Raw genomic sequence first — 57,671 nt, 5'->3', positions numbered from 1 at the left:
ACGCGCATATAGCCATAGGTAGTAGCAATGGTAATAACACCACCGATCCAGGCAAAAAGCACAATGCCCAGTATCTGCAACCAGAAGGTGGAAGATGAGAAGTAATTCTGTAATTCTTCGGGATTGCTGCTGCCAAAACGGTTTTGTGACGCTACGCTAAATCCCATAAAGCGATTGAAGATATCGCCTATAAATATACTGCTGAGAATTACCGGCGGGCCGGCAATAAACAACATGCTCTTGGCAAATGATTTAAAATTTTGCCGTAAAAAATCAAATGTCACGCTCATCTTCTGACTGAAGTTGCGCGCCCGTTGAAATTCAATCACGTTTGTAGTCTCCATATTTCTTTACTAACCGGTGGGGATATATAATAAAGTAGTAGATCATCAGAAAGGCCGATATACCAATGATGATCATTTTAATGCTCCAGTGCATGAACCCATAGCGCGTTACAAACGATTCTATGAATCCTGCTACGATAAAAAACGGAACGAGGCCCAATACCATTTTCAATCCTTTCAATGCGCCGCGTTTGAATGACTCCAGCCGTGAATAGGTGCCGGGAAATAGTATACTGTTGCCCATAACAAAACCGGCTGCACCTGCTATAACAATAGACGAAAGCTCAATGGTGCCATGCAGCATAATTACCGGTGCACCTTGTGCCAGTTGCCCTTCAGTATAGAAAAATGTGAGAAATGCCCCCACCATCAAGCCATTATAAAAAAGAAAACCTCCGGTTAACAAAGAAGAGATGGCACCGAACACAAACGTATTGAACGATACCATAATATTGTTGAACGTAATGCGAAAGAACATGCTCACCTCGTTGTCATCTCCGTAGATGGCAGTGGGGTTTCCCTTTCGGATATTTTCCAGCGTCATGTTCACATAGCCATCGCCCAGAATAAGGCGTATAAATGTATCGTCATAAAGCGTTGAGGCAACGCCTATAAATCCGGCTACTATAAAAATAATAAAAGCGTAGAAAAGTTGCCTGCGCGATTCATACATCACCAACGGCACTTCGGTTGTCCAGAAGGTAACGAACCGGTTCTTGTCTTCACGTTTGTTTTTGTAAATCTCCAAATGGATTTTGGAGGCCAGGTTGTTGAGGTATTGGGTAACGCGGCTATCCGGATATTGTGTACGCGCAAAGGAGAGATCATCCGTGATCTGTATAAAGATCTCGGCAAGCTTGTCGGGCTTGATGCTCTGCGGTACAGCGAGCGTACGTTCAAACTCCTGCCAGCGTGCCTGATTTCGTTTTACAAATGCAGCTTCTCTCACAATGATTAGGTTGTTGGTATCTGCGGGGCGCCTGTTTTCTTTGCTCTATAAACCGACAGCAAAATGCACATTATTTTTCAATGGCCGGCAACAGCAATCACCTGATTCCACACGCGAAATACATTTCCGCTGCAGATTTTTTCAATGTCAGCAGGAGTGTAGCCGCGCTTCAGTAAAACATAAATCAGGTTGGGGTATTGCGATACATCTTTCAGACCTACCGGAAGGCTGTCGCCCACGCCATCGTAGTCTGATCCGATTCCCACGTGATCTATACCCACCAGCTTTACTACATGGTCTATGTGATCAGCAACACGCTCTACATCGGAAAATAATTCCTTGTGGTCGCGGGCAAACTGATCGATGATAGGCTGCGCATCCTGATCAGCAGAAGTAAGCTTCTTCTCCTGTAATATTTTCTCAAGTGAATCGCGCAAGGCATCGTTGCGTCTGGCTACAGAATCCAGGAACGATGCACCAAAGTTGATCTGGATAACACCACCATTTTTTGCCAATGCCTTAATCATATCGTCATTCATGTTACGCTGAAAGCCGGGAGTAAAGTAGCGGCACGAAGAGTGTGAAGCGATGCACGGTGCTTTGGTAATCTTCATCACATCATAAAATGTACTGTCAGATACATGCGATATATCTACCATAATGCCTACCCGATTCATTTCGGCTACCACTTTTTCTCCGAAAGGACTGAGCCCGTTGGAAGTGTTCAATGTATCATAAGATGAATCACAGATCTGGTTGTCTTTGCCATGCGTTAACGTTATATATCGTATACCACGGTCGTAGAAATACTTAACATTCGCCAGGTCGTTGCCAATCGGTGCCCCGTTCTCCATGCCCATTGGCAGCGATATTTTACCGGCTTTGGTGTTAGCTATAATTTCATCGGGCGAACCAGCCAGTGCAAACTTGTCTGCAACAGAGTCGGCAATAAAGTGTATCATGTTGATAAGCGAATCGGCGAGTGCCTTTCCCATATCAGGTTTTTGCTGGTAGCTGGAAGGTATATAGATCGACATGAACGGAGCGTCCAGTCCACCTTTTTTGGCACGCACGTAGTCAAAGTCGCCTTCCTTTGTTTCTACCGGTATGCCCAGGTATTCGCGGTCGAGGCGAAAGTTCTTTACCTTGAGGCGATAAGGCAGATCAACGTGACCATCCGTAATGATATAAGCCCGTGCAAGCGAGTCTGCCACTTTGTGCAGTTGTTCGTCAGGAAGCGAAGCATAATCCTTTTTATGAGAAGTGCTGCAGGCGGAAGCAATCGCGAGAACAATTAATACAGTAAAAGTACAGGCACGCATAACCACAGGTTGATTTGTAATATCTTTAGGACGGAAAAGTTATTGAATTTTCATCCTGATGCAAACAGTAAGTGTACGTACCACGCAAAATGTTTTTATACAGTATCCGGTAGCGAGCTTGGGCGATCGCATGCTGGCTACGCTCATTGATTCCGTAATCGTTATCGCCTACATGATAGGTGCTATCTATTGCCTGGTGGAACTGAATGTAAATTCTCCTGCCGTTATCATCGCGGTGATCGCTATTCCCTATACTTTATACCATTTGCTGTTCGAAATCTTCATGGGTGGCCAAAGCCCTGGCAAGCGACAGATGAAGATCAAGGTTGTTCGCATAGACGGTACACCGGCTACAGTGGGTAATTATTTAATGCGCTGGTTGCTGCGCATCATCGAAGTTCAGGCTATGTCAGGTATGGTAGCGATTATTACCATTGCTTTAAACAACAAAGGGCAGCGCCTTGGAGATATAGCGGCAGGCACTACCGTGGTGAAACTGGTGCCGCAGCAGGCCGTTACAGCAAACGAAGTATTTACACTGGCCGAAGATGATTATGTACCTCAATTTCCGGCGGTAGCCATGTTAAGCGATCGTGATGTGGAGTTAATACAGCAGGCACTGGAAGTATACCGCAAGCACGACAATATTCAACCTGTTATGCTGATTACCGAGAAGATCAAAAGAATGCTTTCGATTGAGACAGACATGACGTTTGAGAATTTCCTGACTACCATTCTGAAGGATTATAGTAAAGTAACCTCCGGAAAGTGAGCGAGCCGCATAATCTCCCCTCCTATACCAAAGCTCAGTTAGCCCTGCGCAACGGCCAGGATAAACCACAGATATGGGTGGCATACTTGGGGTTAATCTACGATGTAACCAAGTCGCGACTATGGCGTGAGGGTAAACATTACGAGCACTGGGCAGGGCAGGATCTGACCGATGAATTGAAAGATGCACCTCACACAGAAAAGGTTTTTGATAGATTTACCGTAATAGGCAGGCTAGTGAATTAAAAGAATTGAAAATTTACCACAACACACGGACACACTTGTGTAACTTGTTTTAAGTTGTTGTTTACTGTTTTAGTTTTGCCGCCGTTGAAATTGCAAACCGTTTCTAAACAAGCTAAATTCGCGGATAACCAGCGGCTCATATACAATGATTCTTATTGCAGACAGCGGAGGTTCCAAAACTGATTGGAGGTTTATTCAGAAGGATGGAACAATTGGCCAGGCCAGCGCTCCGGGATTTAATCCATACTACCAACCCATCGATGACCTGAAGAAGAATGTTCAGGAAATATTGTTACCGAAAATTCACGACCAGGTTAATAAGATATTTTTCTACGGTGCCGGGGTTTCGTCTGTTAAGAATCAGCTCACTATAAAAAGCGCATTCCTTGAATTTTTCCCGGAAGCACAGATCGAGATAGGCTGGGATTTACTTGCAGCAGCACGTGCTCTCTGCGGACATGAGCCCGGTATAGCATGTATCATGGGTACAGGCTCCAATTCTTGCCTGTACGATGGCAACAAGATTATAGACAACGTAGCGAACCTCGGATGGATTCTGGCAGATGAAGGATCTGGCGCCAACATCGGTAAAAAATTCCTGGTAGATTATCTGCGCAAGAAGATGCCAGACTCTGTAGCGCTTCAGTTCCAGGAAAGATTTCCGCTTACGCGTGAAGAGTTCCTGGAGAAAATATACCAGCAGGAACGCCCCAGTGCATTTCTGGCGAGCTTTACCCGCTTTATATTTCAGCACCTCAAAGATCCATATTGCTATAGCCTCATCTATAACAGCTTTGCAGAGTTCTATGAGAATAATGTGATGAAGTATGAGAACTACCAGAATCTGAAAGTGCATTTTACAGGTTCTATCGCTTTTTACTTCAGCGATATACTTCGCCAGGTAGCCAATGATAAAGGCATTACCGTAAAGAATATACTTGAAGGACCTATAGCAGGTCTCACGTTATACCACCAGAACGATTCAAACTAGGTGACAACAACGGAATCATCTTCCCACTACGATCATCTCGAATCGATGAGCGTGAATGAGTTGCTGATCAACATCAACAACGAAGACAAAACTGTTCCGTTCGCAATCGAAAAAGTTATACCAAGCATCGAAGCGCTGGTTAATGTTATTGTAGAGAAGATGCAGGGTGGCGGCCGCTTGTTCTATATAGGTGCCGGCACCAGCGGCCGTTTGGGGGTTGTAGATGCATCGGAGATACCGCCCACCTATGGCGTGCCTCATGGGAAAGTGATAGGACTGATAGCCGGTGGCGATATGGCTATACGCAAAGCCGTTGAAAATGCCGAAGATGATGCAGCACAAGCCTGGAAAGACCTGGAAGAACACCTCATCAACCAGCAGGATGTACTTATTGGTATAGCGGCTTCAGGGCGAACCCCGTATGTAATCGGTGGGCTTAAAGATGCCCGCGCCAACGGTGTTGTTACTGGTTGTATTGTATGCAACCACGGTTCTGCAGTGGCAGCAGCAGCAGATTATCCTGTAGAAGTGGTAGTGGGTCCGGAGTTTGTTACCGGTAGCACACGCATGAAAGCAGGTACAGCACAAAAGCTTGTGTTGAATATGATTACTACCGCTACCATGATCAAGCTGGGGCATGTAAAGGGCAACAAGATGGTAGATATGCAGCTTACCAATAAGAAACTGGTGGATCGTGGCACTCGAATGATCATGGAAGAATTGCAGGTATCAGCTGATCAGGCTGCGCAGTTACTCAAAACCCATGGCTCGGTACGCAATGCAGTGGAAGCGTTCCGGAATAGTATATAGAAAACCTGTATGCTAATCCTGGCGGGATCAGTTTTTTACAGCAGCTATTCAAAAAGATTCCCTTGCACGATATAGAACCATACTATAACTGGCAAAAGTATTACGACTCATCGGCCGATGATCGTTCGCCTTTCTACGGTAAAGAATATAATCACGATGTATACTCCGAAACCATCTACGGATACTATATAGATCCCGCCTGGGATTCCATCGGATCTGAAACACTGTTTATAAAAATTCTCTATGCTGATTACGATCTGGGATATGTAGTGATAGAATTTATAGGCGAGTGGAATGATACACTGAACAACGATATCATGACACTGAAGCGGAGTGTGTTGGAACTCTTGTTGAAAGAAGGCATCAATAAATTTATACTCATCGGCGAGAACATCATGAACTTCCACGGCTCTGACGATAGTTATTATGAAGAGTGGTATGAGGAAATTGAAGATGGCTGGATTGCCGCAGTAAATTTCCCCGACTTTGTGCAGCGCGAGTTCAGCAGATATCACCTCGATCAGTATATGAACATGGGTGGCACGCTGCAGATTGATAACTGGCGTACGTTAAAGCCCTCAACATTTTATGAATTAGTGAGCGGGTTGATTCAGAGAAGACTGAACTGAACATCGCTTACCTGCGCATCGGCCGGTACAAGGTAATCGCGTTTTGATTGAAGCTCCCGGCACAGCACGCGCGTTCTGCGAAGCTTCCCTTTCTTAAAGTAACGTCCCTGAAGTTTGAAAATACTTCCCTCCGGTATATCTGATAGTATAGCAAACTGATGCGCGTTCCGATCAAATTTCCTGAAAGCGTGGGTTAAGGCGGCATCAGCAAATGAACTTGCCTTGGGGTTGATCATGTGCCTGCGTAGCTCATGTAAGATTTCGTCAGGAAAAACAGTTTCCCAAAGTAGAGGAACCATTAATTCCGTAAATGTGGTCTTCCATTCTTCGCCATGCGGGTCTACGCGGCCCCCAAATTTCAAATATACTTTTAGATGGGCTACCTCGTGAACATACGTGGTTAGGAAGAGGTATTGATTGAGATCGTGGTTGAGGGTGATTCTCGGGTGGCTTTTGGTTCGGCGGCTGGTAAAGTCACCAACTTTGGTTTGCCGGCTCTTGGTAAGCTTCAAGTCAAACGGGCTTGCTTTCCAAAGGTCGAAACAATACGATACGGCTTCTGCCGGTATATGTAATCGTAATATTTCCAGTACTTTATCGGCTTTCATAAAAAATAAAAAAAGGCTTTAGTTTTCTAAAGCCTCTCGGAAAATCAATCCTAAGATTGATTAGTGAGCTGTTGAGTCAGCCTTTACTGAATCAGCAGCAGGAGCAGCAGCTGAGTCAACAACAGCAGGAGCTGGAGTTTCAACAGCAGCAGAATCTACAGCTTCAGCAGCAGGTTCAGCTTTCTTGCCACATGCAGCGAAAGCGAAAGCAAAGCCACAAACAGCTAACAATGCGATTAATTTTTTCATAGTTTACAGGTTTTAAAAAATTTACCGCAAATATAGTACGATTACATCACACCGAATCAAGCGGGTAATAAAAAATTGTTCTAAAGGCTATTTTTTGCGGAATATCAACCTCACAGGCACTCCTTGAAAATCAAAATGCTCACGAATCTTATTCTCCAAAAAGCGCTGATACGACTCCTGAATATACTGTGGCAGGTTACAGAAGAATGCAAACGATGGAAACCGGGCATTTACTTGCGTGATATATTTGATCTGGATCAGTTTACCCTTCATGGATGGCGGCGGGTAGCGTTCAATCTCTCTCAATAACGTATCGTTAAGCTTGGAAGTAGGTATCTTCTTGGTCTTGTTCTCAAACACTTCTACGGCTTTCTCCATAACCTGGAAGATACGCTGCTTGTTGAGTACGGATGAAAAGATGATTGGTATATAATCGATTGGTGCCAGCTTCTCAAGTATATCTTTCTTAAACTTGTCAGATGTCTTCGAATCCTTTTCAATAAGATCCCACTTGTTTACCATAATCACCATACCCTTACCCTGACGGTGCGCCAGGCTAATAAGGTTTACATCCTGCGATTCCATTCCACGCTCAGCATCAATCACGATGATACAAACATCACTTTCCTCCAGTGCACGTAGCGAGCGGAGCACTGAATAAAATTCAATGTCGTCTTTTACTTTACCTTTCTTGCGTACACCGGCCGTATCGATGAGTATAAAGTTTTGGCCATACATTTTATAGTAGGAATGAATGGCATCGCGCGTAGTGCCGGCTTCATCGGTTACAATACTCCGGTCTGTTCCCAGCAAAGCATTTAGTAATGACGATTTACCAACGTTGGGTCTGCCCAATATGGCAATGCGTGGTATACCTGCATCCGGGTCTTCAACACCTTCACTCGGAAAAACTTTGATAAGCTCGTCCAGTAGCTCCCCTGTGCCTCCACCATTCTCAGCCGAGATCGGGAAGATCTCGCCATCCAGGCCAAGTGCATAGAATTCTGTAGCAAGTATACCTTTATCAGGCGTATCGGCCTTGTTGGCTGCTATAAAGATGGGCTTCTTGGCAGTGCGCAGTATGTTGGCAAATTCTTTATCGAACCCCGTAAGTCCATCGCGGCAATCCACCATAAAAATGATGGCCGCTGCTTCATCGATGGCCAGTTTCACCTGTTTACGTATCTCTGCTTCAAACTTATCTTCCGAGCCGGTAACATATCCACCCGTATCAATTACCGTGAAATATTTACCGCACCACTCCGCATAGCCGTAGTGGCGGTCGCGGGTTACACCCGGTTCATTATCCATGATTGCCTGACGCTTTTCAATGAGGCGGTTAAAGAATGTGGATTTGCCCACGTTTGGCCTGCCTACTATTGCTACAATGTTTGCCATTACAAAATCTTCAATTGACGATGTTAACTGTTCGCGATCTGCCTGATCGCTTTTTATTATTATATACTATTCAAGGTATCCGAAATGCCTGAGCTTGAGCTTTTCCTTTCTCCAGTTGTCGGCAACCTTTACATGTGTTTCCAGAAATATCTTTTTGCCGAAAAAAGCTTCCATGTCTTTGCGGGCGTCCATGCCTACCTTCTTGAGTGAGCTCCCTCCTTTACCGATCAGGATACCTTTCTGTGAATCACGCTCTACATAGATCACCGCACTGATGCGAATGATGTTTTCATCTTCCTTAAAAGCCTGCACCGAAACCTCTGCGCTGTAAGGAATCTCCTGGTCGTAGTTGAGAAATATTTTTTCACGAATGATCTCTGAAGCAAAGAAGCGCTCTGTACGATCGGTAAATTCATCCTGCGGAAAGTAGGGCGGATGATTCGGCATTAACGATAGGAGTTTAGGGAATAAATCCTGAACATGTTCTCCGGTTTTTGCCGATACCGTTACGATTTCGCGGATATTGGGAAGAGAACTTTTCCAATACGCAACTTTATCCGCTACCTGCGTGCCTTTGCCCAGATCAATTTTATTGATGACCAGCAGAATGGGAGTTTTTATTTTTTGAAAGCGTTCAAACAATTCCTGCTCGTATGTGTCTTCGAGTGCAACCACCAGTAAAATAGCATCAGCATCTTCCATCGATACCTTTACGTAGCTCATCATGGCTTCATGTAAAGAGTATTTTGGTTCGAGAATACCGGGAGTGTCAGAATAAACTATCTGAAAATCGTCACCATTCAAAATTCCCATGATGCGATGGCGCGTAGTTTGTGCTTTCGCAGAGATGATGGAGAGGTTTTCTCCCATCAGTTTATTCATGAGTGATGATTTGCCTACATTGGGTTTACCAACAATGCTCACAAAGCCAGCCTTAAAAGATGATGATACCATAAATGATTTTGCAAAGGTAACTTGTTTTTTAAATGTGAGCGGTCTACTTTTGCAAACGATTTGAGGAAAGGCAACAAAAATCAAATCGAAACTATATCGCGGGGTGGAGCAGTTGGTAGCTCGTTGGGCTCATAACCCAAAGGTCACAAGTTCGAGTCTTGTCCCCGCTACGATAAAAAGACCTCTAATTTCAGAAATTAGAGGTCTTTTTTTTCTTTAACTGAAGGCCACTTCGAGCCTTTAAAAGTTTTCACACCAACCCGATGTTCACTATAAGCATTGCCGGACTTTAGTTGAGGCGATTGGTGTGGGTTCACATCTCTCACATGATCATTTATCATCCTTAATATAATTTATGTCTCATGAACTATATACATCTGCACCAAGTATACGACAAGTTGATTTATAGTTATGTCAATTGAGAGGGTTCGAACACTCTTGATAATCAATTAAGAAATTTCAAATTGTTAAACACATGAATATAACCCCATTTATATCTCATATAGATAGCCGCGAATTCACTTATCCAGATGGACTAGTCGATAACAAAACTTAAGCAACAACATTCTATCAGCCCAATCAGAATAATACCCTGTCATTAGCTTTTTGATCTTCCTTTTTTCAGACGTCAGAGTCTTCATTAAAGCCATCGATTCACAATTTTGCTACACTCAATCGGAGATACAAAACCTTTATAGACTTCTAATGCAGTGGAACGGGACATATTAAGGACATACGGACTTTCATGTTTTCATACATTTGTTGCAAACGATTCCACAATGATCCGCAATCGTTGTGGAAGATTGAAATACCTGTCTTTTTATACGAGTAACTGGAGAGGAATTAAAACAACAGATACACATGAAGGATTTAAAGCTTATAGCATTCTTAGGTATTATGATTGCCTGCGCACCATCACTTTCCGCGCAAAACAGAAATTGCTTCTTAGATGATTTCGAGCCCAAAACTGCCGTTATCCCGACTTCAATAGTTGCAAATAAAACTACCAACGCACCAAGTGTAACGGTTACCCTATTGGCCGATACACTGGGTAAAATATCTAAATATATATTTGGCAATGCCATAGCATCCTGGATGGGGAATAATACTGGCAACGCCACATTTGTGAAAAACACGCAGGCATTGAATCCGTCTTTGATCCGTTATCCGGGAGGAAGTTGGGGCAATATCTTTTTCTGGGATGGAAAACCGTCCGATTTGCCCGACTCTATCTATGATGGCACGACAGGCAAAAAGGCAAAATTTTTTGCAATCTCAGGAAAGAACGACTGGCCCACTACCACGGATAATTATTACCTGTTGCGCGAGCAAACTCATTCGCAAGGACTCATCACAGTCAATTACGCTTATGCCCGTTATGGATTGAGCAATAACCCGGTTGCGCAGGCTGCTCATCTCGCGGCTCAATGGGTGCGTTACGATAATGGACGGACTAAATTCTGGGAGATCGGAAATGAAAATGCCGGCCCGTGGGAAGCTAGTTTTAAGATCGATACAAAAGTTAATAAGGATGGGCAGCCTGAAATTATTTCCGGCCAGCTATACGGTCAACATTTCAGGGTCTTTGCCGATTCGATGAGAGCGGCTGCGGCTGAAGTCGGAGCAACAATATATATCGGTGCACAAGTATTGCATTTCGATGGCTCAACAAGCTGGAATTCGGTGGATAAGACCTGGAACGCAGGAGTGTTTAGTGAAGTGGGTGATGCTGCCGATTTCTACGTCATGCACAACTATTTTGGAAAGGATTCAAACGCGGATAATTTGTTGTCGATAGCTGCCACTGAACCAAAGAAAAATATCAGCTTCATTCAGCAGGATATTATTGACAAAAACGCATTCCCTAAACCGGTGGCATTAACCGAGTATAATATGGATGGCAATGCAGCCGGCTCGGGCCCGCTACATTCCTATATTAATGGAATGCAGGCTACCATTCTGTATAATGAATTAATAAAGAACAATTTTGGATTAGGGGCAAGGTGGTTGCTTGCTTCAGGTGATGATGGCATGTTTTATCAGGGCAACAATAGCAGTTTGCTGTGGCAGCCACGACCGGATTTTTACTATTCTTATTACCAGCGGAAATTTACCGGTGATTATGCGATTCCAGCCACCTCAAATAACGCAGATATTTTAGCGTATGCCTCTAAATTTTCGTCGGGCGAAACAGGGGTTGTGATTGTAAACAAAGGAAAAATTGCCCAGGTTGTTAAAATAGATCCAACGAACATCGGTGTTGGGAATCAATACTATTGTTATTCTTTAACAGGTGGAAACGACAATGGCGATTTTTCGCAGTTTGTATCCGTAAATGGTGTGGGCCCGGAAGGAACGCAATGGGGCCCACGCAAAAACCTTGAGACGATTCCGGCAAATGCCTTTTCAATCGGTGCTGCCATTAAATTGGACGTTCCCGCTCGGTCGGTTCAGTTCGTCATGATCGAAGCCGGTAATAACCAGCCAACAGTCACATCCGTTGCCAGTGAATTAAAAACTGAACAGGGTCTGACTAATTATCCCAACCCATTCTCCGGTTTAACAACCATTCAATTCCAAACTTCTGCAAAGGCATTGGTCGTATTGGACGTTTTTGATTACATGGGAGGGAAGATTTCCACCTTGGTCGACAAAGAACTGCCTACCGGAATGCATCGAATTGATTTTAACGGAAGCTCATTGCCCGCCGGATTGTACTTCTGTCGGTTAAAAGTTGGGAATTATTCAACAACGGAGAAAATGATCCTTGTAAGATAAACCTATGCATCCAAAACGATAACCTCGTTATACTTGTAGCAAATGATCCGCCCTTTATTTGCTTCCGGTCTATAGCAAGCGGAGACAAACTCATGTTTTTATAGGATGAATATAAATCTGCGGAATCTGGTAGATTGGTGCTCAAGAAGATACGAGGGTATCTTTTGATTCACGATACATACTGTTGGATGAATTTACTGCATAATGGAAATAAGGTTCATACTGTTGATATCGCTGGTCAAATTCTACTTGCATAATAGTGCCCAGGTCATGAATAATTACCGGCTGATTGGTAACACAATCAATTAGTACTGCACCATTCTCGGTGAGCTCAAAGATTTTCAGAAAATTGGTTCGCCACATTTCGCCAATCATTCTTACTCTAAAACATACATTGGCTTTTCTATCGCGTAACTCATAGAGTAGCTTACGTAATTCCAGAATGGATATTGAAGTGATATGGTTTTTCATAGTCTTTAAAGTCAGCGAATTAAACCATTAGGAGGTCTAAAATTTTATGCCATGTCATATTGTGGGCATGTATCCGTTTTTCGAGGATGCTTGGCTCGTATTGCAGACTTGAATTGTGGATTTTTTTTCGGATAGCTTGGGGGTAGATCTGCCGATAAGTGCTAACAAAGTACAAACTCTACTTATTGAAATTATTGAAATGGCTTTATCTGTACTCAACCTGTTCTACTTCTGGCATTGCTCACAATTGTGTTTAATTGTGCCTGGGCATCTAATACATCCAGTGATCAAATGGCTGATGTTGTTAGTACTACCGATAGCTTGTACCTACCTCCGCTAGACAGGTATCTTGGCAAGGAGGTGCAGGTTTTGCTCGCCGATATAAACCCTGATAACTACGAGAAGTTTTTTATAGGCGATTCGTCTGAGTCATTGAACGGAATTATAATCCGGTTTAAAATCAGTGGGGCAGCGATGTACATTTACTTTATTCCGTCAGAGGTTCATAATATTGGAAATATATCGGCTTGCAATTGGGAGCGGGTAAAGAAAGAGCGGATTGCCCGAATAGAGATATATAACGATCAGGAGCTTGTAACACGATTCTACCAGCATTAATAACATCAATCGTTATCGACAGCCGTTATTTCAATTTTTTTATGGGATTCAGCATCCGTGTTATCTGCCGATGCAGGTGTACCGTAATATAGATGATCTTCCACTTCCAACAACAGCATCATCTCAGCAAAAAATAAATCTGCTTCTGTTTCATCAAATACAATGTCACTACGATCATACCGGTGGAGTAGCATTCCCAGAGTATGAACGATGCACAAGATACATCGACTAAAATCTACGAGCTCAAGATAATAGATGAGCAGCATATCGCGTACGGCCTGGCCGTATACAAAGCGCAAGTTTAAGGTTTTCATTTTTCTGAATTGTGTAAGTAAAGATCCCGCTCGTTGCGACAACGGTATGTCAGTGGTTTCTTCTCGTAATCGTTTAATGTATATTTCAATGGACTGTTTGCCCGGGTGGCTCATACCGCTGCAACGGAAATGCAGGTAAAAGTAAAATAAGTTTACTAAATTGGTAAATTTAGTTTACTAATTTAATGTTGAGAAATGCTATGAAAATTGATGATCGTTTGAGGGAGTTTGAGAAGCTTAGTGAAAACAACTGGCAGCGATTGATCTTCAGGTTACGAAAGCACCTGGATATCTGGGCACAGAAAAAGATCAAACCTTCGTGGGGTCAGATGAAGCTCTCTTATATGCCTGTGATCTTTAATATCTCTATGGAGGGAAGCACAGCGATAGAAATCTCACGGAAGTCAAAGATTGCCAAGCAGGCGATGAGCCGAACCGTAAATGAGCTGGAAGAGAAAGGCATGATCACCAGCAAGATCGACAAGAACGACAAGCGCAGTGAACGACTTGAGCTTACGGCAAAGGGCAAGCAATTGGTGCTCGATGCACACCTTGAGCTTTTAAAGCTTCAGGAGGACTATAAGAGCCTGGTGGGCGAAAGGAACCTGAAGATTGCTGTTGATGTGATAAATAAGATCATTGAGCACCATGAAAAATTGAATGCATCCGATGATGAGCAGTATGTGGAGGAGTAAACATATCAAGTCGTTCATCACTGTTTTATGCTTACTCCCCTGGCCAGATCGTCATCGTATTCAATATGGCTTCTATTCAATTACGATGTTGTATTTATCGAGTAATCCTGCCAGGCCGTGAAGTGTAAACTTTGCTTTTTTGATCTGATTATTCTCCGGGTCGATGGAAAAATTAGAGGCAGTGCGCAGATCGGCCTCGTTTACTATTGTGCGGTCAAAGATGGAGCCTTGTAAATCGCAGTCGTGAAATATAGCCTTTGTGAGATCGGTTTCTGTAAAATCTGTTTCCTGTAGCTTACATCCCAAAAAGCGAGTGCCTTTGAGTTTCAGTTTATAGAATGAAGCGAAGTTAAGAATGCAGTTCTCGAAGGTAAATGATAATAAAAGCTTACTGCATTCATCGAAGCGCACACCGAGTTGTTTGCAATTGCGAAATATAACCGTGCGAAAAGATGCGCCCCCTACTTTCGTCATGCTGAAATCGCAGCTTTCAAATGTGCATTCCGTGAAAATTACATCGCTCAACATGGTCTCTGCAAAATTGCAGTTGCGAAATGTACAGTTTTCATACTCTCCTTTTTCGAGTGTCTTGTTAGTAAAATCAAGACTGGTAAAATCGTTCCCTTCCTGGTAAGCTCGGTTCATGAGAATTATTGACTGCAAGCAAAATATGATTGTAATATAGATAAATCCATTTCTTGTACGTAAAAATACGGATACGATTATCGGTATTTACCTTAGTATGGTGTAAGTAATACTCAGGAATACAAACTTGAGTCAATCCATATATCTTGCTTTTAGTATTCCCCAATAAGATTTATTTCAATGAAGAAAACGATACTGGTCGTAGAGGATTTTACCAGCATTCGCAATTTCCTGTGCGATACGCTTGAGCGTTCAGGGTACACAACCCTGGGTATGTCTAACGGTAAAGAAGCTTTTCAATTGTTACAGAGTGGTACAGTTGCAGTAGATCTGGTGCTTTCAGATTACAACATGCCTGAATGCTCCGGACTTGAATTGCTTCGCAAGATTAAAGCTGAACCTCAACTGACTTCCATTCCGGTTATTTTTCTGACAACAGAATCTGATCCTGAGAAAATGCGTGAAGCGCAACGCTCTGGATTAGCTGCCTGGATAAAAAAACCTTACCGCGCAGAAACATTCTTCGCGCAGCTGTCAAACGCAATTATGAATGGACGGTAATCAAAAGCGGTTCATTGAGGATACGCTTGAATTGCTGAATGAGCTTGATGAAGGGCTTATGCAACTGGAAGCTAACCCTCTGGCTACCGCTCCGTTAGAACAGGTTTTCAGAACCATGCACACCATCAAAGGTGCGGCCAGTATGTTTGGTTTTGATAACATCAGCCAGTTGGCGCATCACATTGAAACGTTATTTGATCATGTGCGCAAAGGCAATCTGCAAATAACAGACAGACTCATCAGCCTTACACTGCATGCTTTTGATAAAGTGCGATACCTGCTTGGTAAAAACGATGTCGAGCGCATTATCCATTCAGCAAAACTGGATGAGAATCTCCAACAAGCCACAGCTTTTCTACAGGAAATTGAGCAGGCATCGGTAAATTCGCTGGAGGTTAAGCGCGTAGAGAAGCGACCTATAACAACCTATGTTATTCGCATTACGCCATCCATTATTCTCATGGCTGATGGTAATCATCCACTGCCTTATCTTGTAAAAGACCTTGAAACACTGGGCACAACAACGGCCTGGCTACACCAGGAAGATAATACTTTAGTATACTGGACGGTTATTTTGTTTACGGCGTCAACTCCACTGGAGATTGAGAGCTATTTTATTTTTGTAGAACACGAGTGTACTATAAAGCTTATTCATCTGGCCAACGAAAATCTGCAGGATGATACGGCACTGCACACCATTGTAGTTCGATTTCATGAGAAAGAAATTGGAGAGGAAGAATTGCGGGCATGGGCGCAGAAACGAAAATTATCGCAGGTCCCCGTCAGTACAGCATCACAGGCAGATGCTATAGATAAAAAATTTACACACGACAGTGTGATACGCGTAAGCAAGCGGAAAATTGATGACCTGATGAACTGGATCAGTGAGCTGGTTATTCTTCAGGCACAGGTACTCAACGTGGCGAAGAATAGTCGTATAGCAGAGCTTGATGAGCTAACTGAACGATTGGAAATGGTAACAGGCCACCTGCGCGACACATCGCTGGAGATCGGGCTTGTGCCTATTGAAACGCTGGTAACAAAATTCAAGCGTCTCGTACGCGATCTTTCAAAGTCGCTGGGCAAGAAAGTAAATTTTATATCGGTTGGTACCGAGACAGAGATGGATAAAGATGTGATCGAGATGATGACTGATCCCATCATGCACTTGATACGCAATGCCATCGATCATGGTATAGAATCTCCGGAAACAAGGAATTTCCTTGGTAAATCAGAACACGGCACTATAAAGTTAAAAGCCTATCAATCGGCAGCATCCATCAATCTGGTAGTGAGTGACGATGGCCGGGGTATAGATAAAAACCGTGTTTTCAGAAAGGCTGTAGCGCAAGGTATTGTGGAAGAGACAGCTGTACTTTCGCAAGAAGAGATATATAATCTTATACTGCATCCAAGCCTCTCAACCTCTGATATTGTTTCCGATATATCAGGGCGCGGTGTTGGTATGGACGTAGTGAACCAGCGCATTATGGAATTGCGTGGCTGCATCACTATTTCCAGTACTCCGGGTGAGGGAACTTCCTTTCATATAAAATTACCGCTCTCACGTTCTATAATCGAAGGCTTACTAATGAAAGTGGCAAGCACACACTATGTAATGCCGCTGAATACTATAGAAAGCATTGACAGAATACCGTATGCTTCCCTGGATCGTGAAGGACATGTCAATACAGATATACTTGTAAACAACGAGTTGCTGAATGTATACTCGTTGCGGAAGAATTTCTATGCACATGAGTTGCCACCCAAAACAACAGATATTATATCGGTATACGTAAACGGCAATCGAAGAGGGATAGCGGTAGATTCTATTCAGGGAAAGATACAAGCCGTATTGAAACCCTTGGGTGAGTATTATGAACATCCAGATTTTATTTCTGCCAGTACCATTCTGGGCGATGGTACCATGGCGCTGGTGCTTGACCCGCAACGATTATTCTCTTATCAAACATTATAATCTTCTATATGCCGCACCGTGCTATACCTCAGGCGTATCTCACCTTCTTGCTCGGCGATGAAAAATTCGCCATCCACGTTGATCATGTGCAAGAGATCATCGAGTTAAAAGATGTTACGCGTATTCCTGATACACCGCATTATATGCTTGGCATTATTAACCTTCGCGGCAAAGTGTTGCCATTGCTGGATACCCGGATGAAGCTCGGATTACCGTCTTTACCAAGTACCTCTAAAAACCGAATCCTTGTTCTCAATATAAGAGAAACTGACGAACGTGTTATACAAGTGGGAGCGCTGGTAGATACAGCGAGGGAAGTGAATGTTATTGAACAAAAACAGATACAACAGCCGGCAGATGTAGAAAATTACAGGAAGGCTACTGCGGTTACCGGTATTGTAAATGATCAGGGAGACATCACTATGATTCTGGATGTAAACAAAGTATTTGCCCTGCAAGGCGTGGAGATTGTGCCTGCAGCGGAGTGATAAAAAAGATATTAACCTACCAGTATGCTAAACAAACTTACCATCCGCAACAAACTGATCCTGGCATTTGCCGCACTCATTGTGTTAATGACCGTGATCTTCATTATGTCTTTCATCAGAATAGGCAACATGAACGAACGTATAAGTGCCGTTATGAATGGCACGGTAACACAGCTCAGCTCCATTACAAAAATTCGGCAAATGGTTAACCGCATCATGCGCGATCAAAAGAAAATTATTATTGCTTCAGATGATCGGGAGATGAGTGAGCTGGCCAGAGGTATAGAGTTGAGTATAAATCGTGCGAACGATGAGTTTGAGGTGCTTAAGTCGTTAAGCAAAGGCGAGTTGGGGCGAACTGCGGCACAGATGGAAATTAAGTATAATGATTTTCTAAAAACGAATAATGAGATTATAAAGCTGGCATTCGAAAACACAGAAAACGTTGCTAAAAGACGTTTGTTTACTGAAGGGTATGCCGATTTTATTAAAGTCAATTCAACATTGGAAGAATTGATCAGTGAAGTAAATCTCCGCGGTTCGAAAGAGCAGCTCAGAGAATTATCGCACATCCGCGATTTGTTTGCCACGCTTTACAATGAAGAAAAGACAATGATCCTTGCTGGCGGTGCAGCACAGCGTGAACTTGTGATAAAAGAAGCTGCAGATGTAGAAAACGAACTGGAGCTGGCCATAACACGGTTGGGCAAAATTACAACTGGTCAACTGGGTGTTTTACTGGATAAGTATAACAGGCAATATTCGACATTTTATACTGTACATAAGGAAATTATGGATCTGGCATACCGTGCAACAAATAGTCTTGCATTGGATATATCCAATAAATCAGGTGACGAGGCGGGTGCGGAACTTACCAAATTAATTGATATATACCTTGATATTGTTAATCAGCAACTTGCTCGCGAAGGCGAAGAAACAGCAGCCATGTATCATAACTCGATACAGATTATGAGCATTATCGTTTTTGCTGCCATTACCATTAGTGTGTTGATGGGCTTGTGGTTGCTGCGCGGTATAATGACGTCATTGAATATAGCAACCGGTGCTGTGAAGAAATTATCAGCCGGCGATTTCTCCGCTGATGTAAAGATTACTACCGAAGATGAAATTGGATTAGTGTTGATGGAGCTTCAGCGAATGATCGAAAAATTACGCGGCTCTGTACAAATTGCCAAACGTGTTTCCGGTGGCGACTTGATGATTGACTTCAAACAGCGGAAAGATCATGGCGGAGAGCTTGATGAAGCCCTTGAGCAGATGGTAACAAACCTGCGTAATATAGCTACTACCATATATAATGGAGCCGATAATGTTACCGCGGCAAGTCAGCAGGTGGCATCAGCATCTCAACAGATGTCGCAGGGTGCCCAGGAACAGGCCAGTGCATCCGAAGAGGTGTCATCTTCAATGGAACAGATGGCAGCTAATATCTTACAGAACACAGATAACTCGCGCGAAACAGAAAAGATATCAAACAAAGCGCTGCAGGATATTCAAGAGGGCAGCCGCTCGGTATCAGAAGCTGTTGATGCTATTACGATGATTGCCGATAAGATCGCGATCATTGAAGAGATTGCTTCCAAAACAGATCTGCTCGCGCTTAACGCTGCCGTTGAAGCAGCTCGGGCCGGCGAGCACGGTAAAGGATTTGCCGTGGTAGCAGCAGAAGTGCGCAAGCTTGCCGAGCGCAGTCAAAAAGCAGCGGCAGAAATCAACGAGATCTCGGCACGTACTGTAAAGCAAGCCAAAGAATCAAAAGAACTGTTGTTAAATACTTTGCCGGATATAGGCAAAACAGCAGCGCTTGTGCAGGAGATTGCCGCAGCCAGTGTTGAGCAAAATCTGGGAGCAAGCCAGGTTAACAAAGCCATACAGCAACTTTCGCAGGTAACGCAGGGCAATGCTTCGGCAGCTGAAGAGATGTCGTCTAACGCTGAAGAGTTAAGCTCCCAGGCAGAAGAATTGAAGGCCGCCATCAGCTATTTTAAAATTGATGTTGATGGTAGAAATACCAAAAATATGCGCAACGCTAAAAAAGGTTACTCGGTAAATCAATTCCGCCAACGCATTCCGATGCACAACGGAGGTGTCGATCTGAAACTGGATGATAGTGTGAGAGATCAGGAGTTTACAGAATTTTAAATTTCATTAATATAGGTATGGGGGATTTTGATATTGGGAAATGGTATATGAAGCGGGGGAAGATTTTCTTATACCTGTTATTACTGATTGCTTTTTTTCTGCTGACGAAATATGTCGTTGGGGTTGATGTTAAGAATTGATTGAGTACCTCGTTGCCGATATGACGCACCTTGATTTAACAACCCTCAAAATGGATGATGCCAGTTTTGAACGGCTTAGTCAGTATATTATAAAAACGTATGGCATCAAGCTGCCGTTGGCCAAACGATCAATGCTGGAAAGCAGATTGAATAAGAAAGTCCGCACGCTGGGCATGGATAATTATGCCTCGTTTGTAGACTATATATTTAGTGATAAAGGACGCGAAAGTGAACTCTTTCATGTAGTTGATCTCATAACAACCAATAAAACTGATTTCTTTCGCGAGCCCGCTCACTTTCAGTTTTTATCTGATACATTTTTGCCAGCCAGTATTCATGAACCACGTTTTCAGAGTTTGAAGGTATGGTCTGCCGGCTGCTCTACCGGAGAAGAGCCCTATTCGCTGCTCATGGTATTGGAAGAGTTTAAAAGGAAACATGTATCTTTTAATTACTCAATGCTGGCCAGCGATATATCGGTGCGCGTTATGCAGAAAGCGCATCAGGGTATTTATCATGCCGATCGTATAGAGGTAGTTCCTCCTGAATGGCGGCCAGTTTATTTTTTGAAAGGTAAAGATAGCCATCGCGGCCTGGTACGTATAAAACCTGTATTCAGAAGCAGAATTGCTTACAGGCGTATTAACCTGATGGAAGCATTTGATACTATGCGATTGGGTTCATGGGATATAATTTTCTGTCGCAATGTATTGATCTATTTCGACCGGGTATTGCAAGAGCAGGTAATTCGAAAGCTTGCAACGTGTCTGAATCCCGGTGGATTGTTATTTCTTGGACACAGCGAATCTATTATGGGAATGGATATGCCGCTAAAACAGATCAGGCCAACTATATATAAGCTTTCACATGGAGCCGCTTAAGCGTTACTTTTTAACCAACGGACAGTTCATGATCACAAATGTTCCTGCGCAGATATACACTGTGCTGGGGTCATGTGTTTCAGTTTGCCTGTGGGATAAACAGCGCATGTTAAGCGGCATAAATCACTATCGCATGCCAGGATCTCCAGAAAGTACTCCGGCTGATCCTGACCAGGGATACGCCTCTGTAAACATGCTGATCCGTTCCATGCGTAATCGCGGAGCAAGTATAGGATCCATGGAAGCCAAGGTATTTGGAGGTTGCAACTCATGGGTTGGAGACCACACTCTGTTTTCTGTTGGGCGGAGAAATATAGAAGTTGCCGTTGCGCTGATGGAGGAAGCCGGAATTCGAATTGTGGCGCAACATACAGGTGGTAATTATGGCCGGAAGATTATTTTTAACACACAGACAGGTAAAGTAAGAATGTTTATTCTGAACAGATCAGCAGCAGAGGTAAACGAAGTGATCAGCCGTGGATTTGGATATTGACGCTGCCCGCTGCTCCGCATTTTGAACCGTTGATAGCGGTGTAGAAAGTGAATAAAAAAGGCGGAAGCCACTTTTTCCTATTGTTGTTTATATTTGGCCTTCGTTAGCGGTAACATAACATCTCGAACTACGATACAGCAAAAGTTAAGTTGATATTCCGTTGTTTTGATTCGCATTTTAGCCCAAGGAAAGAAGGGAGGCCTGTGCCTTCCTTTTTACTTTCAGAACCAGGCTGTACAATTATCAATCCCAATATGAGATGTGCAAAGGTTGATATGATGCGACCAAGGATTGAATCTGACCTATAAGGGGCATTTATGTTAGCGGTATAGGGTTTGTCTTCTGGAGACAAGTGAAGTTGAAAGGAGAACAACTGTATGATCTACAAAAGACAAGCAGAAATTCCGATCAGTGTTCTGTGGGATTACCGGGAATTTAAACGCGATGAAACAGCGGTGCCCCACTTACCCTACATCGATGTACACAATGTTAGTGAAGTTACCGAGTTTGTGCGCGAGCATGGACTTACTCCAGTGGAACTTACCGTCATTAAAAATACAGCCTTGCTAACGGATGGCAACCATCGCATCGTTGCTGCTAAGCGATTAGGATATATAGCTGTGCCTGTTGAGATCGTTGTGCACTTTGGCAGTGGCGTAGATATGTTTTACGAACACACCTTGAATCGCTTTCGGCCTATCGATGAACCGCTGGAAGCCTGGCTCCGCAAGGTATTCTTTGAAGTCATTTAACCCGCAGAACGTTAGTTGAACAGTTTTTCCAAATCTCTATTCAGTATCGTGATCCTGCTATCGAAAGATTTATAAAAGTATATTAAGCATGCACCTGCAATATTACCAGCCGCTAAAGCAAATCCGGTAGATATGCTGCAATATGAATGGCAGCAGGCATGCTATATTGATCTTAAAGCACAAGCTCTTTGATCAATATCCAGCAGCCCATAGCGAGCACAAACCATCCAAACGATTTGCGCAACTTAATATTCGAAATTGAACCGGAGAGTTTGTTGCCGATGAGTATACCGATAATGGCGAGTACGGTAATGGAGAGCAGAAAGGACCAGTTCATACTATAATTCATCACATCGCCCAGGAAACCCACCAGCGAGTTAATGGCAATGATGAACAATGAAGTGCCTACTGCAGTTTTAAACGGTAGCCCGGTAAGTAAGACGAGCGCCGGTATAATAAGAAAGCCGCCACCTGCTCCAACCAGTCCGGTAAGAAATCCGATCAGTATACCTTCTATTAACACGAGGAACGTTCTGAACCGATCGTCATCTTTCTGTAATTCCCTTTTACCGCGAATCATCGAAGCTGATGCCAGAATCATGAGTATAGCAAACATGCCCAACAGAAGAATGCGCTTGGTGATAACAACCGAAGATGTTTGCAGAATAATTTCAGGTATAGCAGGAACGATCCATCTACGCGTAATAAAAATGCTAACGATGGAAGGTATACCGAACAAAATACCCGTGCGGATATTTACCAGGTGCTCTTTGTATTTGGGAACAGCTCCCACGAAACTGGTGATGCCAACAATAAACAGCGAGTAAGCGGACGCTATAACAGCATCCATGTGAAACAGATAAACAAGAATTGGAATGGAAAGAATCGACCCTCCTCCTCCTAACAATCCCAAAATCAAACCGATGCAGACAGACGCGATATACCCTATAATTTCCATAAAAACCTTTGCGCCGGTTGTGTTGATGGATCACAACCGGCCAGGATTCTGCAAAGAAAAACTTATTTCTGTCTAAAAAGAACTTGTCGAGTAAGTCGGTAGAGGTTAGCGAAGATTGAAAGGATAAGAAATATTATAGCCTGTCGTACTCTACAATAAACGCATCGGGGAATTTACCCTTGAGCTCTTCGCGGAAATCTTCTGCTTTGGCACGCGATGAAAATTTGCCAAGAATAATTCCATAATATTTAATGCCGTTTATCACTTTTACCTGAATCGTAACCTGCTTTTTGTAAGAGTTTTTCAGGTTATCTGAAAGGCGCATCAGGTTTACAAGTTCCTGATAAGTGCCGATCTGCACCCCAAACCCTTTTGGTGTAAGGCGTGTGATTTCAAATTCATAAAATTCTTTTTCTTCAACCATCACGTGTTCAATAGGTCTGCCCGGATCGCTTGTTTTGCCATCTCCCGGATCTACAATTTCAAGCTTTACATCGGCCACACCTTTGTTGGTGAAGCCAAGCTCTTCAGCAGCTTTACGCGAAAGGTCTATGATACGTCCTTCCACCCAGGGGCCACGGTCGTTGATCGTTACTTCAACCGATTTATTATTGGCCAGATTCGTAACGCGCACTTTCGTTCCGAAAGGCAATGTTTTGTGAGCACCCGTCAATTTGTTATGGCGGTATTTTTCTCCGCTGGCTGTAATAACGCCATCAAATTTATCAGCATAAAAGGAAGCTTTTCCTGTTTGTACCTGAGCAAATGAAGCAATGAGTAGAAAGTAAAAGAAAAGGGTAAAGAATATTCTTCTCATAATTATTGGTTTAGCGGCCAAAAATAAAAGAGTGCTCCCAATTATTGGAACAATTATCCGGCAGATTGAAATGTGAAAAGAAATATTGTCTGTATTCGCATTCGATTAGTGAATTATACAATTAAAGTATACCTTTGCCCGGCAAATAATGAATCCTAATATTATTTGCCATGCCGCTCGATAATTCAAAATTCCTCTTCGAGGCGCTCACGTACGATGACGTGCTTCTTGTACCTGCGTACTCTGACGTTCTGCCTCGCGAAACTTCCACGACCAGCTTTCTCACCAAGAACATTCAGCTTAACATTCCGATTGTGTCTGCTGCAATGGATACTGTTACCGAAGCAGAGCTTGCAATCGGTATAGCGCTCGAAGGAGGTCTCGGTTTCATTCATAAAAACATGAAGATCGAGCAACAGGCAGAGCACGTCCGCAAAGTGAAACGTTCACAAAGCGGTCTTATACTCGATCCCATTACACTCGAAATGCACGCCACCGTTCGCGATGCTGAAAAGATCATGCGCGAATATCGCATTGGTGGTATTCCTGTAGTAGATGAGAACGGAAAGCTGGTAGGTATCATCACCAACCGTGATCTGCGCTTTCAAAAAGACATGAACGCCCCGGTGGAGAAGATTATGACGAGAGAAAATCTCATCACAGCCTCGGAAGGCATAACGCTCGATCAGGCAGAAGGAACCCTGAAGCGGTATAAAATCGAGAAGCTGCCTATCGTTAATAAAAAAGGTAAGCTTACCGGGCTTATTACCTTTAAAGACATTCAGAAGAAAAAGAACAAGCCGAATGCATGCCACGATCAATTTGGCCGCCTGCGTGTAGGGGCTGCGGTAGGTGTAACACCCGATATTCTTGAGCGCATCGAGGCGCTGAAAGTTGCCGGCGTTGATGTTATCAGCATCGATACAGCGCACGGTCATTCAAAAGGTGTAATGGAAGCTGCCAAGCGTGTGAAGAAGAAATATCCGGAGCTTGACCTGATCGTAGGAAATATAGCGACCGGTGATGCAGCAAAAGCACTTGCCAAGATAGGAGCCGATGCCGTGAAAGTAGGCGTTGGCCCGGGAAGTATATGTACTACCCGCGTAGTAGCCGGTGTAGGATTGCCACAGCTCAGCGCAGTATACGAAGCTGCCAAGGCTGCCAAGGGATCGGACACCAAGATTATTGCCGATGGTGGTATTCGTTTCTCCGGAGACCTGGTGAAAGCGATCGCTGCCGGTGCAGACAGTGTTATGATCGGTTCGTTGCTCGCAGGTACGGAAGAAGCTCCCGGAGAAGTGATCATTTACGAAGGAAGAAAATTCAAGTCCTACCGCGGCATGGGTTCACTGGAGGCCATGGAAGATGGCTCAAAAGACCGATATTTCCAGGATGTGGAAGACGATGTGAAGAAACTTGTTCCGGAAGGAATTTCGGGCCGCGTGCCCTATAAAGGCTTGGTGTCAGAAGTGCTGTATCAGTTAGTAGGCGGACTTAAAGCTGGTATGGGCTATTGCGGAGCAAAGAATGTTGAGAAGCTGAAACTGGCAAAATTTGTAAAAATTACCTCGGCCGGAGTAACAGAAAGTCACCCGCATGATGTGAGCATCACCCGGGAAGCCCCCAACTATAGCCGTAAATAGTTTCAGGGCTACGATCTGTGCGGTTATTGTCAGTTTAGCCGCATAGGTCTACACAGAAGATTGTTGTTGAATAAATCTTACCGATTTATTCCTATAATTGCGGAGCCAATCATAGCTTGATTGGCTTTTTTTATCTGCAATGCGAACCAAAGCCATTACCCGATTGCTCTTTCTGGTGGGTGTTATCACCTGGCTGGCTTTGCTGTTTACGGATATTTCCATTGTTTTTAGCTCTTCGAACGCCAATATCAAGCAGGAACTGCCCACATGGCTGCCTGGGGTAATCCTTAATCTGTACATCCTTTCGGTCTTTTATTATTTCAAGCTCAAAATTGAACGTGACGATGTACTCAACTTCGTGGACCTGCTCTGGCGGGTATTTGCTACAGGGCTTGTTTTCACCGTAATCTCATTGGGGTTGCGACTGCTTGAATTTCTGATGGGCAGTACGCGCCTCACCACCAATGTTGTTTTTAAAGACCTTATCTACCTCATTAACCTGGCGTTGATGATCGGCTTTTTGCTCATGGCCTTCACCGCTTGGAAACGACTCATCTTATATCAAAAATCGAAATGGCTGATCCGTCTGTGGGCTTTCTTTGAGATCGGCCTTTTGCTTTCGCTGCTTTATAACACCTTCAAGTTCCCCATGGTACAGTGGCTCTATGGCACGCTGATGGGTGTGTTTGTTGTAGTAGGTCTCATTTTATCAGGAAACATGAAGTGGGTGGCATACCTCAACTTCCGCCAGAAATGGACGAGCCTTCTGCTGCTATTGCTTACTATATTTTACCTGCTATATCTGTTTTATACAAACAGCGCCCTGGCAGAAGGTATAGGGATGGTGGCACCGAACTTTACAGATTATCGCTACCACATATTCATTCTTTCGCTAATCGTTTTTGTTACAATTTATAGTTCGTTCTCGTTCCTGGTAATTCTGTTCAACCTTCCTACCACTTCGGTGTTCGAGCAGAAGCTGGAAGAGGTCGTGAATTTTCAACGCATCAGCCAGTCTATCCAAACGGAGCAGAGTGAAGAAAGTGTTTACAACATTCTGCTGGAAACTTCAGTGAGTACCGTGTTTGCAGATGCTGCCTGGCTTGAAGTAAACAGCAAGCAGCTTAACTATAAATTATTTACCTATAAGATTACCGATAAAGAAGCGCATGATATTATAGCGCATCTCAAAAATCATAATGTAAAAGGTATCCTGGAACAGAGCAGTGATAAAACAAAAAATTTATCCAAACATCTCAGCTCACTGAAAGGTTCACGCTTCCGTTCCATTCTTGCTTTTCCCATCTATGTAAAGGGAGAAAACATTGGAACACTGGCGTTGCTAAAAGAATTGCCCGAAGGATTCAATAAAGAGATGACTAAGATCGTCTCAACATTTGCGAACCAGGCTGGAATTTCCATTGAGAATTTCCGGTTAATGGAAGAAGCACTGCAAAATGAGCGTTATAAGGAAGAACTGAAAATCGCCAAGACGGTGCAGAAAAGCTTGCTGCCTGATGTTCTTGAAAAAGATAATGACTTTGAAATAGCAGCTTTCTCCGAATCAGCCGATGAAGTAGGAGGAGATTATTACGATACCATTCGCATCAACGATCATCTGGTAGGACTTATCATTGCAGATGTATCCGGTAAAGGAACTACCGCGGCCTTCCACATGTCGCAGATGAAAGGAATCTTTCACAGCGTGGCACAGGAAGACGTGGAGCCAGATGTATTCATGGTGCGCTCGAATCAGGCGCTGGTATACTGCCTCGAGCGCGGTTCGTTCATATCGGCTATATATTTTGCCATTAATACCCAAACCAAAAAAGTTCGCTACGCCCGCGCAGGACACTGCCCTATATTGTATTTCTGTGCAGGCCAGGAGCACGCGGTATATTTTAAAGATAAAGGTATAGCATTGGGTATGGTGCGCAACAAAAGCTATAAAAACTTTATCCAGGCCAATGAGTTTGAATATCATTCCGGCGATGTGATGGTATTATATACCGATGGTATTACGGAAGCCAAAGACAACAAAGGCGAAGAATTTGGATACGAGCGACTGGAGCAGGTAGTGAATGAAGTGCGGTCGAAAAGCCCGAAAGAAATTCAGGAGCATCTCATTCACAAGTTATATGAGTTTACCGGTACAGAGAACATAAATGATGATTACACCACCATGATTGTCAAGTTCAAGTGAACGGAGAAGAATTGAAACGAAACAGAGCGTAAAAGACGTTTTTCAACGGCTCGCAGTAGGAAAACAGCCGGGATGAAACGGAGTAAACATTAAGAAACAAACAACGTTAATAACCTATGATCCACATCAAGAGAATGCAGGAAGATGGAACGGACGTCATTGCACTGATTGGCGAAATAGACGCGAGTTCTTCCATAGAGCTTGACTTGGCTATTGCCAAAAGTGTGGGCGAAGGATATACCAAGATCCTTGTGGACTGCGGGGCGCTCGAATATATTTCATCTGCCGGATTAGGTGTATTTATGTCGTATATCGAAGAGTTCAAAGACCGCGACATCAAAATGGTGTTGTTTGGTATGAGCGATCGGGTTGCGAATACATTCAGTATTCTGGGGTTGAACGAGCTACTGCAAATTGGAAAAGATAAGGTAGAGGCAAAGCAAATGGTGGCATGAACTACACGTATAAAGTTGGTTGCAGCATTGAAAATCTGAAGGGCGTACGCGATTTCATCCGCACGTCACTCAAGAATCATAGTGTTGCAGATTTGCAGATCAGCGAGATCGTGCTCGCCATCGATGAGATGTGCTCCAATCTTATGATTCATGCACATCATTGCAATCCTGACGATTTGTTTGAACTGCACATCGAGATCGATAAAAATAGCCCGGTGGTTTTTGAAATTGTAGACGATGGAACTGTTTTCGATATCAACCAATTTCACGAGCCGGCCATCGATAATATAGTTCACCAGAAACGCAAAGGAGGTCTGGGTATACGCCTCGTGAAATCAATTATGGATAAAATTGAATACCAGAACCGCAGTGGCCGCAACGTTTGCCGTTTAATCAAAGCCGTTCACTATCAATAAAACTTTTCTTCGAATCCTTAACCTATGATGATACGATTTGCAATCCTGGCATTGCTTTGCAGCGCTACAATTACAAGCGGCTTTGCGCAGGGCAAAAAACAGAAATCGCCAAAAAAACTCAACATCTTTACCGTTAACAAGCAACCCGTAACTACGGAAGAGTTTATATACCTCTACAAGAAAAATCACCAGAACAAAACAGAAGATTTTACCAAAGAGAAGATCGAGGAATACCTCAACCTCTTTATCAACTTTAAGTTGAAGGTAGAAGAAGCAAAGAAACGCGGCTACGATACTACCAAAGCATTCGCCAAAGAATTTAATCAATATAAAAGCGAACTTCAGAAGCCTTATTTACCGGATTCAAAACTTACTGATAGTCTCGTGCGGCTCACTTACGACCGCATGAAAGAAGAGATTCGCGCATCGCACATTCTCATCAACGTAAAACCCGATGCTTCGCCTGAAGATACCCTGAAGGCTTACAACAAAATCATGGAAATCCGGAACAAGATCGTTAGCGGTCAGGAAGATTTTGCCAATGCAGCGGCTCAATATTCGGAAGATCCATCCGCGAAAATGAACCTGGGAAATCTCGGGTATTTCACGGCAATGCAAATGGTATATCCGTTTGAATCGGCAGCCTATAATACCCGGATCGGAGAAATTTCCCAGCCGGTGCGCACTCGTTTTGGTTATCACATCATCTACGTGGCTGATCGCAGACCTGCCCGTGGCGAAGTGGAGGTATCGCACATCATGATCCGCACTGGCGACAACAAAGACAATGAGAAAGCGAAGAATACTATTTTTGATATATACGATGAACTGCGGGCCGGAGTAAAATGGGACGACCTCTGTAAGCAATACTCGGAAGACCCGGGTTCAAAAGACAATGGTGGCAGGTTGCGCCAGTTCGGTGTAGGCACGATGGCCAGCATTCCGGAATTTGAACGCGTAGCGTTTTCACTTACCAAGCCTGGCGAAATATCAGACCCTTTTCAAACGCAGTATGGATGGCACATCATGAGATTGGAGCGCAAGATTCCGCTTGCCAGCTTCGAAGACCTCAATGCTTCCCTCAAGAATAAGGTGAATCGCGATGAGCGTGTGCAAGTGTCAAAACAGGTGCTGGCAACCAAGCTGCGCAAGCAATTTCAATTTACAGAACAATCTGCCGTCAAAGAAAAAGTGCTTGCGCTGGCTGATACTTCCCTGCAGAAAGGGCGATGGAAAGCTCCGGAATATCCTAATGCCAGCAAGGAAATTCTGTACTCACTCAACAGCAAGCAATATACTGTGAAAGACTTCCTGGAATATGCACAGAAAAATCAGAAGATCAACTCGCAGCCGCCAGCAAAGTATTTGGAAGACCTTTACAACCATTTTGTAGATGCAAACATCCTAGCCTTGCAGGAAGAAAAAATTATGCATGAAAACCCTGAATATACCTATCTGTTGAAGGAATACTATGAAGGCATTCTGCTTTTTGAGATCATGGAGAAAGAAGTTTGGAACAAAGCTTCGGAAGACTCTGTAGGGCAGCACCGGTATTATGATGCGCATACTGCCGACTATAAAGCCGGGGAGCGTGCCCGGGCATCGTTCTATTTTACGGCTTCTAATGGATTTATGGAAGAATTGCGCCCGCTGTTGCAGGCTGGTGATGAGAAGAAGATCCAGGAGTTTGTGGCGCAACATAAATTGAAAACAGAAAGCGGCTTCTACAAGAAAGAAGAAAAAACCATTCTGCAGAAGGTTCCCTGGGCGTCTGGCATCTATTCCGTGGAAAATAACGGAATGTATTACCTTGCGTGGCTGAAGGATATACTGCCTCCTGGTAATATGTCGTTTGAAGAGGCAAGGCCCGCAGTAATCTCGGATTATCAGAATTATCTGGAGAAAAACTGGGTAGAACAATTAAAGAAGAAATATCCTGTGAAAGTGAATGAAAAGGGGAAGCAATACATACTCCAGAATCTTCAGCAGAAGTAATACACACGATAAGCGAAATTCGTATAGCCTTTTTGCACCGGGTAGCAAAAAGGCATTATTCTTTTTACCTGTGCTGGTGGGAGCACTGGTAACGGGCTGCGATTTCATAAAAATGAAGACAAAGTCATCCGGCAGCGACGAAGACAGACAGCCTGTAGCGCGGGTAGACAATACGTATCTTTACAAAGACGAGTTGGATGGTATTATTGCTCCCGGCACGAGCAAGGAAGACAGCACCACTCGCGTGGAGGCTTATATAAACAGTTGGGTACGCAAGCAGTTACTCATCCAGGAAGCTACGCGCAAGATTGACATCAATGAAGCGGATGTAGAGCGAAAGATACTCGATTACCGCTACAGCATTATCGCCTACGAATATCAGAATTACTACATCAGGCAGAACATTGATACCATTGTGTCGAATAGCGAGATCGAGACATATTACAAGGCAAACATCGATAACTTTATTCTGAAGCAGAACATCGTTCAGGCTACCTTCATAAAGGTGCCTAAAAATGCTCCGCGCACAGCCAAGATCAAGGAGCTTATTTACTCCAAACGCGAAAAAGACGAAAAGGAACTGAAGTCGTATTGCCTCAGTTTCTCATCAGCCTATCATATATCAGACTCCAGCTGGATGATTTTTGACGACCTGGTGCGCAATTCGCCACTGGTGGAAATACCGAACAAAATCCAGTTTTTAAAATCCAACCCGTATTACGAAACTTCAGACGATGGTTATCTTTACTTTCTGAAGGTTGATCAATATCGCATTTCAGATAACGTTTCACCACTGGAATTTGTGAAAGATGATATACGCAATATCATTCTCAACAAGCGCAAGGTGGAGCTGGCCAATAAGCTGGAAGATGAAGTTTACAACAATGGAGTCAATCAAAAAGAGTTTGAGATTTTTAAGTGATATGAAGACCGTGAGCAGATTAAAATATACCCTGGCAGTGCTGGTAGCTGTATGCACATGGTCAGCAGCGCGGGCACAGGAAACCGCTGACAATGGTTTTGTGGTCGATGAGATTATTTCCAAAGTGGATAATTACATTGTGCTGAAATCAGAACTCGAGCGCGCCTACCAGGATTACCTTACTAACGGAGGTACAGCTTCACAACAGGTGCGTTGCCAATATTTGGCATTGCTTATTCGTAACAAGTTGATGATGGCAAAAGCGGAGATAGACTCCGTTGTGGTGGCCGATGATGAAGTAGATCAATATACCCAGCGCAAAATGGATATGATCATTGCACAAGCTGGTGTATCGCCCGATGAACTGGAGGAACGTTATGGCAAAACACTGGAGCAGATCAGGCTGGAGATACGCGACCAGGAGCGCGAACAGCTTGTGGTACGCAAGATGCAGGAAGAGATCACAAAAGGTGTAGTGGTTACACCTGCCGAAGTAAAGCGTTTTTACAACCGCATGCCGAAAGACAGCTTGCCTTACTTCTCTGCTTCTGTTGAAGTAGCGCAGATCGTGAAAGTAGCCAAAGTAAGTGAGGCGCAGAAGAACTTAACGCGAGCGGAATTGGTAGGTATACGCAACCGCATTCTGGCCGGAGAAGATTTTGCTACACTGGCAAAGAAATACTCAGACGACCCTACAGTAACATCTAACGGTGGCGATATGGGCTGGTCGGGCCGCGGAAGAATGGTACCTGAATTTGAAGCAATGGCATTTAAACTTAAGCCCAACGAGATTTCCATGCCATTCGAATCACCATTCGGATTCCACATTATGCAGCTGATGGAACGCAGAGGAAATGAATATCACTCAAGGCATATACTCATTGCGCCAAAACCCTCCACGCAAGATATTCAACAGGCGAGGCACTATCTCGACAGTGTGAGAAGATTGATTGTTGCCGATAGTCTGAAATTCACAAAGGCAGCGAAAGACATTTCAGACGATGTACAGACAAAAGGTAACGGAGGTTTTTTCAGCGATGGTGAGGGAGGCACAAAATTACTGGTGGATGAACTCGATCCGGTGGTGTTCTTCAAAATCGATTCTATGCAAGTAGGCGGTATATCCGAGCCGATTACCTACCGTACTGATGAAGGTAAAGATGCTGTTCGAATTCTGTTGTATAAATCGCGCTACCCGCCACACCAGGCGTCACTCAATGAAGACTGGTCACGGATACAAGCAGCTACCCTGAACGAGAAAAAAGACAGAATTCTTCAGAAGTGGTTCAACAAAGCACGCAAAGATGTGTTCATCAGCATTGACCCATCGTATGATTATTGTGGAATTTTAGACGAGCACTAAATGACAAAATTCACATCAGATGTTGAAGCAGCCAACGCACTGGCTGCAGCTTACAAAAAGCTGAAAGCAGAAATATCAAAAGTCGTTATCGGCCAGGAAGAAGTTGTACGGCAGGTACTCACCGGAATTTTTTGCCAGGGACATTCACTGTTAGTAGGTGTGCCCGGATTGGCCAAAACATTGTTGGTGCAAACTATAGCTACATCGCTTGACCTCCAGTTCAAACGCATTCAGTTCACACCCGATCTGATGCCCTCAGACATTGTAGGAGCTGAGACGATGGACAAAGAGCGTAACTTTAAATTTGTAAGAGGACCGGTGTTTGCCAACATCGTACTTGCAGATGAGATCAACCGTACGCCTCCTAAAACACAAGCCGCATTGCTCGAGTCCATGCAGGAATATGCAGTGACTATTGCAGGCCAACGCTATGATCTGCCACGACCTTTCTTCGTACTGGCAACACAAAATCCGATCGAACAGGAAGGAACTTATCCTCTCCCGGAAGCACAGCTCGATCGTTTTATGTTTAATATACTGCTCACCTATCCTTCCATGCAAGATGAGATCAGCGTTGTGAAGAACACAACATCAGATGAAGTGAGAACGGTTAACAAAGTGCTTAACGCAGAAGAGATCTCATACTTTCAGCATTTGGTGCGCAGAGTGCCCGTGCCTGATAATGTTATTGAATATGCCGTGAACCTTGCCAATAAAACGCGCCCAGGCGTTGCCGGTAGCTCTGCGGTTGCAAAAGATTACCTGGAGTGGGGAGCAGGTCCGCGGGCATCACAGTTTCTTGTGCTCGGTGCTAAATGTAATGCGCTGCTGAATGGTAAATATTCACCTGATATTGAAGATGTGCAGGCTATAGCGCGGCCGGTATTGCGTCATCGTATTGTGCGCAACTTCAAAGCAGAAGCCGAAGGCATTAGAGTGGATGATCTCATTGGCAAGCTTATTTAAACTTCGTAAGCCTTCTCTGAATTAATTTTAAGTGTAACGTATAACTATCAATAATGAAACTATTTGTTTTTTGTCTCTCCCTGGTCATCAGCATGCCACTTTTTGCACAATCGAAAAAAGAGTTGCAGGCTCAAGTAACAAAACTGAATGCTGAAATTGCTGAATTGAAAAAACCTAAAGATATTTTGCTCTCAGATACTGTAAAGAAGGCCAGCTATGGTTTGGGTGTGCTGGTGGCTACCAACCTGCGCTCGCAGGGAGGCGATTCACTGGATGTAGATGCATTGACCTTTGCAATCCGCGATGTATACGAAAACAAAAAATTAAAACTTGAACAGTCTGAAGCAATGACGATCGTGCAGCAGTACATGCAGCAGGCTGTGGAAAAGAAAAACAGCAAACTGAAAGCAAGCAGCCAGGTGTTTTTAAATGAGAATAAAACCAAAGAAGGTGTAAAGACCACTGCCAGCGGCTTGCAGTATAAAGTAGTTAAATCAGGCACAGGTAAAGTTCCGAAAGCTACCGACAATGTAACGGTACACTACACCGGCAAACTCACAGACGGAACTGTATTTGATAGTTCAGTAGAGCGTGGCCAGCCCGTAACATTCGGAGTAAGCGAAGTTATACCAGGCTGGACAGAAGCATTGCAACTTATGCACGAAGGCGATAAGTGGATGCTATATATACCGCAGGAACTTGGTTATGGCGAACGTGGTGCCGGAGCACAAATTCCACCGTATGCTACACTTGTTTTTGAAGTGGAGCTTATCAAAGTAAATTAATCGCAGTTTATTCAAAGCCTTCCGCCAGGATCATCCGCGTAATGGAAGCAGATTGCCGCAAGGCTTTAGCAGGAGCGTAGGTGTCAGAAGACCACCACGCTCTTGCTTTTTCTACGGATGGGAACTCCAGAATAACAATGCGCCCCGGAATCCAGTCTCCCTCCAGAGTTTCAGTCATGCCTCCACGCACTATAAATTTACCTTCATACGGAATGAGCGATCCGGGCGTAAGTTTCTTATAATCTTCGTACAATGCCGGGTCAGTGATGTTTACGTCTACGATGATGTATGCTTTCATGGAGCGTTATGTCGTTTATACTGAAATGTAGTGAAAAGATATTTAGGTGTGAATAAGCATATTTATGGTCGTTGTACAAACTTAAATATTGCTTTGCTCTGTTAACTCTTAAGTACAGTAAAATATGGGGCCTTACTTCTTCACAGCCTTTCCTAGTCCGGTAGAGGTAACACGCACTACAGGTGGGTTGCCCATGTAATTAACATTGCCTGATGAATAGATGAAGGCATTTAATACTTTGGTAGCATTTACTTCAACATCGAAAGCATTCTGCGAGTTTATATAGGTGCTGTCAGTAACGAAGTTATAGCCCTTGAACGAAACAGCATTCACAACAGTAATATTCATGTAGTTGGCGGTGCCATCTAATTTATAGGAGCCAGTGTTGATGGCATTGATACCAAGTGCCCCCACGTGTACGTCATTGAATTTTACCGAGCCTGCATGCAGGTACATAATCATAGTGTCCATCGCGAGCGTGCCTGAATTTTCTACGCTGCAGGCATTACACCACAAATCTATATTTCCTCGTATGGCAATGGTCATGCTGCCCCCAGGGGCATTAACGGAAAGCTGGCCACCGCTTACGTTGTAATACGCATCGCTCATGGATGTAGAAAGAACCTTGTTCTCCACGCCCTGCACAAAGTTGAAGGAGACACCTCCGTTTGAGTTGATGTGATCAAAAGATCCAAGTTCTTTAGCAGGATATTCTTTCAGATCGCATGACGCTATCCCTGACAGAACCGAGAGGAACAGAAAAAAGCCGATGTATTTCATTCTGCAAATTTCCTCGATATTCTAATACCATAAGGCTCAACGTAAGTTTACTGGCAGTAATGAAAAAATACCCTATCAATACATTCAGGTTATGATTTCAAATCATCGTATTTCAGTGGCAACAGGTTCAGGTCCACCGAAAGCTCTCGTAAGAAATATGGTGATCGTCAAGCAGTTTTTGTATTTCAGAAAAGCACGAATTGGTGTTAAAACGTTTGGCCAGTGCCTGCAAAATCATCTGCTTATCGTGAGCTGATAGGTTCAACAACGTTCCAAGCTGGTTTATACTTTCAGGCTGTAGTATTATACTATATTCATAATCCGAGTCGCCCCAATACTCTTTTACGCGCGCGCCGATATCATAGCCATCGATGATTAGTTTGTCATCTTCAAAGCGGGCCTCTATTGTTATGCGAATAGCATCGCCTGTATATTGATACAGGATGATTGCAAGAGCCATGTGCGGTTGTTATCCTTACATTTAATTTACTTTGGGTCATGTATCACCTTTATTAATCATCTGAACCGGTATATTTCTCTTCGCAAGGAAGAAGAAGAATTGCTGCTGTCAAAGCTTCACTATCGGAAGATAAACAATAAAGAATTTATTCTGAAAGACGGACAAGTTTGCAATGCACTATATTTCATTACGAAAGGATGTTTCCGTACGCACATTCGCTTTTCTATAACCAAAATAGTTTGTTGCTTTGCGCGACAGCACGCTTATGCCAACCACAATATTCGATCTGATCGGGGAAGAGAATCTCAGAACACTGGTTGACCGGTTTTATGATCTTGTTTTTGAACACGAACAGATATCGCATTTGTTTAAAAACGATAAAGAGTCGATCAAGGAAAAACAGCGTTTGTTCCTGACACAATTCCTGGGAGGGCCTGCTTTGTATTCCGAGCGGTTCGGTCATCCGCGGCTACGCGCCCGCCACATGCCACACACTATCACCGAAGAAGACGCTGTTGCCTGGCTTTCGTGCATGTCTAAAGCCATTGCCACCTTGCATATCGATGAGGCCCTGAAAGACGAGCTGTTCAAGCGCTTTGTTCCTACAGCCATGTTTATGGTAAATACAGGTGAGGAGCACTGATCATGGCCCCACGTCCTGCTCTCGGTTTTGTAGCGGCTACGCAAAATCTTTTGCTAAATATATATCGTTTGCATAACCACCTCGAAACACTTGTCACCCTTTCTGTCACACAGGGCTGATCGTTGTACTCTTTTTTGTCTCCCGTCCCGAAGACTTAGTTAGGACTTTCAAGTTTCATTTTTGCACCTGGTTTTATCGTAGGATAGTTTCACATTTTTTAACGGGTTCATTACGATAATCTGCCAGGCAATTGTTTCTATAAGCAAATGGGATATGCAAAAGTTCAAAGTAAACCGAATCGAGGTATCGCTTACCTTCTTATTTCTGTTAATTGTACTGGCGTTCTGTCAAAACAGCATACACCAACGCACCATTAAAAAAGCATTGAACGATGCCGATAAAGCCCCCAAAGTTCTTACCCGTCTTCAAAACTGCCTGTACCTTACCATGGCCATGAATGTGGAGCTGCGCGGGTACGCGCTCACGCACGATGAAAAATATCTGTACCTGTCCTACGATCTGGTCAAGACCTGGGCCGACACAATCATATTTCGCATCGACAGTCTGCTTCATCAGCAAGATGAATCGTTTACAGAAGGATTCACCACGCTGGCCGAGTATAAAGAAGCCTTTTTTCAAACAGCCGATCATTCTGCAGACCTTTCCAAACTTATTGCAGAGGGAAAAGACTCGCTCTTCCTGGAGCAGTTCAAGGATGAAACCATGAACAAGAAACTCTCCACCACGTGGAAGAATCTTACCGACGTTGTGCGTCCGTTTGAAAATCATGTAATTATTAATAACCGCGAGAAATATGAGCGGCTTAACAAAGTCAACATCACCATCAATGTACTACTCATTGTACTTTCTTTACCGGCATTCGTCATTGCCATTGTTGACCTGCGAAAGGAGATAGCACGAAGGGTTAAACTGCTGCGCGATTTTCACAGCTATAACCAGGAGCTCATCTTCAATGACGGGCACGAGATCAACGCAGTTAAAGATGAGTATATATTTGCATACTATAAAAAATCCATTAACTCGTTGTCTAATTTTATCAACGCCATCAGCAAGGGAGATTACTCAACTCAATACGAAGGCATTGACAATGAAAACCTGGCGTTGAATAAAAATACACTTGCATCCAAAATCATTGATTTGCGCGACAAACTTCGTACATCAAAAGACAACGATGCCAAACTTCACTGGCTAAACGAAGGGCTCACCAAACTGGCTAGTATTCTGCGTACTGATCAAAACGATCTCAACCAGCTGTCATACGACACCGTTTGTTTTCTCACCAAGAGCATCAGGTATCAACAGGGAAGTTTGTTTATTCTGAATGATGATGATCCGGAACTGAAATATCTTGAGATGACTGCGTGCTACGCTTTCAACCGCAAGAAATATATACATAAACAAATCAACCCCGGACAAGGTCTTGTAGGGCAAGCTTACCTCGAAGGACGATCAATAATACTCACAACGTTACCCGAAGGCTATACTGAAATTACTTCCGGCCTCGGCGATGCTACTCCCGGTTGCTTATGCATTGTGCCTATGATATATAACGATACCATTGTGGGCGTGTTGGAAGTTGCCGGCTTTACTCCGTTGGCACCGCATCAATTGGAGTTTCTGGAGAAATGTGGTGAGCAGGTTGCATCTGCTGTTCTCGCTTCAAAGATGATACAGAAAATGAAAACCATAGCTGATCAATCTTCCGCAGCCACACGGAATTTATAACTGGTACAGGCGAGCTGTTACGCTTGCAAATCCGTTCCTATTTAGTTACATTCGATACAGAGCCCATCGCTTCATGTCTCATCGGCTGGAGGATGGGCTTTTTGCGTTATTGGCTTTTCGTTGTTTAACCCACTAAAACCCAAATCTATGTGCACCTATAATATTCTCAGCATTGACGGAGGCGGCCTTCGTGGCATTGTGCCTGTACGTATACTTCAGAAGATTGAGTCTATTACAAAAAGAAGAGTACAGGATACATTTGACATGATGGCCGGAACTTCTACCGGCGGTTTGCTTGTATCGTGTATGACATTGCATGATGCTGAAAATCAACCGAAATATACCCTGGATGAAATTGCTGATATATACATCAACCAGGGTGATATTATCTTTCCGATACGATCGGGCATAAATAAACTCTTCCATAAAGTATCGAACTTGTTTTCTCCTGCTTATAGTGGCAGTGGCCTGGAGAAAGTACTGAAAGAATATGTAACCGATGAGCGCATAAAAGAGGCACTTCTTCCCATTCTTGTATCTACATACGATCTCAATGGCAACCGGCCTGTATTCTTTAAATCGGCCGAGGCAAATGAGAACCCGGAAGCCAATGCAAAGATATACGACATCTGTCGTGCCACTTCTGCGGCACCAACGTATCTGCCAGCCTATACTTTCAATTACAAAGGCAAAACACTCACCGGTATAGATGGCGGAGTATATGTAAACAATCCTACTATGGCAGCCATTGCCGAGATCAGTAAATATGGTAATAAAGGATACTATAAAAAGAAAGACGGAACTGATGTAAAATATAGCGATATACGTGTGCTCTCGTTGGGAACAGGCACGTACAGCGGCACCATTACAGAAAAAGAAGCCGTGGATTGGGGCGAGCTGCAATGGGTAACACAGATTACCGACATTATGATGCGCGGTGTTAACCAGACTACCGATTACGAAAGCGGTGAGATGCTGGACGATGGCAACTACCTGCGGCTAAGTATTAATATACCCGATGAGAAATATGCCGACATGGCGGACGCCCGCAAAGAAACACTGGATTACCTTGAGAAGCAGATAAAGGAGCAGGTTACCGACAATGAGGAGAAGATGAAGGCACTGGAAAAATTCCTCGCCAATCTCGCGGAAGCGAGCGATTGTTCCGGGCTGCAGGCAGCGAGCTGATGCAGCACTATACATATAGACTAATCGCGTTTTTCTGCTATTGCTAATTGCAGAAAGCGGGATTTGAGTTTATGCTCTGCATATCTTTTTTACCATCAAAGAGTCATCGTTCATTCGTTTTTTAAATTTTTCTTCCGATCCTTGCTTAGGGAAACACCATGAAAGCCCGGTAGCCGCGTGAAGAAAATACTCATTATTGAAGATGATCACAACCTCTCCAAGTCAATCACTTCAACTTTGGAGAAAGAAGGATTTGCCTGCGATCCGGTATACGATGGCCAGATTGCCATGCGTTATTTTCAGAATCATAACTGCAACCTGGTATTGCTGGATTTGAATCTGCCCAAGGTAAATGGTATAGAGCTTTGTAAAAAGTTCAGGGCCATGGACCCGGAAACCCCAATAATCATTATCACAGCCTTTGGTGATATAGACAGTAAAATGGAAGCATTCGATCTGGGAGCAGATGACTACCTGGTAAAACCTTTCCACCTGAAAGAACTGGTCGCAAAAGTTAAGATTTTTTTAAAGCGGGCCGAGCAGCTTCCCAACACACAGCCGCTATACCAGTTTCATGACATGAAGCTTGACCCGAATAAAAAAGTGGTGATACGCGAAAACAAAGAGATCAGCCTTACGCCCAAAGAATACGGATTGCTGGAATACATGCTCAAGAATCGAAACCGTATTATTTCCAAAGATGAGCTGGCTATGAACCTTTGGGATAACAAATACGGAGTAACGCATAACACGATTGAAGTATATATAAATTTTCTGCGCAACAAGGTCGACAAGGGCTTTGACCGGAAGCTCATCCTTACCAAACCTGGTTTTGGATATTACTTAAATGAGCAATCCGATGAATTATAAAACCAGGCTAACGCTACTGTTTGTCGGTCTTTTCTTCATTGTGCTTACCGCTATCCTTAGCTTTATTTATATCGCGTACTCGGAATTCAGGCGCGATGAATTTTTCGAACGCCTCCACGAAAAGAGTATATCTACCGCACGGCTTCTCATAGAAGTAAAGGGTGTAGATATAAACCTGCTCAAGATCATCGATCAAAATTCTATAAACAAAATGTATGATGAGAAGATCCTCATCTTCGATGAACAGAACAAACTTATCTACAGCAGTCTTGATGATGAAAAAATTCCCTACTCCATCAAACTGATCAACGCCATCCGCAAAACCGGTCGGCAATATTATGTTGATGACGATAATGATGAAGTGGTGGGCGTTCGCTATACCGGCCAGGGACATGATTACGTAGTGCTCTCTTCTGCTTACGATCGGTACGGCATCAGCAAATTGCAAAATCTTCAAGACCTGGTGATATTGGCGTTGGTGCTGGGCACTTTGTTGATCTCCGTGGCCAGTTACTACTATATACGCCAGGTGTTCCGTCCTATTGATGAACTGAACCGGTCTATCCAGAATATAAATGCCAATAATCTGCGGGGACATGTAGCCGTAAAGAAGAATAAAGATGAACTCGATACACTGGCCATAAACTACAATCAAATGCTGGAGCGCCTGTCGAAAGCCTTTGAATCGCAGCGTGCCTTTGTTCGCAATGCAGCACATGAATTAAAAACACCACTTGCATTGATCCGTGGCAAGCTGGAACGACTGGAAGAATTAACAAATAATAGTCAACCGGAAATACAGCAGGTAACAAAAGGTTTATCGGATGATATTGATGAACAGGCGGCACTCATTGAATCATTGTTGTTGATCCAGCGCCTGCAATCACAGCTACCCGTAAATACTACACCGATACGGGTAGACGAAATATTGGATGAAAGTGTAAAGGAATCAAGTCCTGTTTATCCACAACAACAGGTAAAGATTGATATAGACGCCACCATAGAAACTGAAGAGCAGTTGATCGTTGATGGTAATGCTCTGTTGTTAAAGATATGTTTTCGCAATCTCATTGAAAACGCAGCGCTATATTCAACTACACCACAATTGAGCATCAGCATTCGCCACGATAACGCCATACTGCAGCTTACATTCTCTAATGCCGGCGAAGAATCATCGCCCGGAAATCTGATCTTCGAACCGTTCTTCCGGGAAACGCAACAACAAGAGAAACCCGGGCATGGTCTCGGTCTTTCCATCGTAAAACAAATCATCGAAATGATGGGAGGCACTATTACCTACTCTTTTCTTGCAGGCCAACATAATTTTATACTTCGCCTGCCCTTGGCCAATGGTGCCACACAGGATATTAATAGATCGTATCAATCCTGATCCTACACTGCGATAACTTTAAGCCCGATTTAAGGAACACTTAAGCCCGTATAAAGACCACGACCGTACTTTTGTGGAAAAAAGGGATGCGATCGTTTCGGATATGGGTAACTGTTGTTACTCTTTTAATGGGTAGTAGTACTCTCTTCGCTCAAAACACAGACACACTCCGTATTACACTGGCACAAGCCGATAGTTTACTGTTATCACGGAACCTGTCTCTTATTGCTTATCACTACGAAGTAGATAAAGCAGAGGCACGCAAAATACAAGAGAAGCTTTTCAGTAATCCCGAGCTTTTCACAGAATGGAATTTATATAATCCTACTGCAAAGCAATGGCTTGACGCTGGCCGCAACGGACAAAAAATTATTCAACTGCAAAAAGTATTTCGCATCGCAGGGCAGCGTAAAGCTTCCATCAAACTTGCAGAAGAAGAAAAGCAGATGACGCAATGGCAATACTACGAGCTGGCGCGCAGCCTTAAATATGCTTTGCACGTAAGTTACTATCGGTATCATTTTCTTAACAACGCCATCACCAATATCCGTTTACGGCTTGCCCTGTTGAAAAATGTGATCGACCTCTATGGAGATCAATATGCTAAAGGCAATGTATCGCTGCAGGAGCTTACCCGTTTGAAGTCTACTTATTTCGATATAAATAACCAAGTGAATGAAACGCAGGCTGAGTTGGTACAACTACAGTCAGACCTGCAGTTATTGCTGGTGGATGATAGAATTATTTTCCCGGTTCCTACAGCAATAACGCAGGTCGTTCCAGACCTTCCAACAGCAACCTTGCAATCACTTATTGAACAATCGCTGGCCAACCGCCCTGAGCTTAAGATTGCCCAAAGCCTGCAGGCACAAAATCAATTGCGCTATTCGCTTGAGCGTAAACAGGCTATACCGAATCTTACTACGGGTGCTATATATGATCAGGCCGGCAGCTACGTGAATAATTATACCGGTCTGCAGTTCGGGTTGCAGGTTCCGCTCTTCAATCGCAACCAGGGTCGCATACAGGAAGCCAGGATCGGTATAGAACAATCAAAGATTATGTTGCAAAGCAAGCAGCAGGAAATTACCCGCGAAGTACAAACCGCATGGCAGGTGTTTCAATTGCTGCGCGATCAATATGCTTCTGCAGGAACTGATTTCGAAGCACAGCTCAATCAACTCAGCAAAGGATTGGTAAGCAACTATAGCAAGAATAACATTTCACTGTTGGAGTTTACCGACATGTTCGAATCCTATAACTCCAGCATCATTCAATTAAATCAACTGAAAGCCGATCTAAATAAATCTTATGAAGAACTCAACTATGCAGTGGGACAAGACCTGCGCCCTTAAGCGCAAGATTCGAATAGGTACGTTTGCTGCGTGCCTGGCCACACTGCTGCTGACGCAATGTGGTGAGAAGGGAAACGACACTCCTGAAAGCAAGGCTTTCTCCTTAAGCGATACGATGTTGAAATCCATCGCGCTTGATACCGTGAAAGAAAAACCTGTAAAAGGAGTACTGAATCTCAACGGGAAAATAGCTGCCGATGAAAATCGACTTGTAGAAATATTTCCGATCGTAGGTGGAAACGTGCTGGAAGTTGATGCCGAGCTTGGCGATTATGTTAACAAGAATCAGACGCTTGCCATTATTAAAAGTGGTGAAGTGGCAGAATACGACCGGCAACTGATCGATGCACAATCGGATGTACTCGTAGCACAAAAGAATCTCAGTGTAAAGCAGGATCTGTACGAATCGAAACTTTCATCGGACAGGGAATTAATAAGCGCACAGAAAGATTTGGAGAAAGCAGAAGCTGCGCTGAAACGTATATCTGAAACTTTTGCTATTTATAATTTCAACCGTCAGTCAGAGTATAGATTGAAATCGCCAATCAGTGGTTTTGTTATTCAGAAAAAACTGAGCCGCGACATGACGCTTCCTTCCGATCATAGCGAAAGTGTATTTACCGTAGCGGAGCTGGATGAAGTGTGGGCCATTGCCGATGTATATGAAAATGATATAGCACGCATCAGTCATGGTATGAATGTAACCATTACACCACTCAGCTATCCGGGTGAGAAAATTAACGGCAGAATAGACAAGATTCTAAGTGTGCTTGATCCTGAAACACGCACCATGAAAGTACGCATCAGATTGCCGAATCCCGGTTTCAAGCTGAAGCCTGAAATGCTGGCTTCAGTAAAAGCACAATACGATGAGCCGAAAACATTAACAGCAGTTCCTTCTTCTGCTATCATCTTCGATAACAGCCGACAGTTTGTGATGGTCTTCAAAGATCGCTTCAATATAGAGACACGTGAAGTAGATGTATATAAAACAACAGACGATACTACATGGCTTAATAGCGGACTTAAACCGGGCGAGGTAGTGATCAGCCGTAATCCGCTTTTTATTTACGATGCTCTGAACGATTAACGCATGGACAAACTGATCAGAAATATAGTTGCCTTTTCACTCAAGAACAGGTTCTTTACTTTCTTCTGGGTTGGCGTTATGGTTATTGCCGGTATAGTGAGCTATCGCAATACACCTATAGAAGCATTTCCCGATGTAACCAACACGCAGATCATCATTGTTACCGAATGGCAGGGACGAAGCGCACAGGAAGTAGAGCGCTTTGTTTCCATCCCTATAGAAGTAGCCATGAACTCTGTGCAGCGCAAAACGAATGTGCGGTCTATCTCCATGTTCGGGCTCTCGGTTATCAAAATTATTTTCGATGATGATGTAGAAGATTTTTACGCACGTCAGCAGGTAAATAATCAGCTTGTTAATGTAAATCTTCCCGAGAATGTAGAGCCGGAGATACAACCGCCTTACGGACCTACCGGTGAAATATTCCGCTATGTGCTTACTTCGAAATCAAAAGATACTCGCGAGCTTCTTACCATTCAGAACTGGATCATTGACCGGCAGATGCGTGCAGTGCCTGGTGTAGCCGATGTAGTGGCTTTCGGCGGTCGTGAAAAGATATACGAGATACAGGTAAACCCGGCACTGCTCAATCGCTACGATATTACGCCACTGGATGTATATGAAGGTGTAGACAAAAGCAACATCAACGTAGGAGGAGATGTTATCGAGAAGAATGGCCAGGCTTATGTAGTGCGGGGTATGGGTCTGTTAAACTCCATCGAAGACATCGAGAATATTATTATTCATGATCGCAAAGGTGTGCCGGTATTGGTAAAGAATGTGGCCACCGTTATAGAATCTGATCTGCCCCGTGTAGGTCAGGTAGGCATGGATGCCAACGATGATGTTGTGGAAGGAATCATCGTCATGCGCAAAGGGGAAAATCCGAGTGAAGTATTGCATCGCGTGAAAGCTAAAATTGAAGAGCTCAACACCCGCATACTGCCCGGTGATGTGCGCATGAAAACATTTTACGATCGCGATGTGCTGATGACCTATACCACACACACCGTAATGCACAACCTGGTGGAAGGTATACTGTTTGTAACCGCTATTGTATTGCTGTTCATGGCCGACTGGCGCACTACATTAATTGTATCGATCATTATTCCGCTCTCCCTGCTGTTTGCATTCTTCTGCCTGCGCATGAAAGGCATGAGTGCCAATTTACTGTCGCTGGGAGCGATCGATTTTGGTATCATCATCGATGGTGCCGTAGTGATGGTGGAAGGGTTGTTTGTAGCGCTCGATCACACCGCGCAGAAATATGGTATGGAGCGCTTTAACAAGATCAGCAAGCTAGGCCTGATCAAACACACAGCAGCAAATACCGGCAAAGCTGTTTTCTTCTCGAAGCTCATTATTATCACTGCCTTGCTGCCGATCTTCTCTTTCGAGAAAGTGGAAGGTAAAATGTTTTCGCCGCTGGCCTATACACTTGGCTTCGCATTGCTGGGTGCACTCATCTTTACGCTTACACTCGTGCCGGTGCTCAGTGCTACTTTACTCAAGAAGAATGTAAAAGAGAAACATACCTTCATTGTAACATTCTTTGACAGGATTGTATCACGTGGTTTCCGATGGACATTTACTCATAAGAAGATAAGCCTAACGGTAGCCATGGCCATTGTAGCCTTCACGTTGTTCTCGCTCAAGTGGATGGGAACAGAATTTCTGCCGCAGCTCAATGAAGGCGCGCTTTGGGTAGAAGCCAAGATGCCGATGAGTATGTCGTTGAATGAAACGGTAAAGATGGTGCATACGCTTCGTCAGGAACTGAGCACGTTTAAAGAAGTAAACGGAGTGCTTTCACAAACGGGTCGCTCGAATGATGGTACCGACCCTAGCGGATTTTATTATGTGCAGATGCAGGTAAACCTGAAACCGAAAGATGAATGGGATCGGAAGATCAGCATGGATGGCCTGATCGAAGAAATGGATCACAAGCTGAAAAAGTATCAGGGTATAAATTACAACTATTCACAACCGATCATCGACAACGTAGCCGAAGCCGTAGCAGGTATGAATGCCAACAATGCAGTAAAGATATTCGGTCCTGATCTGGCCACCCTCGACAAACTTGCGCGTGAGGTATTGGAAAGCATATCAGATGTACAAGGGATTAAAGATGCCGGTATACTTCGAAACGTAGGGCAGCCGGAGATTCAGATCAAACTGCACGATCACAAGATGGCATTATACGGTGTTACCACCGCCGATGCACAAGCTGTTATTGAAATGGCTATCGGTGGTAAAACGGCATCTGTCATGTATGAAGGCGAACGAAAATTTGATATACGCCTTCGCTTTCCGTATGAATATCGAAAGTCGGAAGAGGAGATCAAAAATATACTGGTGCCTACATTAAATGGAACGAAGGTAGAGCTCAATGAAATTGCTACCATCAGCTCCATCACCGGCCCCGCCTTTATATACCGCGACAACAACAGTCGCTTTATCGGTGTTAAATTTACTGTGCGCCAGCGCGACCTGGGAAGCACCATAGCTGAAGCGCAGCAACGTGTGATGAAGAATGTAAAGATACCTACTGGCTATAATATCCATTGGACTGGTGAATTCGAAAACCAGGTACGTGCCACCGGCCGCCTGGCGCAGGTAGTGCCGTTAAGCCTCATCGCTATATTTGTGCTACTCTTCATTACGTTTGGCAACGCTAAAGACGCGGGCCTTGTGTTGATCAATGTTCCTTTTGCATTGATTGGGGGTATACTGGCGTTGCACATCACCGGTATAAATTTCGGTATATCTGCTGGTGTAGGATTTATAGCATTGTTTGGTATATGCGTTCAGAATGGTGTGATTCTCATCTCGGAGTTTAACGCCAACCTGCAAAAGAATATGACCTTACCCGAAGCAATATCGCTCGGCATTAAACATCGTACAAGACCAGTAGTTATGACGGCCCTGATGGCTTCCATCGGGCTCATGCCTGCTGCGATCTCAACAGGCATAGGATCGGAGAGTCAGAAGCCACTGGCAATTGTAATCATCGGGGGACTGATTACTGCCACCGTGTTGATCCTTCTGATTTTTCCGATCTTTTATCAGATATTCAATCGCAATACAGGAAGAAAAGTGAAAGCGCACGCGCATCACTGATATATAGTGTAATCCGATTGATAATAAAATATCCGGTAAATTCTGCCGGATATTTTATTATTTAGCGTTCCCAAATCCAACCATGGCCTTTCTTGAAACGCCGATAACCGCTGTACTCGCTTTTGCATCCACCAACATCGATGATCTCTTCGTGCTTATGTTGCTATTCACACAAGTGTCGGCATCTTTTACGAAACGCAATATACTTTATGGTCAATATCTTGGCATCGGTTCGCTCATCGCAATCAGTATAGCCGGTTCGCTCATCGGCATTGTTATACCGAAAGAATATATCGGGCTTTTGGGTCTGTTTCCGGTTTATCTGGGTATTCGCAAGCTCTTTAGCAGCGAACAGACCGATAATGCGCCTGTATTAAAACCTAACAACAGGCTTTGGCTACTATCATGGATTGATGCATCTGCTGTAAGCGTAGCTTGTATTACCATTGCCAATGGTGCTGATAATATCGGTATCTATATTCCTCTCTTTGTAAACCTGAATTGGTGTAACCTGTTACTGACCATAATAACATTCTTGCTGATGGTATATCTCTGGGTAAAAGCGGCAGCATTTCTGATACTTCATCCGAATCTTAAAGTAACGCTATCCCGGTATAATCACATCCTGTTTCCGGTTATCCTGATTGGGCTTGGTATCTATATATTGATTCAAAGCGGAACATATACAATGCTGTTGAAATAAAAATCCCCTGATATAGATCAGAGCATCGTTAGTCAACAGTATCCTTACTCAGGCATTATCGATATCATGAAATCAAATAATGAGTTTGGCAACGCCACCATCTACACGTAAAGCGGTTCCGTTGGTGCCTGAAGACAGCGGGCTTGCTACATACGTTACAAGATTTGCCACTTCTTCAACAGAAGTAAAGCGCTGCAACAACGATGTGGGCCGTACAGTCTTAAAGAAATTTTGTTCAGCTTCCTGTGGAGTTACTTTCTGAGTAGCTGCCAGCTGCTTCACAAATTCTTCTACGCCTTCTGACCTGGTGGGACCCGGCAACACAGCGTTTACCGTAACGCCAGTGCCTTTGGTGAGCTCCGCCAGACCGCGACTGATAGATAGCTGTGCTGTTTTGGTCATGCCATAATGAATCATTTCTTCGGGAATATTGATAGCCGATTCACTGGATATAAAAATGATGCGCCCCCAGTTTCTGGCAATCATTTTCGGCAAGAAGTGTCGCGACAACCGAACACCGCTTAATACATTGATCTCATAGAAGCGCAACCAGTCGTCATCTGTAATTTCCGTAAAAGGTTTGATTTCGAATATACCGGCATTGTTAACCAGTATATCGACATCCGGAAGCTGCTCGGTGAGTTTCTTTACATCGGCAGCGTTTGAAAAATCCGCTGCAATACCTGTTACATTCGCACCGGGAACTTTTGATTTCAATTCTTTCACAGCGTTATCTACACGCTGTTGGGTACGACCATTGATAATAACGGTGGCGCCTTCCACCAGCAGGCCACGTGCTATAGCAAACCCGATACCTTGCGTAGAGCCGCTTACAAAAGCAGTTTTATTTTTCAATTGTGAATCCATAGTATTATATAATTAAGTATAAATTATTTCTTTAGAAGGGCTATCTACCCCTACTGTATACACGGCACAACGACAGCATTACTGCAAAGCAGCAGCATGCATACGCTTTTCCTTGGCCCGGAAAATTTACTATACCAGAAACCTCATCTGCCTTTTTAAAGTTCGTTACGCTTGTGCCCACTTCGGTTACAACAACCACTATGTGCCAACCTATAATTAATGGATTCACTCCTTTCAAGCGGCTGTATACTCCTTTTGTCGGCATGGATCTTTACATCTACCGGATTGATGTGTTAAAACAATTGCTTTCATTTTTGGTTTTTAATGCAACAAAGATCCGGACCGCTCATCCTCAAAATTTTGTAACATTCCTGGAATGTCTTGTACATTTACAAGATCATGGAAATCCAGAATTTGTACGAACCCTTTAAAGTAGAGTGTCCTGAGGCACAGGAGATGAGAGCCACCTTACGCGAACATTCAGGAAATACAGGGGAGGAAGTCCTTCTGAATTTCGCAGGCATGTGCAAGGCAGAGAGCTGCAAATGGCATCGGCTTAGAAGTATATATCTCTGAACTATGAAATGGATCACACGCGAACGTCCGAAGATTGACCGGCTTGCCTGCCCCTGGCTCATTAAACGTTTTATTGATCCTGTCGCGGAGATTATCTATGTGCCGTTCGAAAAAGTGTTAGCGCAGGCAAAGGAACTCAATGCTATACCTTTCGATATACCGGACGTAGAATTTACGCATTACGATGACGCCTGCACGTTCGACTATTTTATACGTAAATATGAACTGAACGACCCTGCTTTGCATACGCTGGCCGTAATTGTTCGCGGTGCTGATACAGACCGTCACGACCTCGCTCCACAAGCTTCCGGTTTATGGGCTATATCTGCCGGGCTGGCGCAAAATATACCCGATGACCAACAGTTGCTTCAACAGGGTATGATGCTCTACGATGCACTGTATACCTGGGCCAGCAAGCTCCAGCAGGAGAAGCACACACAAAATCCCATTGAGAATATGTTACTCGATGTATACCAGCGTTACCTGGAAGAAAAACCAGGCTCCAAGAAAATTCCGGGATGGGCTAAAGAGTTGAAGGAAATTATCCAGGATCAGATCGACACAAACCTGAGCCTGAACCTTAAAGAAATTTCACAAAGCCTGAATGTTCACCCGGCTTATCTCTCTCGCGAATTCTCCAAATATTTCGATGATCTCTCATTTGGAGATTATATACGGAAGCTTCGCATTGAAAAGGCTATGCATCTTTTGAGCGACAGCAGGTTTTCGCTGGGCGAGATTGCTTATCTCACTGGCTTTTCAGACCAAAGCCACTTTAACAGGATATTCAAGAAGCACACCGGAAAAAATCCGTCCGCATACCGGAAATCGGTGCTAAAAAAGTAAAGCGGATACAAATAGTAAATTCTGTTCTATTCTTATACAGCAACGCGTGCGTAGCATTACAAAAAAAATTACATGATCCTCCGTTATTATCGCTGGCTATTCGCAGCCATACTTTTCATTTACATTCAATCCGGCTTTGCACAGGCTACCGATAAACATGTGCGTTCACGCGAACAACTCTGGTTGGGCTATTTCAACCAGACTCGTATCAGCAAGCACGTTGGTTTCTGGCTCGATATACATTACAGGCAAACGGATCACTTCATCGATCGGCCATTTCAACTCTTAATACGACCGGCTCTTACTTACTTCATTCGCGATAACATACGGGTCAATGCCGGCTATGCATACGTAGCACATTTTCCGGCAAAGGGATTTGATACTACCCGGCCGGAGCACAGAGCCTGGCAGCAGATTTGGTGGAGCCAGAAATATAGCGGGCTCTCTACATTGCAATGGTTACGCCTGGAAGAACGCTTCAATCGAAAAATAGCCAACGATGTCTTGGAAGACGGCTACAATTTCAATTATCGTTTGCGCTACAACATGTCGTTCTTTATACCCCTAAAAGGGAAAGAGATTCTACCAAAGACACTGTTTGCAGCCATTACAAATGAAGTCTTCCTGAATTTTGGTGGAAATATAGTATATAACACGTTCGATCAGAACCGCTTCTTTGCCGGAATGGGGTATCAATTCAGCCCACACCTTAATGCGCAGCTCGGTTACATGAACGTATATCAACAGGAGGCTTCCGGCAACAGCTATATTTCTACGCATGCAATACGGCTGTTTGTGTTCCATAATCTTGATTTCAGAAAAAAGGAGTAATTTTTCTTAACCTCTGTTGAGATATAATTACTTATAAATGGGGTATAGATGTTTCAATAGTGAGTATAACAATACTCAACACAACTCTATATTTACTATAGATGTTGACACGCTTATATTTTTCATGAAGTTATCCGATTAACAAACGGCTCTTTATCGGAAAGAACTATATCTTGGGCATACATTAACCAAAACCTTTACGTATGAAGAAAAATTTACTGCTCGTGGCAGTCATGCTCATGACTGCCACGCTTGGATTTTCCCAAGGGAAAAACTTCTGGACAAAAACATCCGAATCACTACCACAAGATAAACTACGACCGCAAGGCCGCATGGCTCCTGCAGAACATCAAACCTTTGCGCTTGATCTTTCCGGATTCAAGGAAGCCATCACGAATGCACCCGTGCGTGGTTTAGCTTCCGGTCGCGCAGAACTGGTGGTAACCTTTCCTAATCCCAATGGAAATATAGAGCGCTTCACGGTAACGGAGGCTTCTGTTCTGCATCCTGATCTGGCAGCACGTTATCCTGGTATAAAATCGTATGCAGGCCAGGGTATAGATGATCCGTCTGCTACCATTCGCTTCAGCGTGTCGGAGCAACAAGGCTTCCATGGCATGGTGCTTTCCAGCGGAAAGAATAAAACATACTACATCGATCCGTATTCGATCGATGGCAAAGTATATACGGTATACCGCCGGGAAAGTATACAGGAACGTGTTGCAGACTTTGAGTGCTATACGGCAGGTGCCGACCGTTCCGGAGGACGTGTGGGTGAAACGGCCCGCACCAACGACAAGAAATTAAGAAAGTACAGACTGGCGCTTTCCTGTACAGCGGAGTATGGAAACATATTTGCCGGTACAGGAACTGATGCGCAGAAGAAAGCAAATATACTCGCGCAAATGAACGTAACCATGACGCGTGTAAACGGAGTATATGAGCGCGACCTGGCCATTACCATGGAGATTGTACCCAACAACGATCTCATTATATACTATGGAAGTACATCTGCCGACCCGTGGTCTAACGAGTGGAACGCAAAAACACAACAGGTAACGGATGCAGCAATCGGAAATGCTAACTATGATATTGGTCACAACTTCAACACAACTGGCGGTGGTAATGCAGGTTGCATCGCCTGCGTTTGTACCACGGGTAGCAAAGGCAGCGGATATACCGGTAGATCTGACCCTACGGGCGATGCCTTTGATATTGACTATGTGGCACACGAAATGGGCCACCAGTTTGGCGGCTATCATACACAAAGCAATGCTTCCTGTCGCAGCGGCAGTGGAACAACCGAGGTGGAACCCGGAAGCGCAAGCACGATTATGGGCTATGCTGGTATTTGCCCTGCGGATGTGCAGAGCAATAGCGATGCCTATTTCGCTTATGTAAACATCCGCGATATATCTGCCAATGTTCAAAGCGGTGCAAGTTCATCGTGCGCACAGGTAGTTAGTATTACCAACAACCCGCCTACGGCAAATGCAGGCGCTGATTATACTATACCAAAATCAACAGCCTTTGTATTAACAGGACAGGGCTCCGATCCTGATGGTGATGTTATTACCTATACCTGGGAGCAAAACGATCCGGAAGATCCAAACTCTGACTCTGCTCCTACATCCACGCGCACAGTTGGGCCGATGTTCCGTTCGCGCGAAGGCACTACATCTCCGAAACGTTATTTTCCGCAAATCAGCGATGTGGTAGCCAACAACCTTACACCTACATGGGAAGTAGTACCATCTGTTGCCCGTAAACTAAACTTCTCATTAACTGTGCGCGACAATAAAGCGGGCGGTGGACAAACTTCGGATGACCTGATGGTAGTTACAGTAAGTGGAACCGCAGGGCCCTTTACCATAAGTGCTCCTAACACCGCTGTTACCTGGAATGTTGGCGCGTCACAAACCGTTACCTGGAATGTGGCAAGTACGAATGTAGCACCGGTAAATTGCGCTAATGTAAATATACTTCTGTCAACCGATGGTGGTTTTACGTATCCGATTACGCTGGTAGCAAATACTCCCAATGATGGATCGCAGGCGATCACTGTACCGAATAACGTTACCACCACAGCGCGTGTAAAAGTGGAAGCTGTCGGCAATATATTTTACGATATATCGAATGTAAATTTTACGATCTCTTCCGGATCACCTTCCTGCACAGCAACGGTGCCAACCGGTTTGGCGGCATCAGGGATATCATCCACCAGTGCTACACTTACGTGGACTGCTGTAGCCAATGCTACGTACGATGTACAATATCGTGTTACCGGTACCTCTACCTGGACAACGGTGTCTGTAAGCAGCGCTACCGCGACACTCACCGGGCTTACTTCAGCTAAAACGTATGAGGCACAGGTACGCAGCAAATGTACCAGCACAACATCAGCGTATAGTGCTTCGGTAAATTTCACCACCACTGCAACATCGGTTACTTACTGCGCTTCGAAAGGCAATGTTGTTACAGACGAATATATAGGGCGCGTACAGCTGGGAACGATCAACAACACTTCCGGTGCCAATGCAGGATACGGTAATTTTACCTCGATATCCACTAACCTCGTGCGTGGGTCGTCCAACACGTTAACCGTAACGCCAACCTGGACCGACGTAATCTATAACGAAGGATACTCTGCATGGATTGACTATAACCATGACGGAGATTTTGCAGACAGTGGTGAACAGATATGGTCACGTGCTGCCTCTACCACGTCTCCGGTTAGCGGAACTTTTACAGTGCCTTCTACAGCAGCACTGGGCGCTACACGACTGCGCGTGTCCATGAAATATAACGGTATACCAACTTCGTGTGAGACATTTACGTATGGCGAGGTAGAAGACTATACTGTAAACATTACTTCTACAACATCAAAGACTGGCCGTGGTGAAGAGCCTCTGCTTTCTAATTCGCACACTTTGTATCCTAACCCGGTAAAAGATAACCTTACGGTGATAGTACAGGAAGGGCTCATTGTGCAGTCGCTGCGCATTTCTACATTAAGCGGGGCAAGTGTGCACTATACGGAAAAATATGAGCAGCAGCTCAATGTATCGCCGCTGCCTGCCGGTATGTATATACTTTCAATTCAAACCGATAAGGGATTTATCCGTGAGAAATTTGTGAAGGAATAGAATCGCATTATAATTTTTAATTACAATAAGCCTTCCGGCGGTGACAATCTGTGCACAATACCGGAGGGCTTATTTATTTCTGATATTTTCTTTGATACCTTTCGGATATGACAATCCGGAAAATCATAGTCCTTTGCATAATATCCCTGTCGGGGATGGGAGCGCAGTGCCAATCGCCTAAATCTGTTATGCGTATTAATTATACAACCTTAACGCGTGGCTATCAGAAACAAATAACGCTCTCGCACGATAGTGTGGTGCTACATGTGGAAGGTCGCGAAGAAAACAAGGATGTGAAGCGATCTCTTACACCGGACGAATGGAATCTGCTCATAAAGTCGTTGAAGAATGTAAAGCTGGAAGATATACCCAACCTGCCATCACCCTCGATGAAGCGCGCTTACGATGGAGCCCGCCACTCCACCATAACACTCACTACGCCAGACCATAAAACATTCTCTCATGCTTTCGATAATGAGGATGCTCACGCAAAGTTACTGCCGCTGATGCAGGCTATCCTAAAGATTGAAGAAGCTACTTCGCAGCCGTGAAACAGACCTTGAAGTATAAGGGCACTTTACAGTGCCCATACTTCAATCCAATACATCAAAGCCCATCAGCAACCGCCATCTCCATACCATTCTCAGTCACGAGAAATGTATTGGCAGACCACTGATGAATACAACATTCACGCTGTTGCCGGTGACTTGATGCGTGCAGCTACTTCATAGCTTCATTAACAGGCTGGCTATCTACAAACTGCTCAAACGACACTATCTTTCCTGCCTTTAAGTTCCAAAGGTGAACAACCCGGGCCTGAAATGATTTATTCGTTTTCTTATTGATTCCTGTATAGGTACCGTAAGCAGCTACTTTATCACCGTCTGCTACATAACCTTCCGGAGTAAATTTGTAATCAATCCATTCCGTTGCCAAACGATGAAATACATTTTTATTGATTTCTTCAAAGCCTATATAGGTGCCGGCATAGGGAAATCCTTTAGCTTCTGTCCACCGGGCGTATTCCGCCAGGTATCGCTCCAGGTTCTTACCGTTTTCCTCCGATGTTTTACCTTCATAGGTACTCTTTACAATCGCTACGTTGTCCATGGGATAATTGCCTGATTTACACTGTGACATTAATATTTGTATGGCCAGTATTATAATGATGATACATGAATACTTCACGGCTGGCTACCATTTCATTTCACCTGTATTTACCTTAGCGCTTAACTGCAGGGCCATTTCAAAGGTCAACGAAGGATAGCGCGATTGAATAGCCTTAATCAAGGCTTCTGACGTTTTATTGGTCTTTAAAGCTTCCTCATAGAAAAGGATATACTCTTTCGTGTGTTTTACCGAAGCTATGGTAAACGCAGCATCTGCTTTTGCATGGGCCGGTATTACAACTTCAGGATTCAATGAAATGATTTTGTCTAAAACAGTCAGCCATTTGTTACGGGCTTCAGTGGTTTGTGTGTCAGCCATCCAAAGATGGAATGTATTGCCAAATACATTTATACCTCCTGCAACAGTCTTCGCTGAAGGTATCCAAACAAAAGTCCTGGTCGGGAACTGATCTAATCCGATAATTTCCAGCTTATCACCTTCCAGATCAATTGTGTTGCCCGGCAATACCTGAGGTAAAACTACATTTGACGTAATAGCCTTACCAAGTCTGCCTCCCCAAACCTCCAGTTTCTTCTGGGCAGTAGCCTTGATATGATCGATCGTTGCCGGGGCTGCGTATACAGTTACTTCCGGAAAATGTTTTTTGAAAACTTCCAGACCAAAGTAAAAATCCGGATCACCGTAGCTAACATAAATGCTCGTCAGTTTTTTACCCGACTGTTTAATGCGCTGCGCTACCGTTTCTGCATCGGCCAGCGTAAATTGGGCATCTATTAATACGGCCTCCGATTTTCCTGCAACGATTATTGAGGCTACTCCAAAACTGTTTTCGGATGCATTGTATACATCGAGCGTTAATTTCCCTGCTTCAATTTTTCTGAAGCCTTGTGCCTGTCCTTCCATAATAGATAGAATTGAAATTGTTATAAATAATGTTGTTGTTATAATGTGCTTCATATTGTGTGCTTAACAAAAGCAAAGCTATACCGGCCAACACCAGCCAGGCATTGAACAAGTTCAATTAATTCAAACTAATTACTTCCGCTGCGAGAGTTTCTTCCTGATCTTACTTACAAATTCATGGCTGATGCCGAGATAGCCGGCCACAAGTTTATTGGAAAGGCGTTTATGATGGGGATATTTTTGTATGAAATCGAGGTATCGTTCGTCCGCAGTCTTACTTAAATTATCGATCATTCGTCTCTGCAGGGCAACGTGTGTCTTTTGTGTCATAATACGGAAGAGCCTTTCAATTTTAGGGTAATGCTCGTAGGCAAAATCTTTATCGGCACTGTTTATGAGACAAATTTTACTGTCCTCTAATGCTTCTATATATAAATCAGATGGTTTACAGTTGGTGAAACTATCTATGTCCGTAATCCACCAATCGGTAGTGGCAAAGTACAGGATTTGTTCAAACCCGTTATAATCGACATGATAGACGCGAAAAAGGCCTTCAGACACAAAGCCTTCAAAACTGCATACATCGCCTTCTCTTAAAAGATAATCACCTTTCTTAACCAGCTTCATTTTGAACAACCCGCAAAAGTCGTCCATTTCTTTATCCGACATCGAAATGTGCTTGGCGATGTTTTGCTTGAGTGCTTCGATCATTGGTAAATATTACTGACGATGTATCTGTAAATTTAGTATACATGTCGAGTAATTGATAAACGGATCAAAAAATTAATGCGGCCCCGAAGTGATCCACGACTTTGGGTATTATTGATACACAAAAGAATTACCTTGATTATTAATATCAACAGAGTCACCGGTTTCCCGGGACTCTGAAGATGCCTGACATCGTCAGTTCTTGCCGGCGAGGCGATCGTGATATTTAGCAAATATACTCTTCACTAC

The 57,671-nt window shown here is 43.9% G+C and carries 56 protein-coding genes and 1 tRNA gene (1 of these 57 running past the window's edge); 38 read left to right on the top strand and 19 right to left on the bottom strand.

What is annotated here, in order from left to right; all coding sequences use genetic code 11:
• The 3 genes from V7Q33_RS03475 to V7Q33_RS03465 all read right to left on the bottom strand — a co-directional run.
• Positions 1 to 344, bottom strand: the start of a protein-coding gene (locus V7Q33_RS03475) for a hypothetical protein (protein ID WP_333818919.1). 664 nt of this gene lie to the left of the window's left edge; 344 of the gene's 1,008 nt are visible here — the first part of the coding sequence; it begins with the start codon at positions 342 to 344; its stop codon lies off the left edge, out of view.
• Positions 322 to 1,293 (bottom strand): stage II sporulation protein M, encoded by a 972-nt coding sequence (locus tag V7Q33_RS03470; RefSeq protein ID WP_333818918.1) that lies wholly within the window; start codon positions 1,291 to 1,293, stop codon positions 322 to 324. The genes V7Q33_RS03475 and V7Q33_RS03470 overlap by 23 nt, the downstream gene beginning before the upstream one ends.
• 77 nt (positions 1,294 to 1,370) lie before the next feature.
• On the bottom strand, positions 1,371 to 2,615 hold the full coding sequence (locus V7Q33_RS03465; RefSeq protein ID WP_333818916.1) for a dipeptidase: 1,245 nt from the start codon (positions 2,613 to 2,615) through the stop codon (positions 1,371 to 1,373).
• A 58-nt stretch (positions 2,616 to 2,673) separates the two neighbouring features.
• Between V7Q33_RS03465 and V7Q33_RS03460 the strand changes: the two genes are divergently transcribed.
• From V7Q33_RS03460 to V7Q33_RS03440, 5 genes are all read left to right on the top strand, one after another.
• Positions 2,674 to 3,387: an RDD family protein gene (locus tag V7Q33_RS03460; RefSeq protein WP_333818914.1), complete on the top strand. Its 714-nt coding sequence runs from the start codon at positions 2,674 to 2,676 to the stop codon at positions 3,385 to 3,387.
• Positions 3,384 to 3,632 carry a cytochrome b5 domain-containing protein gene (locus V7Q33_RS03455; protein WP_333818913.1) on the top strand — a complete coding sequence of 83 codons (249 nt, stop codon included), beginning with the start codon at positions 3,384 to 3,386 and terminating at the stop codon, positions 3,630 to 3,632. The genes V7Q33_RS03460 and V7Q33_RS03455 overlap by 4 nt, the downstream gene beginning before the upstream one ends.
• 145 nt (positions 3,633 to 3,777) lie before the next feature.
• Positions 3,778 to 4,623 (top strand): N-acetylglucosamine kinase, encoded by an 846-nt coding sequence (locus V7Q33_RS03450; RefSeq protein ID WP_331981641.1) that lies wholly within the window; start codon positions 3,778 to 3,780, stop codon positions 4,621 to 4,623.
• The gene (gene murQ, locus V7Q33_RS03445) at positions 4,624 to 5,433 is read left to right on the top strand and encodes an N-acetylmuramic acid 6-phosphate etherase (protein ID WP_333818912.1); all 810 of its coding nucleotides are present in this window, start codon (positions 4,624 to 4,626) and stop codon (positions 5,431 to 5,433) included.
• 62 nt (positions 5,434 to 5,495) lie between these two features.
• Positions 5,496 to 6,062, top strand: coding sequence for a hypothetical protein (locus V7Q33_RS03440; protein ID WP_333818911.1), 567 nt, complete (start codon positions 5,496 to 5,498; stop codon positions 6,060 to 6,062).
• On the opposite strand, the gene V7Q33_RS03435 is transcribed toward V7Q33_RS03440, so the two are convergent.
• The 4 genes from V7Q33_RS03435 to era all read right to left on the bottom strand — a co-directional run bounded on the left by V7Q33_RS03435 (position 6,044) and on the right by era (position 9,271).
• The gene (locus V7Q33_RS03435) at positions 6,044 to 6,670 is read right to left on the bottom strand and encodes a SprT-like domain-containing protein (RefSeq protein WP_333818910.1); all 627 of its coding nucleotides are present in this window, start codon (positions 6,668 to 6,670) and stop codon (positions 6,044 to 6,046) included. The genes V7Q33_RS03440 and V7Q33_RS03435 overlap by 19 nt on opposite strands.
• Positions 6,671 to 6,730: 60 nt before the next feature.
• Positions 6,731 to 6,919, bottom strand: coding sequence for a hypothetical protein (locus V7Q33_RS03430; RefSeq protein WP_331981629.1), 189 nt, complete (start codon positions 6,917 to 6,919; stop codon positions 6,731 to 6,733).
• 87 nt (positions 6,920 to 7,006) lie between these two features.
• Positions 7,007 to 8,317, bottom strand: coding sequence for a ribosome biogenesis GTPase Der (gene der, locus V7Q33_RS03425; RefSeq protein WP_331981626.1), 1,311 nt, complete (start codon positions 8,315 to 8,317; stop codon positions 7,007 to 7,009).
• Between the two features lie 66 nt (positions 8,318 to 8,383).
• Positions 8,384 to 9,271 (bottom strand): GTPase Era, encoded by an 888-nt coding sequence (gene era / locus V7Q33_RS03420; RefSeq protein ID WP_331981623.1) that lies wholly within the window; start codon positions 9,269 to 9,271, stop codon positions 8,384 to 8,386.
• A gap of 97 nt (positions 9,272 to 9,368) precedes the next feature.
• Here era and V7Q33_RS03415 point away from each other — a divergent pair.
• Positions 9,369 to 9,441: transfer RNA gene (locus tag V7Q33_RS03415), tRNA-Met, on the top strand.
• Positions 9,442 to 10,132: 691 nt separating this feature from the next.
• Complete coding sequence (locus V7Q33_RS03410) at positions 10,133 to 12,049, top strand: T9SS type A sorting domain-containing protein (RefSeq protein WP_333818909.1); 1,917 nt, start codon at positions 10,133 to 10,135, stop codon at positions 12,047 to 12,049.
• 141 nt (positions 12,050 to 12,190) lie between these two features.
• On the opposite strand, the gene V7Q33_RS03405 is transcribed toward V7Q33_RS03410, so the two are convergent.
• Positions 12,191 to 12,520, bottom strand: coding sequence for a hypothetical protein (locus tag V7Q33_RS03405; RefSeq protein ID WP_333818908.1), 330 nt, complete (start codon positions 12,518 to 12,520; stop codon positions 12,191 to 12,193).
• Positions 12,521 to 12,811: 291 nt separating this feature from the next.
• Between V7Q33_RS03405 and V7Q33_RS03400 the strand changes: the two genes are divergently transcribed.
• Positions 12,812 to 13,138, top strand: a complete 327-nt coding sequence (locus V7Q33_RS03400; protein ID WP_333818907.1) for a hypothetical protein — start codon at positions 12,812 to 12,814, stop codon at positions 13,136 to 13,138.
• A gap of 5 nt (positions 13,139 to 13,143) precedes the next feature.
• On the opposite strand, the gene V7Q33_RS03395 is transcribed toward V7Q33_RS03400, so the two are convergent.
• A complete protein-coding gene (locus V7Q33_RS03395) occupies positions 13,144 to 13,452 on the bottom strand; it encodes a hypothetical protein (RefSeq protein ID WP_331981597.1) in 309 nt (102 codons plus the stop codon).
• A 200-nt stretch (positions 13,453 to 13,652) separates the two neighbouring features.
• On the opposite strand from V7Q33_RS03395, the gene V7Q33_RS03390 reads away from it, so the two are divergent.
• Positions 13,653 to 14,147 (top strand): MarR family winged helix-turn-helix transcriptional regulator, encoded by a 495-nt coding sequence (locus V7Q33_RS03390; protein ID WP_331981594.1) that lies wholly within the window; start codon positions 13,653 to 13,655, stop codon positions 14,145 to 14,147.
• Positions 14,148 to 14,219: 72 nt separating this feature from the next.
• Here V7Q33_RS03390 and V7Q33_RS03385 read toward each other — a convergent pair whose 3' ends face one another.
• Positions 14,220 to 14,792, bottom strand: coding sequence for a pentapeptide repeat-containing protein (locus V7Q33_RS03385; protein WP_333818906.1), 573 nt, complete (start codon positions 14,790 to 14,792; stop codon positions 14,220 to 14,222).
• Positions 14,793 to 14,972: 180 nt separating this feature from the next.
• Between V7Q33_RS03385 and V7Q33_RS03380 the strand changes: the two genes are divergently transcribed.
• The 7 genes from V7Q33_RS03380 (at position 14,973) to V7Q33_RS03350 (ending at position 22,248) form a co-directional block, all read left to right on the top strand.
• A complete protein-coding gene (locus V7Q33_RS03380) occupies positions 14,973 to 15,353 on the top strand; it encodes a response regulator (RefSeq protein WP_331981588.1) in 381 nt (126 codons plus the stop codon).
• Positions 15,343 to 17,331: a chemotaxis protein CheA gene (locus tag V7Q33_RS03375; protein WP_333818905.1), complete on the top strand. Its 1,989-nt coding sequence runs from the start codon at positions 15,343 to 15,345 to the stop codon at positions 17,329 to 17,331. Before V7Q33_RS03380 ends, V7Q33_RS03375 begins: the two co-directional genes overlap by 11 nt.
• Positions 17,332 to 17,339: 8 nt before the next feature.
• Positions 17,340 to 17,819: a chemotaxis protein CheW gene (locus V7Q33_RS03370; protein ID WP_333818904.1), complete on the top strand. Its 480-nt coding sequence runs from the start codon at positions 17,340 to 17,342 to the stop codon at positions 17,817 to 17,819.
• Between the two features lie 24 nt (positions 17,820 to 17,843).
• On the top strand, positions 17,844 to 19,982 hold the full coding sequence (locus V7Q33_RS03365) for a HAMP domain-containing methyl-accepting chemotaxis protein (protein WP_333818903.1): 2,139 nt from the start codon (positions 17,844 to 17,846) through the stop codon (positions 19,980 to 19,982).
• A gap of 160 nt (positions 19,983 to 20,142) precedes the next feature.
• On the top strand, positions 20,143 to 21,003 hold the full coding sequence (locus V7Q33_RS03360) for a CheR family methyltransferase (RefSeq protein ID WP_331981577.1): 861 nt from the start codon (positions 20,143 to 20,145) through the stop codon (positions 21,001 to 21,003).
• Positions 20,990 to 21,496, top strand: a complete 507-nt coding sequence (locus V7Q33_RS03355; protein WP_331981574.1) for a chemotaxis protein CheD — start codon at positions 20,990 to 20,992, stop codon at positions 21,494 to 21,496. The genes V7Q33_RS03360 and V7Q33_RS03355 overlap by 14 nt, the downstream gene beginning before the upstream one ends.
• A 377-nt stretch (positions 21,497 to 21,873) precedes the next feature.
• Positions 21,874 to 22,248 carry a hypothetical protein gene (locus V7Q33_RS03350; protein WP_331981572.1) on the top strand — a complete coding sequence of 125 codons (375 nt, stop codon included), beginning with the start codon at positions 21,874 to 21,876 and terminating at the stop codon, positions 22,246 to 22,248.
• A 172-nt stretch (positions 22,249 to 22,420) separates the two neighbouring features.
• Here V7Q33_RS03350 and V7Q33_RS03345 read toward each other — a convergent pair whose 3' ends face one another.
• Together V7Q33_RS03345 and V7Q33_RS03340 are read right to left on the bottom strand one after the other, a co-directional pair.
• Positions 22,421 to 23,206, bottom strand: a complete 786-nt coding sequence (locus V7Q33_RS03345; protein ID WP_333818901.1) for a sulfite exporter TauE/SafE family protein — start codon at positions 23,204 to 23,206, stop codon at positions 22,421 to 22,423.
• A gap of 133 nt (positions 23,207 to 23,339) precedes the next feature.
• Positions 23,340 to 24,023, bottom strand: coding sequence for a septal ring lytic transglycosylase RlpA family protein (locus V7Q33_RS03340; RefSeq protein ID WP_333818900.1), 684 nt, complete (start codon positions 24,021 to 24,023; stop codon positions 23,340 to 23,342).
• 170 nt (positions 24,024 to 24,193) lie between these two features.
• On the opposite strand from V7Q33_RS03340, the gene guaB reads away from it, so the two are divergent.
• From guaB to V7Q33_RS03295, 9 genes are all read left to right on the top strand, one after another.
• Positions 24,194 to 25,666, top strand: a complete 1,473-nt coding sequence (gene guaB, locus V7Q33_RS03335; RefSeq protein ID WP_331981563.1) for an IMP dehydrogenase — start codon at positions 24,194 to 24,196, stop codon at positions 25,664 to 25,666.
• Positions 25,667 to 25,805: 139 nt separating this feature from the next.
• Entirely contained in the window at positions 25,806 to 27,869 is a 2,064-nt protein-coding gene (locus tag V7Q33_RS03330) for a GAF domain-containing SpoIIE family protein phosphatase (protein WP_331981560.1), read from the top strand.
• Between the two features lie 116 nt (positions 27,870 to 27,985).
• Positions 27,986 to 28,324 carry an STAS domain-containing protein gene (locus V7Q33_RS03325; RefSeq protein ID WP_331981557.1) on the top strand — a complete coding sequence of 113 codons (339 nt, stop codon included), beginning with the start codon at positions 27,986 to 27,988 and terminating at the stop codon, positions 28,322 to 28,324.
• Entirely contained in the window at positions 28,321 to 28,740 is a 420-nt protein-coding gene (locus V7Q33_RS03320) for an ATP-binding protein (RefSeq protein WP_331981554.1), read from the top strand. Before V7Q33_RS03325 ends, V7Q33_RS03320 begins: the two co-directional genes overlap by 4 nt.
• A gap of 24 nt (positions 28,741 to 28,764) precedes the next feature.
• The gene (locus V7Q33_RS03315; protein ID WP_333818899.1) at positions 28,765 to 30,735 is read left to right on the top strand and encodes a peptidylprolyl isomerase; all 1,971 of its coding nucleotides are present in this window, start codon (positions 28,765 to 28,767) and stop codon (positions 30,733 to 30,735) included.
• Positions 30,689 to 31,657 (top strand): peptidyl-prolyl cis-trans isomerase, encoded by a 969-nt coding sequence (locus V7Q33_RS03310; protein WP_333818898.1) that lies wholly within the window; start codon positions 30,689 to 30,691, stop codon positions 31,655 to 31,657. The genes V7Q33_RS03315 and V7Q33_RS03310 overlap by 47 nt, the downstream gene beginning before the upstream one ends.
• 10 nt (positions 31,658 to 31,667) lie before the next feature.
• Positions 31,668 to 33,020, top strand: coding sequence for a peptidylprolyl isomerase (locus tag V7Q33_RS03305; protein WP_333818897.1), 1,353 nt, complete (start codon positions 31,668 to 31,670; stop codon positions 33,018 to 33,020).
• A complete protein-coding gene (locus tag V7Q33_RS03300; RefSeq protein ID WP_333818896.1) occupies positions 33,021 to 33,986 on the top strand; it encodes an AAA family ATPase in 966 nt (321 codons plus the stop codon).
• Positions 33,987 to 34,039: 53 nt separating this feature from the next.
• Positions 34,040 to 34,771, top strand: a complete 732-nt coding sequence (locus tag V7Q33_RS03295) for an FKBP-type peptidyl-prolyl cis-trans isomerase (RefSeq protein WP_333818895.1) — start codon at positions 34,040 to 34,042, stop codon at positions 34,769 to 34,771.
• A gap of 7 nt (positions 34,772 to 34,778) precedes the next feature.
• Here V7Q33_RS03295 and V7Q33_RS03290 read toward each other — a convergent pair whose 3' ends face one another.
• The 3 genes from V7Q33_RS03290 to V7Q33_RS03280 all read right to left on the bottom strand — a co-directional run bounded on the left by V7Q33_RS03290 (position 34,779) and on the right by V7Q33_RS03280 (position 36,309).
• Positions 34,779 to 35,069, bottom strand: a complete 291-nt coding sequence (locus tag V7Q33_RS03290; protein ID WP_333818894.1) for a DUF1330 domain-containing protein — start codon at positions 35,067 to 35,069, stop codon at positions 34,779 to 34,781.
• Between the two features lie 132 nt (positions 35,070 to 35,201).
• On the bottom strand, positions 35,202 to 35,849 hold the full coding sequence (locus V7Q33_RS03285) for a GIN domain-containing protein (RefSeq protein ID WP_333818893.1): 648 nt from the start codon (positions 35,847 to 35,849) through the stop codon (positions 35,202 to 35,204).
• 127 nt (positions 35,850 to 35,976) lie between these two features.
• Positions 35,977 to 36,309 (bottom strand): hypothetical protein, encoded by a 333-nt coding sequence (locus V7Q33_RS03280; RefSeq protein ID WP_333818892.1) that lies wholly within the window; start codon positions 36,307 to 36,309, stop codon positions 35,977 to 35,979.
• 265 nt (positions 36,310 to 36,574) lie between these two features.
• Here V7Q33_RS03280 and V7Q33_RS03275 point away from each other — a divergent pair, with 265 nt between their 5' ends.
• The 9 genes from V7Q33_RS03275 to V7Q33_RS03235 all read left to right on the top strand — a co-directional run bounded on the left by V7Q33_RS03275 (position 36,575) and on the right by V7Q33_RS03235 (position 48,414).
• Complete coding sequence (locus V7Q33_RS03275; protein ID WP_331981526.1) at positions 36,575 to 36,952, top strand: globin domain-containing protein; 378 nt, start codon at positions 36,575 to 36,577, stop codon at positions 36,950 to 36,952.
• Between the two features lie 273 nt (positions 36,953 to 37,225).
• Positions 37,226 to 38,698, top strand: coding sequence for a GAF domain-containing protein (locus tag V7Q33_RS03270; protein ID WP_331981523.1), 1,473 nt, complete (start codon positions 37,226 to 37,228; stop codon positions 38,696 to 38,698).
• A gap of 147 nt (positions 38,699 to 38,845) precedes the next feature.
• Positions 38,846 to 39,886: a patatin-like phospholipase family protein gene (locus V7Q33_RS03265; RefSeq protein WP_333818891.1), complete on the top strand. Its 1,041-nt coding sequence runs from the start codon at positions 38,846 to 38,848 to the stop codon at positions 39,884 to 39,886.
• A gap of 177 nt (positions 39,887 to 40,063) precedes the next feature.
• Positions 40,064 to 40,756 (top strand): response regulator transcription factor, encoded by a 693-nt coding sequence (locus tag V7Q33_RS03260; RefSeq protein ID WP_331981517.1) that lies wholly within the window; start codon positions 40,064 to 40,066, stop codon positions 40,754 to 40,756.
• Positions 40,746 to 42,146: a HAMP domain-containing sensor histidine kinase gene (locus V7Q33_RS03255; RefSeq protein ID WP_333818890.1), complete on the top strand. Its 1,401-nt coding sequence runs from the start codon at positions 40,746 to 40,748 to the stop codon at positions 42,144 to 42,146. The genes V7Q33_RS03260 and V7Q33_RS03255 overlap by 11 nt, the downstream gene beginning before the upstream one ends.
• Positions 42,147 to 42,274: 128 nt before the next feature.
• Positions 42,275 to 43,501, top strand: coding sequence for a TolC family protein (locus V7Q33_RS03250; RefSeq protein WP_331981511.1), 1,227 nt, complete (start codon positions 42,275 to 42,277; stop codon positions 43,499 to 43,501).
• Positions 43,458 to 44,591: an efflux RND transporter periplasmic adaptor subunit gene (locus V7Q33_RS03245; protein WP_333818887.1), complete on the top strand. Its 1,134-nt coding sequence runs from the start codon at positions 43,458 to 43,460 to the stop codon at positions 44,589 to 44,591. Before V7Q33_RS03250 ends, V7Q33_RS03245 begins: the two co-directional genes overlap by 44 nt.
• Positions 44,592 to 44,594: 3 nt before the next feature.
• Entirely contained in the window at positions 44,595 to 47,711 is a 3,117-nt protein-coding gene (locus tag V7Q33_RS03240; protein WP_331981505.1) for an efflux RND transporter permease subunit, read from the top strand.
• An 82-nt stretch (positions 47,712 to 47,793) separates the two neighbouring features.
• Positions 47,794 to 48,414, top strand: coding sequence for a cadmium resistance transporter (locus V7Q33_RS03235; protein WP_333818886.1), 621 nt, complete (start codon positions 47,794 to 47,796; stop codon positions 48,412 to 48,414).
• Positions 48,415 to 48,486: 72 nt separating this feature from the next.
• On the opposite strand, the gene V7Q33_RS03230 is transcribed toward V7Q33_RS03235, so the two are convergent.
• Positions 48,487 to 49,281 (bottom strand): SDR family NAD(P)-dependent oxidoreductase, encoded by a 795-nt coding sequence (locus tag V7Q33_RS03230; RefSeq protein WP_333818885.1) that lies wholly within the window; start codon positions 49,279 to 49,281, stop codon positions 48,487 to 48,489.
• A gap of 579 nt (positions 49,282 to 49,860) precedes the next feature.
• On the opposite strand from V7Q33_RS03230, the gene V7Q33_RS03225 reads away from it, so the two are divergent.
• From V7Q33_RS03225 to V7Q33_RS03210, 4 genes are all read left to right on the top strand, one after another.
• The gene (locus tag V7Q33_RS03225) at positions 49,861 to 50,703 is read left to right on the top strand and encodes a chromate resistance protein ChrB domain-containing protein (RefSeq protein ID WP_333818884.1); all 843 of its coding nucleotides are present in this window, start codon (positions 49,861 to 49,863) and stop codon (positions 50,701 to 50,703) included.
• Between the two features lie 72 nt (positions 50,704 to 50,775).
• Complete coding sequence (locus V7Q33_RS03220) at positions 50,776 to 51,534, top strand: DUF2490 domain-containing protein (RefSeq protein ID WP_331981492.1); 759 nt, start codon at positions 50,776 to 50,778, stop codon at positions 51,532 to 51,534.
• Positions 51,535 to 51,737: 203 nt separating this feature from the next.
• Positions 51,738 to 54,680 (top strand): reprolysin-like metallopeptidase, encoded by a 2,943-nt coding sequence (locus tag V7Q33_RS03215; RefSeq protein WP_333818883.1) that lies wholly within the window; start codon positions 51,738 to 51,740, stop codon positions 54,678 to 54,680.
• A gap of 188 nt (positions 54,681 to 54,868) precedes the next feature.
• Complete coding sequence (locus V7Q33_RS03210; RefSeq protein ID WP_331981486.1) at positions 54,869 to 55,231, top strand: hypothetical protein; 363 nt, start codon at positions 54,869 to 54,871, stop codon at positions 55,229 to 55,231.
• Between the two features lie 169 nt (positions 55,232 to 55,400).
• Here the strand turns inward: V7Q33_RS03210 and V7Q33_RS03205 are convergent, their stop codons facing one another.
• From V7Q33_RS03205 to V7Q33_RS03195, 3 genes are all read right to left on the bottom strand, one after another.
• Positions 55,401 to 55,820 carry a nuclear transport factor 2 family protein gene (locus tag V7Q33_RS03205; protein ID WP_333818882.1) on the bottom strand — a complete coding sequence of 140 codons (420 nt, stop codon included), beginning with the start codon at positions 55,818 to 55,820 and terminating at the stop codon, positions 55,401 to 55,403.
• Between the two features lie 54 nt (positions 55,821 to 55,874).
• On the bottom strand, positions 55,875 to 56,768 hold the full coding sequence (locus V7Q33_RS03200; protein WP_333818881.1) for an MBL fold metallo-hydrolase: 894 nt from the start codon (positions 56,766 to 56,768) through the stop codon (positions 55,875 to 55,877).
• A gap of 78 nt (positions 56,769 to 56,846) precedes the next feature.
• Positions 56,847 to 57,425, bottom strand: coding sequence for a Crp/Fnr family transcriptional regulator (locus V7Q33_RS03195; protein ID WP_333818880.1), 579 nt, complete (start codon positions 57,423 to 57,425; stop codon positions 56,847 to 56,849).
• Positions 57,426 to 57,671 lie beyond the last annotated feature (246 nt).

Origin of the sequence: Ohtaekwangia sp. (assembly GCF_036786105.1) — a bacterium.
In the GTDB taxonomy this organism is placed as follows: domain Bacteria; phylum Bacteroidota; class Bacteroidia; order Cytophagales; family Cyclobacteriaceae; genus Ohtaekwangia.
Note: the sequence above shows the minus strand (reverse complement) of the source record. Positions and strands in the feature narration are given on the sequence as shown.

What these genes read in the sequence shown, in the direction of transcription:
- V7Q33_RS03345 (WP_333818901.1), bottom strand. Translation starts at nt 23,206, where the DNA reads ATGGAAATTATAGGGTATATCGCGTCTGTCTGCATCGGTTTGATTTTG.
- V7Q33_RS03275 (WP_331981526.1), top strand. Translation starts at nt 36,575, where the DNA reads ATGCCAACCACAATATTCGATCTGATCGGGGAAGAGAATCTCAGAACA.
- V7Q33_RS03390 (WP_331981594.1), top strand. Translation starts at nt 13,653, where the DNA reads ATGAAAATTGATGATCGTTTGAGGGAGTTTGAGAAGCTTAGTGAAAAC.
- V7Q33_RS03370 (WP_333818904.1), top strand. Translation starts at nt 17,340, where the DNA reads ATGCCGCACCGTGCTATACCTCAGGCGTATCTCACCTTCTTGCTCGGC.
- V7Q33_RS03350 (WP_331981572.1), top strand. Translation starts at nt 21,874, where the DNA reads ATGATCTACAAAAGACAAGCAGAAATTCCGATCAGTGTTCTGTGGGAT.
- V7Q33_RS03380 (WP_331981588.1), top strand. Translation starts at nt 14,973, where the DNA reads ATGAAGAAAACGATACTGGTCGTAGAGGATTTTACCAGCATTCGCAAT.
- era (WP_331981623.1), bottom strand. Translation starts at nt 9,271, where the DNA reads ATGGTATCATCATCTTTTAAGGCTGGCTTTGTGAGCATTGTTGGTAAA.
- V7Q33_RS03410 (WP_333818909.1), top strand. Translation starts at nt 10,133, where the DNA reads ATGAAGGATTTAAAGCTTATAGCATTCTTAGGTATTATGATTGCCTGC.
- V7Q33_RS03195 (WP_333818880.1), bottom strand. Translation starts at nt 57,425, where the DNA reads ATGATCGAAGCACTCAAGCAAAACATCGCCAAGCACATTTCGATGTCG.
- V7Q33_RS03395 (WP_331981597.1), bottom strand. Translation starts at nt 13,452, where the DNA reads ATGAAAACCTTAAACTTGCGCTTTGTATACGGCCAGGCCGTACGCGAT.
- V7Q33_RS03400 (WP_333818907.1), top strand. Translation starts at nt 12,812, where the DNA reads ATGGCTGATGTTGTTAGTACTACCGATAGCTTGTACCTACCTCCGCTA.
- der (WP_331981626.1), bottom strand. Translation starts at nt 8,317, where the DNA reads ATGGCAAACATTGTAGCAATAGTAGGCAGGCCAAACGTGGGCAAATCC.
- V7Q33_RS03210 (WP_331981486.1), top strand. Translation starts at nt 54,869, where the DNA reads ATGCGTATTAATTATACAACCTTAACGCGTGGCTATCAGAAACAAATA.
- V7Q33_RS03245 (WP_333818887.1), top strand. Translation starts at nt 43,458, where the DNA reads ATGAAGAACTCAACTATGCAGTGGGACAAGACCTGCGCCCTTAAGCGC.
- V7Q33_RS03295 (WP_333818895.1), top strand. Translation starts at nt 34,040, where the DNA reads ATGAAACTATTTGTTTTTTGTCTCTCCCTGGTCATCAGCATGCCACTT.
- V7Q33_RS03280 (WP_333818892.1), bottom strand. Translation starts at nt 36,309, where the DNA reads ATGGCTCTTGCAATCATCCTGTATCAATATACAGGCGATGCTATTCGC.
- guaB (WP_331981563.1), top strand. Translation starts at nt 24,194, where the DNA reads ATGCCGCTCGATAATTCAAAATTCCTCTTCGAGGCGCTCACGTACGAT.
- V7Q33_RS03320 (WP_331981554.1), top strand. Translation starts at nt 28,321, where the DNA reads ATGAACTACACGTATAAAGTTGGTTGCAGCATTGAAAATCTGAAGGGC.
- V7Q33_RS03310 (WP_333818898.1), top strand. Translation starts at nt 30,689, where the DNA reads ATGAAAAGGGGAAGCAATACATACTCCAGAATCTTCAGCAGAAGTAAT.
- V7Q33_RS03315 (WP_333818899.1), top strand. Translation starts at nt 28,765, where the DNA reads ATGATGATACGATTTGCAATCCTGGCATTGCTTTGCAGCGCTACAATT.
- V7Q33_RS03355 (WP_331981574.1), top strand. Translation starts at nt 20,990, where the DNA reads ATGGAGCCGCTTAAGCGTTACTTTTTAACCAACGGACAGTTCATGATC.
- V7Q33_RS03365 (WP_333818903.1), top strand. Translation starts at nt 17,844, where the DNA reads ATGCTAAACAAACTTACCATCCGCAACAAACTGATCCTGGCATTTGCC.
- V7Q33_RS03460 (WP_333818914.1), top strand. Translation starts at nt 2,674, where the DNA reads ATGCAAACAGTAAGTGTACGTACCACGCAAAATGTTTTTATACAGTAT.
- V7Q33_RS03360 (WP_331981577.1), top strand. Translation starts at nt 20,143, where the DNA reads ATGACGCACCTTGATTTAACAACCCTCAAAATGGATGATGCCAGTTTT.
- V7Q33_RS03430 (WP_331981629.1), bottom strand. Translation starts at nt 6,919, where the DNA reads ATGAAAAAATTAATCGCATTGTTAGCTGTTTGTGGCTTTGCTTTCGCT.
- V7Q33_RS03405 (WP_333818908.1), bottom strand. Translation starts at nt 12,520, where the DNA reads ATGAAAAACCATATCACTTCAATATCCATTCTGGAATTACGTAAGCTA.
- V7Q33_RS03235 (WP_333818886.1), top strand. Translation starts at nt 47,794, where the DNA reads ATGGCCTTTCTTGAAACGCCGATAACCGCTGTACTCGCTTTTGCATCC.
- V7Q33_RS03200 (WP_333818881.1), bottom strand. Translation starts at nt 56,768, where the DNA reads ATGAAGCACATTATAACAACAACATTATTTATAACAATTTCAATTCTA.
- V7Q33_RS03270 (WP_331981523.1), top strand. Translation starts at nt 37,226, where the DNA reads ATGCAAAAGTTCAAAGTAAACCGAATCGAGGTATCGCTTACCTTCTTA.
- V7Q33_RS03300 (WP_333818896.1), top strand. Translation starts at nt 33,021, where the DNA reads ATGACAAAATTCACATCAGATGTTGAAGCAGCCAACGCACTGGCTGCA.
- V7Q33_RS03340 (WP_333818900.1), bottom strand. Translation starts at nt 24,023, where the DNA reads ATGAGAAGAATATTCTTTACCCTTTTCTTTTACTTTCTACTCATTGCT.
- V7Q33_RS03215 (WP_333818883.1), top strand. Translation starts at nt 51,738, where the DNA reads ATGAAGAAAAATTTACTGCTCGTGGCAGTCATGCTCATGACTGCCACG.
- V7Q33_RS03375 (WP_333818905.1), top strand. Translation starts at nt 15,343, where the DNA reads ATGGACGGTAATCAAAAGCGGTTCATTGAGGATACGCTTGAATTGCTG.
- V7Q33_RS03465 (WP_333818916.1), bottom strand. Translation starts at nt 2,615, where the DNA reads ATGCGTGCCTGTACTTTTACTGTATTAATTGTTCTCGCGATTGCTTCC.
- V7Q33_RS03385 (WP_333818906.1), bottom strand. Translation starts at nt 14,792, where the DNA reads ATGAACCGAGCTTACCAGGAAGGGAACGATTTTACCAGTCTTGATTTT.
- V7Q33_RS03285 (WP_333818893.1), bottom strand. Translation starts at nt 35,849, where the DNA reads ATGAAATACATCGGCTTTTTTCTGTTCCTCTCGGTTCTGTCAGGGATA.
- V7Q33_RS03205 (WP_333818882.1), bottom strand. Translation starts at nt 55,820, where the DNA reads ATGTCACAGTGTAAATCAGGCAATTATCCCATGGACAACGTAGCGATT.
- V7Q33_RS03290 (WP_333818894.1), bottom strand. Translation starts at nt 35,069, where the DNA reads ATGAAAGCATACATCATCGTAGACGTAAACATCACTGACCCGGCATTG.
- V7Q33_RS03435 (WP_333818910.1), bottom strand. Translation starts at nt 6,670, where the DNA reads ATGAAAGCCGATAAAGTACTGGAAATATTACGATTACATATACCGGCA.
- V7Q33_RS03230 (WP_333818885.1), bottom strand. Translation starts at nt 49,281, where the DNA reads ATGGATTCACAATTGAAAAATAAAACTGCTTTTGTAAGCGGCTCTACG.
- V7Q33_RS03330 (WP_331981560.1), top strand. Translation starts at nt 25,806, where the DNA reads ATGCGAACCAAAGCCATTACCCGATTGCTCTTTCTGGTGGGTGTTATC.
- V7Q33_RS03220 (WP_331981492.1), top strand. Translation starts at nt 50,776, where the DNA reads ATGATCCTCCGTTATTATCGCTGGCTATTCGCAGCCATACTTTTCATT.
- V7Q33_RS03250 (WP_331981511.1), top strand. Translation starts at nt 42,275, where the DNA reads ATGGGTAGTAGTACTCTCTTCGCTCAAAACACAGACACACTCCGTATT.
- V7Q33_RS03265 (WP_333818891.1), top strand. Translation starts at nt 38,846, where the DNA reads ATGTGCACCTATAATATTCTCAGCATTGACGGAGGCGGCCTTCGTGGC.
- V7Q33_RS03325 (WP_331981557.1), top strand. Translation starts at nt 27,986, where the DNA reads ATGATCCACATCAAGAGAATGCAGGAAGATGGAACGGACGTCATTGCA.
- V7Q33_RS03450 (WP_331981641.1), top strand. Translation starts at nt 3,778, where the DNA reads ATGATTCTTATTGCAGACAGCGGAGGTTCCAAAACTGATTGGAGGTTT.
- V7Q33_RS03225 (WP_333818884.1), top strand. Translation starts at nt 49,861, where the DNA reads ATGAAATGGATCACACGCGAACGTCCGAAGATTGACCGGCTTGCCTGC.
- V7Q33_RS03255 (WP_333818890.1), top strand. Translation starts at nt 40,746, where the DNA reads ATGAATTATAAAACCAGGCTAACGCTACTGTTTGTCGGTCTTTTCTTC.
- V7Q33_RS03240 (WP_331981505.1), top strand. Translation starts at nt 44,595, where the DNA reads ATGGACAAACTGATCAGAAATATAGTTGCCTTTTCACTCAAGAACAGG.